This is a genomic window from Echinicola jeungdonensis (assembly GCF_030409905.1).
GTDB classification, from domain to species: Bacteria; Bacteroidota; Bacteroidia; order Cytophagales; family Cyclobacteriaceae; genus Echinicola; species Echinicola jeungdonensis.
On sequence record NZ_JAUFQT010000001.1, the window covers coordinates 1,156,714 to 1,214,384 of the forward strand.

Consider the following 57,671-nt stretch of genomic DNA (forward strand, 5'->3'; position numbering starts at 1 on the left):
CTTAAAGATGAGGCCAAAACAGCAGTAGCCCTGTTCTCAAAAAACCTGAACCATAAAGAATTAATAGCCTCAGGGGATCATTCCACCAAAATAAAATCCACTGCCATCAAGGCAGTAAATCTTTTTCACCAAAACAATCAAAAAGACCTGGAATTTCTTCGCAAAAACATGGTTTCTGCGGCAGAAAACATCCCTCATTTATATCTCAATGTAATCCAGATCCTAATTGGCTTTGCTGACCACGTAGGGAATGAATACGAAAAAAAGAGAAAATTAAATCAAGAAGCCATATCCGGCACTTCTGGTGAGCTCAACCTGGCCCAAAACCAAGTTTTGGACCTTATCCGGAAATCACCTGCCTTTACCAATGAAACTACCCGCCAACAGGCAAGTACTGAAGAACTGGAATTGGAAATTCAAGAATGGTACCGGGAATATGTTAAGCCATTTGAGCCGTATCAGCAATACATCCAATTGAACCAGCCCAGCCTGGAGCAAGACCTGGACATCCTCACTGATATCACTAAAAAGGTTCTCTTTAAGAACGAAGCCATTTTAAGTTATTTTGCTGAAAAAGACCTCAGTTGGTCCGAGAATAAGGCAGTTGTTCGAAGTTTGGCATTAAAAATGCTTAAAAATGCAAAGGAATGCAGCGGAGCAGAAGATTATGAACTACCTGAAATTGCGATAAACTGGGAAGAAGACAAGGAATTTTTCCAAAATATCTTTAATTTAACTATCGAAAACGATGAAGAAAACAGGAAATTAATTGCGGAAAAGACCAAAAATTGGGATATTGAACGGATAGCATCAACAGATAAAATCATTATTTCCATGGCCCTTGCCGAAATGACTTTTTTCCCGAGTATTCCTGTAAAAGTAACCATCAATGAGTATATTGACATTTCAAAAACTTACAGTACTCCAAAGAGTAAACAATTTGTCAATGGTCTCTTGGATGTTTTAGCAAAAGAGCTAACCGATCAAGGGAAAATCCGTAAGAGTGGCAGGGGTCTTTTAGATAACAAATAAATCGAATTTTATTATGAGCAAACAAAGTAATTCAATTTTAGCTTTTGTATTGGGCGCCGGAGTAGGCGCTGCATTTGGTGTTTTATTTGCGCCTGATTCTGGCAACAATACCAGGGATAGGTTATCCTACCAACTTTCAAGATATAAAAACGATTTGGAAGATTTGGTCAAAGATTTAGTGGAAGGGAAGGATCTTCCCATGAATGAAGCCAGATCAGAAGGCAAAAAGGTAATATCAGAAGCTAAAAGCAAAGCTGAAAACCTTTTGAGTGATGTAAATAAATTAATCGATCAAATCAACAAAGGGAAAAACTAACTGCATACCTACATATGAAGTATTTAAGTTTACCTGCAATCATCCTTGCAGGTTCTCTTTTTGTTATGGGCTGTGATAACAGCAAAAACAAAGAGAAAATCGAAGAGCTGGAGAAAAAGATCACCCAACTGGAAGAAAGTCAAAAAAGCCAGCCAGTCAACGTCCAAAGTGCAAAAAAAATCGACCCTGCTAATTTGGGGGAATTTAAATTTGAGGAAACGGTATTTGATTTCGGCACCATAAGCCAGGGAGACAAAATCCAGCATAATTTCAAATTCAAAAATATTGGCGAGGCACCTTTGGTGATTTCTAATATCCAAGCTTCATGTGGCTGTACCACCCCTGATTGGTCCAAGGAACCCGTAGCCCCCGGAGAGGAAGGGTATGTAAAAGTCAGCTTTAACTCTGCCTCAAAATCTGGTGCACAAAGTCCTATGGTGACCATTACGGCCAACACCTCCCCAAGCATTACAAGACTTAGACTAAAAGGAAACGTAAATACTAATACTAAAACCAACACAACCTCAGTAGAGGGACCCGTTAAAAAATAATGATGATTAATTCGATTTTATTACAAGCAAATGGTGCCGGTGGCACTGGAATTTTAGGCCAGGTATTCCTTTTTGGTTCGATCATATTAATTATGTACTTTTTTATGATCCGACCACAGCAAAAAAAACAAAAGGATGCCAAAAATTTCATTCAAAATATTAAAAAAGGAGATCAGGTTGTAACCATAGGTGGAATCCATGGAAAAATCAGCAGCATTGAAGGTGATGCTGTCATCCTTGAACTGGATAGAGGCATGAAAATAAAAGTAGAAAAATCTGCTATCTCCGCAGAATATTCCAAAAAATCCAGCGGAACAAAATAATGGAATGTTGAGTACCATACGGAATTACATTAAATCGCTTTCCAAACAGAAAACATCTGATATCAAAGTGGTGGCCCTTTGCGTTTTAGCAGCCACCACTTTTTGGGTTTTAAACGCCCTCAATAAGGACAACTATGTTTCTGTGGTCAATTACCCTATTGAATTCCAATACAATAAGGAAGAATTTATGGCTATTGAAAAGCTCCCAACCGAGGTACGTGTGGAAATCAATGGAGATGGCTGGGACATCCTCAGAAAGTATTTTAAGTTTAATGTGACTCCATTTACCATAGAATTGGGTAATCCAGCCAGCCAGAATTACCTTTTGGCTTCCACCATCAAAAGAAGCCTTGCAGAGGTATTGGCACCAACGAAACTCCAGGCTATCCTAACCGATACCTTAAAGTTTAACTTTGACCGGATTGTCTCAAAAGAAATCCAGATCACCCTGGACACTTCATCCACCCAATTGGCCCCTAATTTTAAGCTGGCTTCCCCCATTCATATCAACCCCAGTCAAATAGAAATATTAGGACCTTCCTCTATGCTGGAGGAGCTGGGTGACCGTATTTACATCCAATTGGACAAAGAATCAATTAGCCAAAACTTCGATGAAAATATCCCCATTATCTTCCCGGAAAACCTTAGGGATTATTTGACCACTAACCATGCCAGTGTTAGGGTAACATTTGACGTTGTGGAATTCCTAAAGGGAAACAAAAGACTGAAAATCAACCAAATAAACTTCCCTCCCAATGTTTCCTTGTTAAGGGAAGTCAATTCCGTTATTATGAATTACCGGGTTGACGAAAGAAGAGTTAGCGATCTCCAAGAGATTCAAATGGAAGGGATTTTGGATTATGACAATAGAAATAAAATGGACAGCACCATTTCTATTGAATTAAAAAACATCCCTGAATTCATCGAAGGCATTGAAATTGAACCCAATACTTTTAAATTGAAATATGACTAAAAACACCCCTATCCTGGTCGGCATTACCGGAGGAATTGGAGCAGGAAAGAGTACCGCTGCAAAAATTTTTAACACGTTAGGCATTCCCATTTATTACGCAGATGAAAGAGCCAAATGGTTGATGGAAAATGATAATAACTTAATTTCCGGCATCAAGAATGCATTTGGCAACAATTCCTATTTGGAAAACGGGAAGCTTAACAAACCTTTTTTGGCTGGAGAGGTTTTTTCAGATTTGGAAAAAACTAAAATCATCAATGACCTGGTACACCCAGCCGTGAAAAGAGATTTCCAAGATTGGGCTGCACAACAAAAAAGCCCCTATGTCCTTAAGGAAGCGGCTCTTTTATTTGAATCAGGTTCCTACAAGGAACTGGATAAGGTTATTCATGTCAGTTCTCCATTAAAAATCCGCATGAACAGAATACTATTCCGGGACCCGCACCGGACAGAGGAGCAGGTAAACGCCATCATTGACCGCCAATATGCTGATGAAAAGAAAAATAAAATGGCGGATTATATTATTCGAAATAAAGAAAATAAAATGCTGATCCCCCAGGTTTTGGACATCCATGAGAAGTTACTTTTAGAACTATCAGTTTAAAAGTAGTTATTAAATTTATTCCCAAAATATACTTACCTAATTTCGATTTCAACCCCTGATATTCTATTGCTTCAGGGGATTTGTTGAATCTACCTGAGGGCAGACAGGTCCTTGATTTAAAGAATTCCTAAAGCCTTAAGGGAGGAAGATAGGGGTCCCTGCCCTTTATTCTTTTCCCTATCATATCCCTGAAAATGGTGCGCAACGGTGCTCCAGAGTAATTCATTTCTAGCCCTTAGGCCACATCAATTTTTCAGATTTTGATTTTCTTCCTTCAATCCTGAATAAAAACAATTTGAATAGGGGATTTCAATCAAAATTAATTCTTGAAAATTCGTGGCTTCTAAAAACCCTAAATCTCCATATTGATCTGATCCAGGTAAAATTTCATCCTGGTATGGGCGTGGTTTAAAAAATCAATTTTATCGATTTTATCCAATTTGTGGTTATAAAAAACTTCTATGTATTCATTTTCCAGCAAGTAGAGATTTACTTTATGGCCATAGTATCTTATCCCTACCACAAAGGTTCCTTCTGTGTAGAGCTTATTGATTTTTTTATGCAAAGGTAATTTTATAAAATCTTCCCTAACCATTACTCTTCCTTTCCATTTCCCTGCTGACAACTAAGCCATTGCCAAAACCAAGTTATAAAACTATAAACCTAAAGCTATAACTTCAAATTTCCTGGTTTTATTATTTTCAAATAATTTTTATTCATCCAGCCCCCACAACTTTAGTTACGCAATCTTTGTGTTTAAATATTGATTCAATTCCATTACTTTGGTATAATTGATTCAAAATTCTTTCATTAAAATGCAATTAGGACTAGCACAACATTTTCGAAAATTTTTTATCCCCTTAATTCTTTTGGCTCTTATTGCATTAAGCTCTTGTTCTTCTTCCAAAAGAATTAGGAAAAGCCAAGCCAAACAGGTAGTTAAAACGGCCATGTCCTATCGGGGAACTCCCTATAGATATGGGGGTACCACTCGGTCAGGGTTGGATTGTTCAGCCCTTTTGTACCTTTCCTTCCAAAGTATCGGGGTAAGCTTACCAAGAACTTCAGCAGCACAAAGCAAAGTGGGGAAAAAAGTTTCCATTAAAAAATTGGAAGAAGGGGATGTGGTGTTTTTTGCCACAGGAAGAAGAAAAAACAGGGTCACCCATGCTGGAATAATCACGGAGGCCAATAAAAAAAGGACTCAGTTTATACATTCCAGCTCCTCATTGGGAGTAACGGAGGACAACCTGTTTTCCACCTATTGGTTCAATAAACTGGTTAGGGCCAGAAGAATATTCTAGAAAATATTGTTGTCAATTTGTCGGAAAAATAATGTTTTCAACAATCCATTGAAAAGCAGGTAAAGACTTTAGGAAGTAGCCAATAAAAAGTGCCTTAATAGGAGGAAAAGGAAAAATACAAAACAATTCACTGGCGGTTAAAATCCGGAGAAACAGGATATCTCTTGAAAACTTCCTTTTTTATTTATAAAAAATTGACCTAAAGTGGATTAATTTTTAAAACATACTTTGGTATTAAGCATTATTAGTTAATTTTGCAGTCGAATAACAGAAACGCACAAATTCCTTTTACATTAACATATAAAAATGGCGAATACTGGTAAGATAACTCAGGTAATTGGTCCCGTAGTGGATATCTCCTTCGAAGGGGGGAAATTACCGAATATCCTGGACGCACTAGAAATCACTAAGGAAACCGGCCAAAAGGTAGTTCTGGAGGTCCAGCAACACCTTGGTGAAGACAGAGTAAGAACAATCGCAATGGATTCCTCTGAAGGAATGATGAGAGGTATGGAAGTTACCGACTTGGGTACTCCTATATCTGTTCCCACTGGAGAGGGAATCAAAGGGCGTTTGTTCAATGTGGTAGGGGATACAATTGACGGCCTTCCCCAAGTGGAATCGCAAAGTAAACTTCCTATCCACCGATCTGCTCCTAAATTTGAAGATCTTTCCACTTCCCAAGAAGTGCTTTTTACAGGGATCAAAGTTATCGACCTTATCGAACCTTATGCCAAAGGGGGTAAAATTGGTCTCTTTGGTGGTGCCGGTGTAGGTAAAACCGTATTGATCCAGGAGTTGATCAACAATATCGCCAAAGCATATTCTGGTCTTTCTGTATTTGCAGGGGTTGGAGAAAGAACCCGTGAAGGAAATGACCTTCTTAGAGAGATGATCGAGTCAGGCATTGTAACTTACGGTGATGACTTCCTAGAATCCCTTGAAAAAGAAGGGGGATGGGATCTTTCTAAAGTGGACCTCAATAAATTAAAAGATTCAAAAGCAACATTCGTATTCGGTCAGATGAATGAGCCTCCTGGTGCCCGTGCCAGAGTCGCCCTGACCGGTCTTACACTTGCTGAATATTACCGTGATGGTGAAGGAGAAGGCGCCGGTAAAGATATCCTATTCTTTATCGATAACATCTTCCGATTTACTCAGGCAGGTTCTGAGGTATCCGCCCTTCTTGGACGTATGCCTTCAGCTGTGGGTTACCAGCCAACTTTGGCCACTGAAATGGGTGCCATGCAGGAGCGAATCACTTCTACCAAGAATGGTTCCATTACTTCCGTACAGGCCGTTTACGTACCTGCGGATGACTTGACTGACCCAGCCCCGGCAACCACCTTTGCCCACTTGGATGCTACTACAGTACTTTCCCGTAAAATTGCCGAATTGGGTATTTACCCTGCAGTGGATCCTTTGGATTCTACTTCCAGAATCCTTGAGCCAGGAATCCTGGGCAATGAGCACTATGACTGTGCGACAAGGGTAAAAGAATTACTTCAGCGATATAAAGAACTTCAGGATATCATTGCCATCTTGGGTATGGAAGAATTGTCTGAAGAAGATAAATTGGTTGTTCACCGTGCCAGAAGGGTGCAGAGATTCCTTTCTCAGCCTTTCCACGTTGCTGAACAGTTTACCGGTCTGAAAGGTGTATTGGTGGATATCAAAGACACCATCAAAGGCTTTAACATGATCATGGACGGTGAACTGGATCACCTCCCTGAAGCCGCTTTCAACTTGGTGGGTAACATTGATGATGCTATCGCCAAAGGAGAAAAAATGCTTGCAGAAGTTAAATAAACTAATTTCCTCATTCCTTATGAGGAAAATAAATCTCAACACTTTTCAGCTCCAACAGGAGAAAGAGTGTTGGGATTTTAACACTAAATACGCATCAAAATGCATCTAGAAATAATCACACCGGATAAAAAGGTATTCCGAGGAGAAGTTTCCGAAGCAAGCTTTCCTGGGGCTTCTGGTGCTTTTCAGGTATTGAAAAATCACGCCCCGCTTATAGCTGTGCTGGACAAAGGCTTGGTATCCTTCCAAACCCACGATGAGAAAAAATCCATGACAGTTGATGGAGGTGTTGTTGAAGTAAGAGATAACGAGATTATCCTATTGGCCGAAAAAGTCTTGGATTAATCTTTTCTCAAAAGAACATACTTAAGCGAACCCTAACCGGTTCGCTTTTTTTATTTGGACCCCAGGGTTAAATACAGTAATGCCGCCAAAGAGGCTCCTGCAAATGGGCCTAAAACTGGAACCCAACTGTATTCCCAATCACTACTCCCCTTACCTTTAATTGGCAGGATTTGATGCATTAACCTGGGGCCAAAATCCCTGGCTGGGTTTATGGCATAACCAGTAGTCCCTCCTAAAGACAAACCTATTACCCAAACCAACAAGGCAACTGGCAAAGCCCCAAGAGAACCCAAACCAATGGGCGTGTTATGTTCATCGGCCAAAGAAGCTTCTGTTGAATAGAGGATCACAAAAATCAACACAAAAGTACCAATCACCTCAGATAAAAAATTAGCCCAGTAATTCCTAATGGCTGGCATGGTGGCAAAGGGGACAAATTTTAAAACAGGGTCATCTGTTTCCTTGAAATGGTCCCAATAAACCAGCCAAGCCAAAAATGACCCAAATCCTGCTCCCAAGACTTGGGCAAGGATATAACCTGGCACCAATTCCCAGCTGAAAACCCCGGCCAATGCCAAACCCAGACTCACTGCTGGATTGATATGGGCACCACTATAAGGCCCAGACACAACAACAGCAATAAATACCGATAATGCCCACCCCGTTGTAATGACAATCCAACCACTGGATTTTCCTTTGGTTTTGTTCAACACCACATTGGCAACCACCCCTGATCCAAGAGTCAGCAACAAAGCGGTACCAATAAATTCTGCGATATAAACATTCATCATGCCTAATTCAAAACCAAGATGGATTCCAAAGAAAAATCATAAGGGGTTATCCTCCTCAATCCATTCCCTGGATCGCTCTACCGCCTTGTGCCAATAGTGCAATTTCTTTTCCCTTATCTTTTGATCCATTTGGGGATAAAAGGCGGCTCCTTCCCCCCAGAGGCCTTCCAGTTCCTCAATGCTATCCCAATAGCCTATGGCAAGACCTGCCAGATAGGCTGCCCCTAATGCGGTAGTTTCTGTATATTTAGGTTTTCTAATGGCCCCCCTGATAAGGTCAGCCTGAAACTGCATCAAAAAGTTATTCCTGGAAGCTCCCCCATCCACTCTTAATTCTAAGGTCCTTTCATTCGAATCTCTTTCCATAGCTTTTAAAACATCATAAACCTGAAAAGCAATAGCCTCCAAGCCAGCCCTAACCAGATGTGCTTTGGTAGTTCCGCGGGTCAAACCAAAGAATGTCCCCCGGGCTTCCTGGTCCCAATAGGGAGCTCCAAGCCCAGTAAGTGCCGGAACAAAATATACTCCATCATTGTCAGGAATGCTGGTGGCCAAATCTTCACTTTCGGAGGAATGGCCAAATAAGCCAACCTCATCCCTCAACCATTGGATAGCTGACCCACCAACAAAAACACTTCCTTCCAAAGCGTATTGCACCTCATCCCCAATTTGCCAGGCTACTGTTGTGAGCAATTGATTTTCGGATTTCACTGGTTTATCTCCTGTGTTCATTACCAAGAAACAACCTGTACCGTATGTGGTTTTTGCCATCCCTTGCTGGACACATAATTGACCAAATAATGCAGCTTGCTGGTCTCCGGCAATCCCGGCTACAGGTATTTTAGCCGACAGGATATCACCTGCGGTTTCACAATAAATTTCTGAGCTGGATTTAACTTGGGGCAAAATAGATTTTGGTATATCAAATAGTTCCAAGAGCTCATCGTCCCACCGTTTTTCATGGATATTGAAAAGCATTGTCCTACTGGCATTGGTAATATCGGTAATATGCTCTTTGCCATTACTTAATTTCCAAATCAACCAACTATCTACCGTTCCAAAGCAGATATCCCCTTTTTCTGCTTTGACCCTTGCCCCATCCACTTTATCCAGTATCCATTTGATTTTTGTAGCCGAAAAATAAGCATCGATTACAAGACCGGTTTTTTCATTGATCTTTTCCGAAAGCCCTTGTTTTTTAAGTTCATTACAGTACCCTGAATTCCTCCTATCTTGCCATACAATGGCTGGATAAAGAGGCTTTCCCGTATTTCTGTCCCAAAGGATGGTTGTTTCTCGTTGATTGGTGATCCCTAATGCGGCAATCTGGGATGGGCGAATCTCGGCCAAGGTAATCACCTCCAAAATTACCGATGCCTGTGAGGTCCAAATTTCCACAGGGTCATGTTCCACCCAACCTGATTTGGGAAAATATTGTTTGAAGTTTTTATGGGCTTTGGCTACCGCTTGTCCCTTTTTATCAAATAGTATTGCTCTCGAACTTGTCGTTCCTTGGTCTAAGGCTAAAATGTAATCGTTAATTTGGGTCATATTTTTTGACTTTAATGAAATATTTCTTGGCTATCTTATTAAAATCTTCAAGTTCTTCTTTCACCCAGGAATCTTCCAGGCCTATTTCAGCTGCCATCACTTCAGCCACTTTTGGAGCTGCTTCGAGGGCAGCTTTGGCGTCCAGGATCAAAAGCCTTATCCTGCGGGAAAGGATATCCTCCAATTTTATGGCCATTTCCTCCCTTATTGCCCAAATTACTTCTGCAAAAGTAAAGGGGTATTGGGGGTGAAGTTTTTCCCCTAATTCAGGGCTATCTTTTATCAACTTTTGGATACTGGTGGCCTTTATTCCATACCCCCCCAAATGCCCAGGCAATTGTCGATGGGTATATCCCCAAATTTTGATTTTGCTGGAGGTACTTTCCCCCGGACTGGTACCGGTTATTTTTTTAAAATAATCCACGGTATCTTCTCCCATTTTTCGGAAAGTAGTCCATTTTCCCCCAGTAAGGGTCACCAATTTGGAGGATGAAACCCAAATTTTATGGTGCCTGGATATTTCCTTTGATTTGGCATTTGGTTCCTGTGGTGCAGCCAATGGCCGCATTCCCGCAAAAACCGAAAGGACATCTCTTCTGGTTGGCGTCCTTTCCAAATACATTCCAGCACTATGGAGAATGAAATCAATTTCCCTGGAAAGGGCCTCTGGCTCCAATCTGGCTTTCTTCCTTATAGTATCTGTAGTACCTACAATCAACTTCCCCTGCCAGGGAACAATAAACAGCACCCTACCATCCTTAGTTTTGGGAATCAAAATAGCATCTTTTCCTCCCAAAAATGATGGATCCAAAACCAAATGAATCCCCTGACTTGGCCGAATCCGAGCTTTCATTTCCATTTGATCCAATTTAATAATTTTATCCACAAAAATCCCTGTGGCATTCACCACCATTTTAGCTTTGGTTAAAAAAGTTTGTTGGTTTACCTGGTCTTTACCTTTCAAACCAATTATTTCCCCTTCCTTGTTTTTGATCAAGCCTGTGATTTTATAATAGTTCAGTACACAGCCCCCAAGGCTATCACAAGTTTGGGCAATATTTAAGGCCAGTCGGGCATCGTCAAATTCACCATCATAATATACTATTCCCCCAAGCAGGCCCTCTTTCTTAATATTTGAAATTTTTTGGATGGTTTCCTCTTTGGAAATGAAATGGGAACTCCCCAAACTCAAACTTCCAGACATCCAATCATAAATTTTCAGCCCCAAATAATACCTTATTTTAGCCCTCCAGGAATAAATTGGAATAATAAAAGCCTGAACTTTTGTCAAATGGGGAGCATTTTTTAAAAGCCTTCCCCGCTCCCTCAATGCTTCCCAGACCAAAAAAACATCTCCTTGGGCCAAGTACCTGACTCCGCCATGCACCAATTTGGTACTTCGGCTGGAAGTCCCCTTGGCAAAATCTGATTCTTCAAAAAGCACCACTTTCAACCCTCTGGAAAGTGCATCTAAGGCCACACCTAACCCGGAAGCCCCACCACCAATGACGGCAATATCCCAAGCCTCCTTTTGAGCTGCCAATCGCCTTAAGTTATCCTCCCTATCCATTTGGTCACAAATTGATATATAAAGTAATATAAAATGAGATTTTAAGAAAATTTGGGATTAAAAATGGATTAATTCAATGGACCTCGTCATTTTAATAAAAGAAATTATTATTTTCAGTATCAACATGAATACTACTGAACGTCAACATCTAATACTTGAAAGATTACAAAATGGAGGTCATCTTGATGAAGAAGAATTGGCCAAGCTTTTTGACGTTTCTACCAGAACCATCCGAAAGGATTTAAAAAAATTGGAGGAACTGGGTTTATTCCATTTTCCCCAAATGGGGTATAATTCAACCCTGTCAAATTTCAATGACACCCCTTTTCTTGGGAATGAGATAGTCAATATTGAGGAAAAACAAAAAATTGCCCAAAGAGCCATCCATTTTCTAAATGAAGATGATGCCATTATTCTGGGTGCAGGAACTACAATTTTGGCATTTGCCCAGGCCATTCCAAAAAATTTCCAATTGACCGTATTATCTGCAGCAATGGACATTTCCATGGAACTTATCAGCAAACCTAAAATTGAAATTGTTCAGTTGGGGGGATTGGTAAGGAGGAGAAATGCATCGGTGCTGGGGCCTCATGCAGTAGAGATGATGCGTCATTTCGCCTGTAACAAATTATTTCTTAGTGCAGATGGAATCAGCTTGGAGTATGGCCTGTCCACTTCCAATCTAATGGAAGCACACCTCAGTTCCCGGATGATCCGCTCTGTACAAAAGACCATCATTCTGGCAGATTCCAGTAAGTTTAATAAAAGGAGCTTCGGGAAAATTTGTGAACTGGTGGAGGATATCGACCAGATTATCACGGACCAGAAGCTTTCCACTCATATTTTTCATCAGTTGGAGGACAAAGGCATTGAAGTCACCTTAGTCTGAAGCATTTCTCCATCAATAAAAAAGGAGCCTTAAAGCTCCTCTTCTCTTTCCAACATCAAAATGGCGTTTTGGGAAACAATAAAATATTTTTCCCCTTCATAAATCACCTCATGGGCACCTGTCAGTAAAAATATTGCCAGATCACCCTCTTTTGCCTGCAAAGGCACATATTTGATGCTTTCATCTTTTTCCTTCCAAGGTTCATCATCTTCCACAGGAACCGGAATGGGATAACCAGGCCCTGCTTTGATAATATACCCTTGCTGGACTTTTTCCTTTTCCTGAACTCCCGGAGGAAGATATAGCCCGCTGGAAGTCTTATCATTGGCCTTTTTGGGTTTGATCAGAACCCGGTCTCCGACCACTAACAGTTTTTTCAGTTTGTTATCTTCTGATATCCTCATAATATTCTTGGCTTAAATGGCCTGAAAAATTTACCTTGTCTTATTAATAGAAAAAGGCATCCCGTCACCGAGATGCCTTTGTATTGCTAAGAAGATCCCGAAGAAAATTATTTTTTATCTTCTTCGTTTACTTCTTCATAATCCACGTCGGATACACCGTCTCCGGAAGAACCGGAAGCTTGATCTCCAGAAGCTTGTCCACCTCCTGCAGCGCCGGCACCTGCAGCGCCTTCTCCTTGAGTGGCATTGTACATTTCAGTAGAGGCTGCTTCCCAAGCTTTGTTCAACTCCTCAATTGCAGGAGTGATTTCGGCAAGGTTTTGTGATTTATGAGCTTCTTTTAGTTTTTCCAAAGCACCATTGATGGTAGTTTTGTTTCCATCAGAAAGTTTGTCACCAAACTCCTTCAATTGCTTTTCAGTTTGGAAAATCAAGCTATCTGCTTGGTTAAGCTTCTCAATTTTCTCTTTTTCTTCTTTATCGGCAGCAGCATTAGCTTCTGCTTCCTTCTTCATTTTTTCGATTTCTTCTTCTGACAATCCGGAAGAAGATTCGATCTTAATTTTCTGCTCTTTACCGGTTCCTTTGTCTTTGGCGGAAACATGAAGGATACCGTTGGCATCAATATCGAAAGTCACTTCAATTTGAGGAACTCCTCTCGGTGCAGGCGGAATATCGCTCAACTGGAACCTTCCGATACTTCTGTTGTCTTTGGCCAATGGCCTTTCACCTTGCAATACGTGGATATCCACTGCAGGTTGGTTATCAGCAGCTGTAGAGAACACCTCTGACTTTTTGGAAGGGATGGTCGTATTGGCTTCAATGAGTTTGGTGAATACACCTCCCATAGTTTCAATACCCAAAGAAAGTGGTGTCACATCCAACAACAATACATCTTTCACTTCTCCAGTCAACACCCCACCTTGGATGGCAGCACCAATGGCTACAACCTCATCAGGGTTCACACCTTTGGAAGGTTTCTTACCGAAGAATTTCTCTACTTCTTCCTGAATTTTTGGAATACGGGTAGAACCACCTACCAAGATTACCTCATCAATATCACCTGCAGACAAACCTGCATCTGACAAGGCTTTTTGGCAAGGCTCCATAGATCGTTTCACCAGACCTTCTGACAGTTGTTCAAACTTCGCTCTTGACAAATTTCTTACCAAGTGCTTAGGTCCTGATTGGGTAGCAGTGATATAAGGCAGGTTGATTTCTGTAGAAGAAGAGCTTGACAATTCAATTTTGGCTTTCTCAGCAGCTTCTTTTAGCCTTTGAAGCGCCATTGGATCATCCTTCAGATTGATATCTTCCTCTGATTTAAATTCATCAGCCAGCCAGTCAATGATTACCTGGTCAAAGTCATCACCACCCAAGTGAACATCACCATTGGTTGATTTTACTTCAAATACACCATCACCTAACTCAAGAATAGAAATGTCAAAGGTACCACCTCCAAGGTCATACACTGCGATTTTCATATCCTGGTTTTTCTTATCCATACCATAAGCCAACGCTGCAGCTGTAGGCTCATTGATGATTCTCTTCACATCCAACCCGGCAATTTGTCCTGCTTCCTTAGTCGCTTGACGTTCTGCATCATTAAAATAAGCTGGTACTGTAATCACTGCTTCAGTAACTTCTTGTCCCAAGAAGTCTTCTGCTGTGGTCTTCATTTTTTGAAGAATCATAGCAGAAAGCTCCTGAGCTGTATAGGAACGTTCACCGATTTTGATGACTACCGTATCGTTAGCCCCTTGATCTACCTTATAAGATGCATGTTTTTTCTCATCAGAAACCTCAGAGAATTTTTTCCCCATGAATCTCTTTACGGAAGAAACGGTATTGGCAGGGTTGGTGATCGCTTGTCTCTTGGCTGGATCCCCTACTTTTCGCTCACCATTTCCATTGTCCAAAAATGCAACAATTGATGGCGTCGTTCTTCTTCCTTCACTGTTTTGGATTACCACTGGCTCGTTACCCTCCATTACGGCAACGCAGGAGTTTGTGGTACCCAAGTCTATACCAATAATTTTTCCCATAACGTTTATTATATTTCTTTTGCTGTTTCCAATTGATTACTCGAAATCATAGTTATCAACTCATGTGCCAAGTAGTTTCTTCGCCTTTTCCGTGCCAGATTGGCAGAATTTATGACACTTCCTCAAATTGCACCAAGGAAAAAACTGCCAATTCTTATTTTTACTGGCAAAAAAAGAAGATTATTAGGGCCTCCTCTCATCCCTCTATGGACAAATAAAAAACTTCCGCTGCCACTCCAATGATTATTAATGTCCCTATAACAATAAATTTTTCAGGATAATTTATGGCGTCCTTCAACTCTTGGACATTTATTCCATAAGGCAGGGATTTCTTTCATCCCAATCCGGAAAGCTAAGCCCAACAAAACTCCAGTTGGGAAATTCCACCAATTAACATTTTTGACCTTTATTATTTATTTTTGGGTCCAAATAGGGAAAACTATTCAGCATGAAACTTCAGGACATATATATATATCCAATAAAATCTCTGGGAGGCATCCGTTTGGAACAGACTCAGGTTGGCATTAAGGGATTTCAGTGGGATCGCAGATGGATGCTTGTGGATGAAAACGGCCAGTTTTTGACCCAAAGGACCATTCATAAAATGGCCCTTTTGCAAGTACAATTAAGAGAAAAGGGGGTAGTTGTATTCCATAAACAAAAGCCCGAATTGTCCCTCCAAATCCCTTTAGAACCGGAAACACAGCATTTTATTCCTGTCACCGTCTGGAGCGATAAAGTCGAAGGCCAAATTGTCAGCCCAACTGCCAACCAATGGTTTTCTGAGTTTTTAGGACAGCCCTGCCAATTGGTTTTTATGCCTGATTTCATCCAAAGGAAGGTGGATCCAGATTATGCAGTAAATGGGGAAACTGTAGGTTTTGCTGATGCCATGCCTTATTTGCTGATTGGCCAGGCCAGCCTCGATGACCTGAATTCAAAGTTAGGAAAACCTGTACCCATGGAGCGTTTCAGGCCCAACATGGTATTTTCAGGGGCTGAGCCTTTTGAGGAAGATACTTGGAAAGAAGTCGCCATTGGGGACTGCAAGTTTAAGGTAGCCAAACCTTGCGCCCGGTGTATACTGACTACGGTGGACCAAAATACTGGAATAAAGGGAAAGGAACCCTTAAAAACATTAGCCACTTATCGCACCAAAGATCAAAAAGTGCTTTTTGGGCAAAACTTGATTGCCTTGTCCACCGGCCAGGTAAAAGTGGGAGATCCCGTAATAAAGAAGTGAGATGGGAGAAATAAGATATTAGATAGGCCACTGATATCTTATTTCCCTCATCTCCCCCCTATTTAAACTTTTTCTGTTCTTAATTTAGCACTGTAAGCCTTTACAGTTTCTACAAATACCTTTACTTTTTCAGCATTGGTGTCAGGGTAAACCCCATGCCCAAGGTTGGCAATATGCCTTCCGCTACCAAACTGATCCAACATTCTTTTTGTGGCAGCTTCTATTTGCTTAGCGGATCCATATAGTACTGCAGGATCAAGGTTTCCTTGTAAGGTTTTATTTGGACCGACCAATCTCCTGGACTCTTCGATTCCCATATTCCAATCTAAACCAATGGTTTCACAGTTTAAGTCCCCCATATCCTTTCGGGCAAAGAAAGCACCTTTGGCAAATACGGTAACAGGAACTTCATTAATGGCATCACATATTTGTGAAATATATTTCAAGGAAAATTCCCGGTATTGATCTGGCGGCAAAATTCCCGCCCAGCTATCAAAAACCTGGACAATATCCGCACCTGCTGCAATTTGTGCTTTTAGGTATTTGATAGTGGACTGGGTGATCATACCCAGCAGTTGATGGGCAGCTTCCGGCTCAGTATATAGCATTGCCCTTGCTTTGGAGAAGGTTTTGCTACCTGCTCCCTCCACCATATAGGCAAAAATGGTCCAGGGAGCTCCGGCAAACCCGATTAATGGCACTCTTCCATCCAATTCTTTTTTGGTAATTTTTATGGCTTCAAGCACATAGCCCAGATCCTCCTCAACATTGGCCACCTTAATTTTATTAAGGTCGGATACTTTCCGAATGGTCTCAGGGAACCGAGGCCCCTTTTTTTCGACCATTTCATAAGGAAGGCCCATGGCTTCAGGGATTACCAAAATATCCGAAAAAATGATGGCCGCATCCACACCCAAAATATCAACTGGCTGGATAGTCACTTCAGCAGCCAACTCTGGGGTTTGGGCCAATTCAATAAATCCACTTACACTATTTCGTACTTCCCGATATTCAGGCAAAATCCTGCCTGCCTGGCGCATCAACCAAACCGGCGTTCTTTCAACTTGTTCACCTCGGGCAGCTCTTAATAATAAATCATTTTTCAATTGCATGGGGCAAAGATAATTGATGAGATTCAATAATACGCAATGGATGAGGCAAATGGATTAGAGATGACGCAAAAAAGCCATCCCATTTTTGAAGGATGGCTTTTGAATCAATTATCTAATTATTGATTAATTTCTTCTAACGAAGTCTTCATCTGTAAGGCCAAGCATTTTGGTTACGGCTTCATAGTTCTGGAAGTCCATTCTGGCGTCCACATTGTCTGCAGGCACTACTATTACTCTAAAAACCTGATTTTGGGTCCATTCATCACCTAATATGGCAAAATCAATGGTTCCATCTAAAAATATCCTGACATCCAAATCAGTAAAATCAAAATTGTATTGCAATACCCCTTCTTCAAAATAAATATTTTGAGGAATCAATCGCCAAATAGGGTCCTCTCCCGCAGGAGACCATTTGATATAGACTAATGTTACATCATAAGGGAATACATCAAATCCGTATTCCTCAATCAGCTCATAATTATTGCCTTCATTGAAGTCAACTTCTATTTCAAATGCACTTCCAACGAAAATCCCACCATCTTCACCTGGAGGACCTTCGGGTCCCTGCGGACCTACAGGGCCTTCACATCCCTGAAAGGCCATTACGATAGCTACAAAAACAAATACAATCAACTTCTTCATAACAGGTGGGTTTATAATGAAAATCAATCTTTTTGAAAGGCTTTCCCCAATTTTATTAGGGAGTTCCTTTATTACATATTTTATTCTTCAATCAACTAAATAACTAAAATCATACCAAAAATTAATAAAAAAACTTGCCCCGCCTAAATTCTATTTTTCAAGCGGTGCAATTACTTCTACAGAATCCTCCGCTAACAAACGATCAATATAAATACCCTGGGTATTCAAGCCTTTATTTTCAGCATAATCTTCAATATCCTTTTTTATTTTCTTAGGTCTGGACATTACAAAACGGTGACCTGTAACAGTGGCAATAATAGCCTTATCGGCCTTTATTTCCACTAATTCCCAGGCGGAATCACTTTCACTTCCCCAGTAGTCCAGCCCTACAAAAACCTGCATGGTATCCAATTTTCCAGCCGGTTCTATTTTATAAATGGTATGCATGGTGGCTTTGGGATTTCTTTCCAGAACAGCTTCCACCTCCTGAAAGGAAGTCTTCAAGCCTTTATCCTGGGGCGTTCCCCTATAGGTCAAACCATATAGCTTTATCTCCTCCAAAGGTTTTACCGTATAATTTACCGGATTAAAACCTCCCAAATAATAAAAAGCCACTAAACCGGCAAATCCTACTATTAGGATGGCAATTATTGCTTTTTTCATATTAATTAAAAGATATACCTGGCTCCTATTCCCCCTGGAGTTTGACATGGCCTGGGCGATCCACCACTTCCATAAACAATCCAATTTCCGCAAATATATTTACAGGGTAGTCTTCCAAGTAGTATTCCACTCCCCCATAGGCTTCAGGGCCAAAATCAAAATTATTCCTACTTTCATATAAAGGAGTGGTCTCCCCGGTTTCCCGGTAAACATACTCTACATTTACACTTCGCAATTGGAACCCAGCTCCTCCATAAGCCAAAAGCTTTCCTTCTGTAATGTCAAATTCAGGGGTTACATCCTCATTATAAGCCACCCTTCCGTGGAGTGACAAGGCACCACCAGCACTGTTGCCCATATAAAAAGCCCCTGGGGTAGGTTTGTTACTTTCAAAAACCCTGCGGTAATAAGCGGTACTATTTGAACTCCCCCTTCCTACAATTCCCTCAAGGGAAAAATTTTCGTCCACAAACATCTTATAGGTCACGCCTAAGGGTTCTCCCAACCGTAACCCAATGGATCGTTCCTGGGAATAAGCCAGTAATGGCAAGCTCAGCATTACAAAGAGCAGCAATTTTTTCATAAATGATAGATGGTTTATAGCTTTTTAACGAGGCAAAAATACGCACTATTGCTTAATGAAATCCATACTTGATACAGCATTTTTATTTAGCTCACCATGGACTTTTTTTGCATTTGATGTAACTGGGAATAATACCCCTCTTTATCCAACAATTCTTCATGGGTTCCCATTTCTTTAACCTCTCCTTTATGGAGTAAAATGATGTTATTGGCTTTTTGAATAGTACTCAGTCTATGGGCGATGACTATAGAGGTCCTTCCCCTCATCATTTTATCGATGGCATCCTGGATCAATTCCTCGGTTTCTGTATCTACGGAAGAAGTGGCTTCATCCAAAATCAATATTTCAGGATTATATACCATGGCCCTGACAAAGGATATTAATTGACGCTGCCCAACCGATAGGGTAGCCCCTCTTTCCATTACATTATAATCAAGCCCTCCGGGTAACCTCTCAATAAATTTTTTGGCACCTACCAGCTCAGCTGCCTCCATAACCTGTTCCCGGCTGATATCTTTATTACCCAGGGTAATGTTGTAGTAAATGGAGTCGGAAAAAAGAAAGACATCCTGCAGGACCACACCGATGTGCTTTCTCAAAGTACTTAACTCATAATCACGGATATCCTCCCCGTCAATATTGATGACTCCTTTATTAATATCATAAAAACGGCTGATCAGGTTAATAATTGAGGACTTTCCTGCACCTGTTGCCCCTACCAAGGCAACAGTTTCCCCATGTTTTACTTTAAAATTAATATCCCTCAATACCCACTCATCACCATTGTAGGCAAACCAAACATTTTTAAGGGCAATATTTCCCTTAATTTTTTCAGGTTGCAACTTTCCTTCATTGGGAATATGCTCATCATTATCCATTATTTTAAATAATCTGGAGGAACTCACTACACCCATTTGAAGTGTATTAAAGCGGTCTGCAAGCATTCGCACTGGACGGAAAAACATCTGCAGGTACATGATAAAGGAAATCAAAACCCCTACTTTAAGATCCAGACCAAACACCCCGGTGGCCCCGTACCAAACAACCAACCCAATGCCAATGGCCTGAATGATTTCTGCTACTGGATAATAAATGGAATAATATAAAACGGATCTAATGTTAGCCTTTTTATGGTCCCGGTTGATGGCTTCAAATTTCTCATACTCCCGTTTTTCCCTGTTAAAAATCTGAACAATGCTCATCCCAGTGATATGTTCCTGCAAAAAGGAATTTAGATTGGAAACAGCGTTTCGGACATCATTGAAAGAGACCTTTACTTTTTCTTTGAATATATAAGTGGAAATGATCAAAAGTGGAAGGGTGCTCAAACTTACCAGCGTAAGTTTCCAGTTCACATAAAACATTACTCCCAATATGGTCACCAATTGAAGCAAATCCCCAATAATGGCGGCAAGCCCTTCACTGAAAACATTGGAAAGGGTTTCAATATCGGAAATATTTCTGGTCACCAATCGGCCAATTGGAGTATTATCAAAAAATTTCAAGCGCATCTTCAGAAGATGCCTATATAGTTTTATCCTGATATCCCTGATAATTACCTGTCCTATCCAGCCGGACAAAAAAGTATGTGCCCATTGGACCAAAGCCTGGAGGACCAACAACCCCACCAATAAATAAATAATCTTCACCAATCCTTCCTGATCTCCAAGAGCTACATAATCATCTATGGCAATTTGGATAAAATAAGGCCTACTGGGTGCCAATATTGCCAATGCTATGGTCAATAATATCAAAAAGTAAAACCTCCCCTTATAGGGCTTTACAAATTGATATAGTTTGCGTAAAACATGGGTATCAATGATATCCCCACTTTTGATATTTTCTTTATCCAGACTCAAAACGATTTCTTTCCTTTAAATATAGTTGCAGGATATTGGACAAAACTTAGAAATAATCCATGGGCGGGAGCAGCAGATCCAGCCAATCTCCTGTCTTTGCTGGTCAAAACTTTTTTAAATCCATCTAAATCAAGCTTTCCGGTACCCACTTCCACCAGCGTGCCAACTATGGCCCTGACCATTCCCCTTAAAAAACGGTTGGCCGTAATATGGAAAATCAAATGATGGCCTTTTTGTTCCCAAATTGCCCTTTTTATTTCACATTGGAAATGATTCACTTCCGTTTGAACTTTGCTGAAACATTCAAAATCCTTATGCAATAGCAATAATTGGGCAGCTTCGTTCATTCTTTCAATATCCAATTGGTAAAAACACAACCAAGACAGTTCTTCTTCAAACGGATTTTTTTGCAAAGAGATGTGATATTCATAACTTCTCCATATGGCATCAAATCGGGCATGGGCTTCTGGAATTACTTCTAATAGGTCATAAATAGCAATATCTTTTGGAAGGACAGCATTTACTTTTTTTAGAAATACCCCCTTATCCAAAATTTCCGGAAAATCAAAGTGAAGAAATTGTTGTTTTCCGTGAACTCCTGTATCCGTTCTCCCACTCCCCATTGTTTCAATTGGAGCCCTTAGTATGGTACTTAATGCCTTATTGATTTCTTCCTGAACCGAATTTGCATTGGCCTGGATCTGCCATCCATGATAGGCTGTCCCCTTATAGGCCAATTCCAGAAAATACCTGTATTGTTGTGTTTCCATCTGACTCACAAAGATACTATTCCATTGGAATTTAAGCGTGCATTATGCCTATTCCTTGCGAATATTCAAATTACCCCGTTTCTTTGTCAAAAGTTTTAAATTTTCACCATGATACAGCGCGTACAAACGATTTTCTTATTCCTAGTGGCCGTGGCCATGATATTGGCAACGTATTTCCCCATTTGGTCCCAAATAACTGAAGACCAAAGCCAGACTATAACTTTAACGGCTTGGAGCTTGACTCAGGTAGATATGGAATCCGGGGAAACCATTACCCAGAACAATACCTTTTATTTGGGCAGCCTTTCCATAGTTGCAGCATTGATTGCACTATTTAGCCTTTCACAGTTTAAAAACAGGACCAAACAGATGTTTTTAAATATGATTAATTCCATTGTCATGGTTATCAACCTGGGCCTGGTTGTTTATCTTACCTATACCTTTAATGCAGAACTCAACCTCACTGCAAGTGGCTCATTTTTGATCGGTTTTTATTGTATAGTACTGGCAATGGTATTTAACATTATTGCCAACCGATTTATAAGAAAAGATGAAATGCTGGTAAAATCTGTGGACCGGATCAGATAAAAATGCTCATTTTTACAAAAGCTGCCTACTTCTTAAAGGCAGCTTTTTTTGATTTCTGGATAAAATATTAAATTCTATTTTTTTACCTTCCTTATTCTGAAAGACTTTTAAAAAACCCGCTGTACAATTGCGGGTTTTAATCATTCATTATTCAATAAAACTCCCTTCCCATGAAATTTGAAACTTTAGCTATACATGGGGGCAACCTGGTAACCGACAGCCAAAAACCAGTCATACAGCCCATTACCCTTTCTACCACTTTTGAGCACCAAGGTGGCTCCATGTTGTATTCCAGGATCAATAACCCCAACAGGTTGGCACTGGAAAACCTGATGGCAAAAATTGAAATGGGAAGCGAAGGAGCAGCCTTTTCATCTGGCAATGCTGCCGCCATGTCGGTATTCCAAGCTTTACCTCATGGCAGCCATGTCATTGCCCCTGATGATATGTACCATGGGCTAAGGGCTCAACTGGAAGAAATTTTTGAAGACAAATTGGAAATCACTTTTACCGATCTCGCCAACCAGGAAAATTTTAAGGATAATATTCAACCCAATACCAAATTACTTTGGATGGAAACCCCTTCCAATCCTTTATTAAAAATTTGCCCCATTAATGTCCTTACTGCAATCGCCAAATTCAACAATATTGCCACTGTTTGTGACAACACTTTTGCCACTCCTGTTTTTCAACATCCATTAAAACTTGGGGCTGATATGGTCATGCATAGTGCCACCAAATACCTGGGTGGGCATAGTGACATTTTGGGAGGAATATTGGTAACAAAAGAACCCAATGAACTTTGGGGGAAAATTAGAAAAGTGCAAAGAATAGGTGGAGCCGTGATGGCACCCTGGGATTGTTACTTGTTAACCCGCTCATTGAAAACCCTGGCTTACCGGATGAAAGGCCATGCTGAACATGCCGGTATCATAGCTTCATTTTTGGATCAGCACCCTAAAGTTGAAAAGGTATATTACCCAGGGCTGGTCAATCATGAAGGCCATACTATCGCCCTTCAACAAATGTCAGGGTTCGGCGGGATCCTTTCATTTTTGATCAAAGGGGGAGCCAAAGAAGCAAACCGGGTAATTTCCCGGCTAAAATACTTTACAAATGCAACCAGTTTAGGGGGAGTGGAAAGCCTGATTGAAAGAAGGGCTGCTGTGGAAGGCCCCAATACCCCGACTCCTCCAAATTTGATCCGTGTCTCTGTGGGGCTTGAACATTTGGAAGATCTGTTGGAGGATTGGGAACAAGCTTTATCCTAGTTGGCATAAATAGAAAGCGGCCATCTTATTAAAAGTGGCCGCTTATTTTATTAACTGACTTTATTTAAAAAAGTGTGTTGAATAAGTTGGATGAGGTTTACTTATATGGGTGATCACAACTTTTGCTTGCAAAGAAAAACATAAGTTTTACTAATCACAAAGATATCACCTAAAAAAAGTACAATTTTTTTCAACTAAATAATTATATATAATTATTCTGGTTTTTTATTTATTTTGGATGTAGATACATTTAAAAAAAATACCTGTATTTTCCTATTTTTTCAAAATCAGTTATTTAACCTGCCCAAGCTTCGCGGTCCAAACTCCTGTACTGGATAGCTTCGGCCAAATGCTCCACTTTAATGTCTTCACTTTCTGCAAGGTCGGCAATGGTCCGTGAAACTTTTAGTATCCGATCATAAGCTCTGGCTGAAAGCCCCAATTTCTCCATGGCCGTTTTAAGCAAAACCTTTCCAGCTTCATTAATATGGCATACATCTTTCACCATATGAGAAGGCATCATAGCATTGCAGTAAATATTATTTTCCCCTTCAAACCTTTTCATCTGACGTTCCCTTCCTACTACAACTCTTTCACGGATGGATTTACTGTTCTCGGCTTTACGGGTGGCTGTCATCTCCTCAAATTTTACCGGAGTAACCTCCACATGGATATCTATCCGGTCCAATAATGGCCCGCTGACCTTGTTCAAGTACCGCTGTACCACCCCAGGTCCACAAACACACTCTTTCTCTGGGTGATTATAATACCCGCAAGGGCAGGGGTTCATACTTGCAATCAGCATAAAATTAGCAGGATAATCCACAGTTATCTTTGCCCGGGAAATGGTGACCCGCCTTTCCTCCAAGGGCTGTCTCATCACCTCCAACACCGTTCTTTTAAACTCCGGCAATTCATCCAAAAAAAGAACACCATGATGTGATAGGGAAATTTCCCCAGGCTGAGGGTTTCCTCCCCCTCCCACCAAGGCCACATCGCTGATGGTGTGATGAGGAGACCGGTAGGGGCGTTGGGCAATCAGTGCGGCATCCCTACCCAATCTACCTGCAACAGAGTGGATTTTGGTTGTTTCCAAAGCCTCCTGCAAGGTCAAGGGTGGCAAAATGGAAGGCAACCTTTTAGCAATCATCGTTTTCCCAGCACCTGGAGGCCCCACCATCACTACATTATGCCCTCCTGCTGCGGCAATTTCCATAGCCCTTTTAATATTTTCCTGTCCCTGGACATCAGCAAAGTCAAATTCGTAATCCTCCAAAGAATCGTAAAAAATATCCCGGGTATCAGATGCTGTGGGAGCAATATCTTTTTCACCTTCCAAAAATCCAATAGCCTCTTCCAAGGAATCCACCCCTATCACATCCAGGTTATTCACAATAGAGGCCTCTGAAGCATTAGCCTGAGGAAGGATAAATCCCTTAAATCCTCTTTTCCGCGCTTCAATAGCAATTGGCAATACCCCTTTAATAGGTCTTAACTGCCCATCCAGAGAAAGCTCACCCATAATGATATACTCCTCCAGTTCAGGAAATCCCACCTGCTCTGAGGCTTTAAGTATTCCAAGGGCTATTGGGAGGTCATAGGATGAACCTTCTTTTCGAATATCAGCAGGGGCCAAATTGACCACAACCTTTTGCCTGGGCATTCTGAATCCAAAATATTTCAATGCAGATTCCACCCTTTGTTGGCTTTCTTTTACTGCACTGTCGGGCAAACCGACCATATAAAAATTTGTCCCTTGCCCAACATTTACTTCAATTGTAATCAACTTGGCGTCAACGCCTGAAACAGAGCTTCCAAAAGTTTTTGCTACCATGTTAACTGTAATTATTACCAATTAAAAAAGGAAATCTACCTTAAGATTTCCTAATATACTATTTTTTAAACAGGCTGAAACGAAGGCTATTATTTAAAATTTTGGCGGGGCTTTATCACCGAGCTTTCTCTATCTTCCTCCTGACTGGATTTGTTTTCATTATCTTGATTGATCCCTGTCTTTTTCTCCAAATCATACAATTTGGCTTTGATTTCGTTTCTTTCCAGTTCTAACCTTTTTATCTTCCGGTTAAGACTACTGGTATACATGGATTGGAAAAACCACGAAATCAAAAACAAAACTAAGCCCACCAAAAGCCAGACTACCACATTTCCTGCAGTTAGTTCCTGTATGCCAAAACCATTTCTTACGCTGTCAAAAGCCAGGAAGAAAACCAAGGCCACTCCAAAAAATAGCGCGAGTAAAAGCTGAAATATGCTTGTCACTTTTTTCATATCTTTAAAATTAAGTTATACACCTAATATACTAAACTGACTGCATTGAGGAAAGTTTCTTATATAAACCTTCTTGTTGGATCAGCGCCTTATGAGTTCCCCTTTCCGCAATTTTTCCATTTTGGATTACCAAAATTTCATCTGCATGCTGAATAGTGCTCAAACGGTGGGCAATAACCAATGTAGTTCTGTTACTCATAAGATGAGTCAGGGCTTCCTGCACCAACCTTTCTGATTCAGAGTCCAATGCAGAAGTTGCTTCATCCAGCACCAAAATGGGTGGATTTTTCAGTACTGCCCTTGCAATACTCAGTCTTTGCCTTTGGCCTCCAGAAAGTTTGCTACCCCTTTCCCCAATATTGGTCTGGTAACCTTTTTCCAACTGAACTATAAATTCATGGGCATTGGCAATTTTGGCCGCTTCAACCACCTGTTCCTCTGAAACGTCACTTAAGCCAAAGGCGATATTATTGAATACCGAATCATTAAATAGAATAGATTCTTGGGTAACAATCCCTATCAATTTCCGCAAATCCCCCACTTTATAATCCCTGATGTCGAGTCCATCCAACTCAACTTTACCTCCGGTGGGGTCATAAAATCTTGGTAAAAGATCTGCAATGGTGGATTTCCCCCCTCCAGATGGGCCGACCAAAGCGATGGTTTTTCCTTTGTTTAGGGTAAAATCAATTTGCTTTAAGACCAAATGTTGATCGTAGCCAAAATCAACCTTATTGAACCTAACACTATCCTTAAATCCACTTATTCGGGTTGGGGATTCCACCTCTTTGACCTCCGGTTGGGTATCGATAACTTTAAATATCCTATCGGCGGAAGCAAGCCCTCTTTGGATATTGCTCATGGCCCGGGAAATTTCCTTTGCCGGGTTCAGGACTTGGGTAAAAATAATAATGTAAGCCAAAAACTCACTTGCTGTCAGATTAGATTTATTGCTGAGGACCAAGCTACCTCCGTAAAGTAAAATCCCGGCAACCACTGAAACCCCTAAAAACTGTGAAATGGGAGAAGCCAATTCATTCCTGCGTGACATGGAGATATTGACTTGGGAATAACGATCGGTCTCCCGGTCAAATTTACTGTAAACATAGCCCCTGGCACCAAAAGCCTTTACCACCCTCATTCCGCCAATGGTTTCATCTAAAATATTGACAATTCTTCCCAGTGATTCTTGACTTTCCACCGCTTTTTTCTTTAACCGTTTGGTAATGCCACCGATAATCGCCCCTGAAATGGGAATGATTAATATGGTAAAAAGGGTCAATTTTACCGACATGAAAAACAAGGCCCCAAAATAAATAATAATGGTCACTGGTTCCCTAAAAACCACCCTTAGGGATTGCACAATACTATTTTCAACCTCCTGCACATCATTGGTCATTTTGGACATCAGGTCCCCCTTTCTTTCATGGGAAAAATATCCCATATGCATTCTGCTGACCTGATCAAAAATGTGCATCCGCATTCCTTTGATCACATTGGCCCTGACTTTGGCCAAAATCACCCCAGAAAGATAGGTGAATAAATTGGCCAAAAATACCGATATAACAATGATAATGCAGACGTAAACAAGAGTCCCAAACTTCCCAAACTCCTCAGCAACCTTAATAAAATAATGGTTAAAAAGGTGAGTGAAATATTCGATGGTCAGGGAAAATTCAGGTTTTTCCAGGTATTGATCCAGGGTAGCTGGATCTACCTGTTCAAAAATCACATCAAACAGGGGCTTTAAAAGGGTGAAATTCAAAAGCCCAAAAATAATGGCCAATAATGCATAAATAATATAAATTGGAAAATGTCGCTTAAAAGGCCTGGCATAGGCCAAAATGCGTAAATATGTCTTCATCAGTGTTTAACTCTCCAGCTTTATTTAGGCTTGCAAGTTAATAATTATATTCTTCCCTACCGATATTAAGCCTAATAGCCATCCTGGTAAAATGAGCTGTCTCAGGAGCATCCAGGTCCTCAGCCGTCCTTTTACGATAAGTATGGGCCGCCTCCAAAAATAAATTGTGCCGAAGCATGTAGGAAAAATTTAATGTTCCCATTGCCACTTTATTGGAAACTCCCTGGCCAATTTCATGACCAAATAAACCCAAACCCCCAATATTCTCTAATCTATTTTTCAATACATCTCCACCCATATTGGTTTCCTCATCTGGGTCCGCTCCATATTCATGAAACACCCCTGTCCCCTTAATAAATAATCTGGGAACCGGCTGGTATCGTAATATCCCCACAAATTCCCTAAAATTGGCTCCCCTAGGATGGGCCAAAGGAGTTCGGTAATTGGTGAATGATTGATGCTCAAATTTTTCCTGATAAGTATAAGGCCTGGCTTGGTTATATTCCAACTGCAAATCCAAATTGGACACCCGAAAAGCATTGATGTACTTATAACCTAGCTGAACTCCATGTTTATTCCTTCTGGAATTCTTTCCATCTATCCCAAAAAATTCTTTGAAAACAAATTCATCCAGGGCAAATTGGCCATACAACTGCATGGACCGGCCCATGTTCCACTTAAAATCCGTACCCAACATTACCTTATCCGGAGTTCCTAATTGATGTTCCACCCATCGGTAAAAAATAACAGGATTCATATAACTCCATTCAAAATCACTGGCCATTATGGATTCAAAAACGCCAAGATTAAACCGTTTCCCCAGATTAATACCCAGCCGGTGATGGGAAAACCATTTTTGGGGATAATCCCCATCAGTTGGACGGCCTATTCCATCTAATATTACATCGGCATTTAACTGGGCCCACATATTGGTAAAGTTAAATTTCCAGACTTTTGTGTTCAGTTTAAAAAACATATAGCTGTTGGAAAAGCTAGAAAGGATCATTGACCGGTATCCTTCTCCAATAAAATTGCGATCATGACCGAGCTGGGCAGAAATATGTTTAGAAATTGGAAAAGTAATATGGCCTGTAGCTGAAAAATAGCCATAACCATTGTCTTTGTAGGGTTTCCAAAAGCCCTCCCCGGGAACAGCGCCATTTTTCTGGATATAATTTTTAATCCAGGAGGGGAAAACCACTTGATTGGTACTCAAAAAGGTGTAAAAGCCAACTTTTCGGTCAATGCTTCCCCTAAGAGCAACACCACGGGTGTTGCGAAAATTAAAATCCTCCTCCCCGGATTCTATCCCTCCCCTTAAATAAATAACCGGATTAACATGTACATCCACCACATCGTCGTGGTAGTAATAAAAATCAGATGGCTTTTTGTACAATTTTTTCAGGAAGGGTTTCCTGGACATGGCCGTTTCTCCTTCAGCAAACTCCCAATTGTCAGTATTCAAATATTCAAGGTTGAACCGGTCAACATTTCCCCATGGCAAGGGTTGGCTCAACAAATCCCCAACAAACCCTGCTACCTGATCCCTCCTATAGGGTTTAAATCCAGTATGAAATTGGTCAGTAAATTCCCCTTGGATAATTTCATACCTGTTGATCAAATGGTAATAATCAGACTTGTACGGCACATAGGCACTTTGTGCGCCGGCAAATAAAACAAGACCAAAAAGGAACTGGGGAATCAATAAAAATTTTTTCATCCGGATCAGGCTAGTTTATTACACAATTAAACAGCAACTAATATAAATTTATTGGCATTTTAATCCTTCCCTTTTAGAAAAAGATTTTTCATTCCCCATTTACCAAAAACCCTATTACGAATTTAATCCAAGAATTATTTTCCTATTAACCAATAAATTTCCCGATATTTGCCTCATTAAAGACAAGTGATTTACAATTGGGTAAATAATTCATTGATAAACATTTGGAGCGTTTTACAAAAAAGGATAACTTTGTGCCTCCATTTGAAAAAGTGACATTATACTATAAATAGGGATTACCATGAAAAAAGACATTCATCCAAATTACAGAGAGGTGGTTTTTTATGACACTTCTAGTGAATATAAATTTCTTACCAAATCCACCATCGAAACCAATGAAACCATTACTTGGGAAGACGGAAAAGAGTACCCACTTTACAAAGTGGAAGTAAGTTCTAACTCCCACCCATTCTACACTGGTAAGAAAATGCTTTTGGATACTGCCGGTAGGGTAGAGAAATTTAACAGAAGATATAAAAAGAAATAATTACCATCTTAATTTGGTAAAAGGAGTTTTAAAAAGTCTCCCGGAAATTGATTTCCGGGAGACTTTTTTATTTTTGTGTCATGGATAAAATCACACTATTTGACGACTCTGCCTATAGGGGATCTCTTTTACCTTTTACTTTTACCCGCCCAGTAGCTGAAATACGGGTCGGGATATTGACCATTCGGGAAAAATGGGAGAAACACTTTTCCACCGACTGTACTTATTATACTCAGGATTACCTGAGGGAGAAATTTCCTCTGCCTGATGGAGAAAGTTTATTTGTCAATGGAGGATTGTGCCCTGACCAGGGATTGGTGTCAGCTATAAAAACCCTAAAACCTGATCAAGCGCTTTGGAAGGAGGGAATTCTTCTGGCCAGTCCGGTTGATAATCCCAAAAACTTCAATTTTGACAATGTAAAAGAAAGCAAAACTGCTATCGAATACGAAGGGGATTTTACCCTTATCCATAAAAACTGGCACATATTTCAACATAATGCCCTGGAGTTAAGAAAGGATTTTGTCCTGATCACCACCAATAGAAAATCTATTGGTATCCAGGATCCACACACCATTGTATATAATCCTGAGATGATTTTTGTGGAAGAAGGAGCCGATATTAAAGCCGCAGTGCTCAATGCGGAAAACGGCCCTATTTATATTGGGAAAGATGCCCAGGTACAGGAAGGGGCTTTGATCAAAGGTCCATTTGCCCTTTGCGAAGGATCCACTGTTAATATGGGAGCCAAAATGAGGGGAGACAGCACCATTGGCCCCCACTCCAAAGTCGGCGGTGAAGTTGCTAATTCAGTTATTTTCGGCTACAGCAACAAAGGCCATGATGGCTTTATTGGCAATACCATCATTGGGGAATGGTGCAATTTGGGTGCGGACACCAACACATCAAACCTGAAAAACAATTATGCGCCAGTGAAAATCTGGGATTACACCAAAGGTGGATTTACTAATACCGGGCTTCAATTCTGTGGTTTGATGATGGGCGACCATTCCAAATGTGGTATCAACACCATGTTTAATACAGGTACAGTCATTGGGGTAGGTGCAAATATTTTCGGAGATGGATTTCCCAGGAATTTTATTCCTTCCTTTTCCTGGGGAGGAGCATCTGGTTTCACTACTTTCCAAATCAGAAAGTTTAGTGAAACGGCCATGAAAGTTATGGAAAGACGAGGAAAATCATTTGATGATAAAGAAAGGCAAATCATCCAAAAGGTTTTTGATACTTCCCGTCCTTACAGGATTTGGGATAAAGAAGTTTAATTGAACAAAACATAGATATGTTATTTTCCTCCATCCCAGGTTTAGAAGAAACCAAAGCAAAACTGGTTCAGGCCATCCAAAAAAACCACTTAGCCCATGCTTTGTTGTTTCATGGCCCTGAAGGTTCTGCAAACTTGCTCATGGCCCTCGCTTTGGCCACTTATATCAATTGCGAAAACCGGGGGGAATCTGATGCCTGTGGGCAGTGTGGATCCTGTCAGAAAATGAAAAAACTGATCCACCCGGACCTTAGTTTTACCTTCCCTCTCCCGGGAAGCCTGCTCAAGGAAGATGACGATGGTAAAGACAAAAAAGTAAATGTCCTTTCACCCTGGAGGGAATTTGCTCTGCAATCACCTTATGGAAACCTTCAGGATTGGATTTACCATAATGGATTTGAAAAAAAACAATTGAACATATCAAAGGCAGCTGCTAAGCAAATTATCAAGACAGTATCTTTAAAATCCTTTGAGGGAGGATATAAAATGATCCTCATCTGGATGCCGGAACTGATGCACACCGCTGCAGCCAATGCCCTGTTAAAGGTGTTGGAAGAACCGCCGGAAAAAACCCTGTTTCTGATGGTCTCCACTCAACCTGAAAGGTTATTGACAACTATTTTGTCCCGTACCCAGAAAATTCTGGTAAGGACCTACTCTGATGAGGAAGTAAAAAACAATTTGATAGCCGAGGACCTTTGTTCTCCGGAGGGAGCACAGCACATTGCTCCTCTTGCAAATGGCAATATGAGAGAAGCATACCGGCTTGCAGAACAGGTAGTAGATGAAAATACAGCAAAGTTTGGTGATTGGATGAGGGCGTGCTACAATCTAAAAATAGAAAAGATCGTAGTTTGGGCGGATAATTTTCAGACATTTGACAAAGAGGCTCAAAAAGGGCTGTTGTTAACCGGGCTTAATGTCCTGCGTGAATGTTTACTTCAGCGCAGTCAATTGGAGGTTCTGATGCGAACACCTCCAGAAGACAAGGAATTTATTGAGAAGTTTAGCCTTAATGCCTTGACGGAAAATAAAATCTTGCGCATGTACCAATTGCTCAATGAAGCCCATTATCACCTGGAGAGAAATGCTAATGCCAAAATTCTATTTGCTGACCTGTCTTTGAACCTGTCAAGGGTGATTAGAAAAAAAGAGACGGCATGAAAAAACGCACCATAGGGAGACGGGAAAAAATAAGCCTTCCTGAATGGGGATACAGGCTTATCTCTGCCAAAGTGGACACCGGAGCATATACCAATGCCATCCACTGTGAGTATGCCAAGGAAAATGAAACCAACGGAAAAAAGGTATTGGAATTTCGCTTGCTTTCTCCCCAGCACCGCCTTTACAAAGATCAGGTTTTCCAAACTACAGAATATTCCAGAAAAAAGGTGAAAAATTCTTTTGGGGAAACAGAGATAAGGTATAAAGTAAGCACAAAAGTACTTATGTTTGGGGAAGAATTTAAAACTGAATTCACCCTGTCTGACCGGTCAAAAATGCGGAATGCCATCCTATTGGGCAGGAAAATGCTTAGCGGCAAATTTTTAGTAGATGTGGATGAAGTAAACCTTTCCAAAAAACATAAATCTTCGCTGAAATGAGAATTGCCATATTATCCAGAAACCCCAATTTATACTCAACCAGAAGGCTTTACCAGGCAATTGAAAAAGCAGGCCATGAGGCCATGGTAGTAGATCATTCCCTTTGTGACTTGATCATCGAGCAGGAAGGCCCCTCCATCTTTTACAAAGGCAATAAATTACAAAACATTGATGCCATCATTCCTAGAATTGGGGCCTCCGTCACTTTTTATGGTACGGCCGTGGTCAGGCAATTTGAGCTGATGGGAATATTTTCTGCTGTGGACTCTCAAGCCATAGTCAGAAGCCGGGATAAACTCAGAAGTTTGCAGAACCTTTCCAGGGAAGGACTCGGCATGCCCAAAACTGCCTTCACCAATTTTTCCAAAGGGGGAGAAAAACATTTGATAGAAAGAGTGGGGGGCGCCCCTTTGATCATTAAATTACTGGAAGGTACCCAAGGCTTGGGTGTGGTATTGGCAGAAACCAGAAAAGCCGGGCAATCCGTTATAGAAGCATTTCATGGTTTAAAAGCCCGGATCATCGTTCAGGAATTTATTAAAGAGGCCAAAGGAGCAGATATCCGGGCATTTGTGGTCAATGGAAAAGTAGTTGGGGCCATGAAGCGCCAGGGTGAGGAAGGTGAATTCCGTTCTAATCTCCACCGAGGTGGAAAAGCTACCCTGATCAAATTATCCCCTTCAGAAAGAAAAGCTGCATTGACAGCTGCCAAAACCATGGGCCTAGCTATTGCCGGAGTGGACATGCTCCAATCCGACAGGGGCCCTTTGATCCTGGAGGTCAACAGTTCTCCAGGTCTTGAGGGGATTGAAAAAGCCACCGGGGTCGATGTAGCCGATAAAATCGTAGATTACATTGAAAGGTCAGTCAATAAAAAAATTAGCAAAAGAAAAATTAAGGAATAATGCAGCCTATCAAAATAGGAACTAGAGGAAGTAAGTTGGCCCTTTTTCAAGCCTACCATATTGCAGATTTATTGAATGCACAGGGTATTGATACTGAAATTGTCAAAATAGAAACCAAGGGGGACAAAGTCCTGGATGTAGCCATTTCCAAAATAGGCAGCAAAGGGGTATTTACAGAAGAACTGGAACAACAACTAGCCAGTGGGCAAGTGGATATTGCTGTACATAGTGCCAAGGACATGCCTTCCAGGCTTGGAGAAGGGTTTGAGCTGATTGCTTTTACCAAAAGAGAAAAAGTAAATGACATCATCCTAAGCCACCATGAGCAAATCGATTACAAAAATCCAGAAAAACCATTGGTACTAGGCACTTCATCTACCAGAAGGGTGGCTACCTTGAAACATTATTATCCCCATATCAGGACGACTGAAGTTCGAGGAAATTTGCAGACCAGAATTAGAAAAATGAAAGAAGGGGCCTGCGATGCCTTGTTATTGGCCTATGCTGGCGCTCACCGGATGGGCTATGATGGCTTGATAAGGCATGAACTTTCCCTGGAGGAATTTATTCCTGCTGTTGGACAAGGAACTATTACAGTAGAAGCCTATAAAAATCTGGATGAGTCGTTGAAGAATAAAATCATAGAAGCCACCCACCACTATGAAACTGGATATGAATTACAAGCAGAAAGAAGTTTCCTAAAAGTCCTGGAAGGAGGATGTAGCATACCCGTATTTGGCTTGGCAAGGGTAGATGAGGATCATTTAACACTGGAAGGGGGAATCATCAGCCTGGATGGAGAAGAACGTATTCAACTGGAAGTAAAAGGCTCAGTAAATGATGCGGAAAAGTTGGGGGCTGACCTTGCCCATCAAGTACTACATACAGGAGGGGACAAGATATTGGAAGAGATCAAAAAGGAAATCAACCATAAATAATGAAAAAACTGTTTATTGTGGCCCTGGCCCTCACCACTTGGATCAGCTCCTGTACTTCAGAAAAGGATGCTTTGGTTAAGATCCAAACCAGACATGGAAATATCTATGCAGTGCTCTATGACCAAACCCCAAAACACAAGGAAAATTTTATCGAACTTGCTCAAGCAGGTCGTTTTGACTCCACCGAGTTTCACCGGATAATTGATAATTTCATGATCCAGGCAGGTGATGTTTTCAATAAAGAAGAATTACCTGAAGAAGAATGGTACACGCTTCCTTCGGAACCAGTCGAGGACCTGATCCATGAAAAAGGCGCCCTGGGTGCTGCCCGGCAAGGAGACCATATCAACCCCGAAAGGAGGTCCAGTGGATGCCAGTTTTATATTGTTCAGGGTAAAGTTTATGACAAAAAAGAACTGGTCACTGATATGAAAAGGTTGCAGCAAACTTTCATGAAGTATATTGGCCTTGAAAGCAATAAACCACTGGAAAATCAATACAAAGAATTATATGAATTCGGGGATTTCAGTGGAATTAATGACCTGATGCTTTCCAAAAAAGCATATTTGGAGGAATTTTATAACCTTAACCTGGATAAAAAATTAAGTCCCAAACAGATCACCACTTACACTTCAGTGGGTGGAACTCCTCATTTGGATGAAATGGGGTATACAGTTTTTGGAAAAGTGGTCAAAGGCCTGGATGTTGTTGATAAAATTGCCGAAGAAAAAACCAATGCCAAAGACCAACCAATTGATCCGGTTTATATCACAGTGACTGTCGAGGAGGTTTCAAAAACAAAAATCACCGAGGAATACGGATTTGAATACCAAAAAAATGAATAAACCCAACCTGATCATTACAGGAGCCAATGGCCTTTTGGGCCAGAAATTGGTTAAAAACCTCCTGGAAAAGGATAAATTCCATGTCATTGCCACAGGTAGGGGAAAATGCAGACTTCCCCACTCATGGAAAGGTTATACTTATTGTTCCATGGATATCACAAAGGCTGGTGATGTGCAAGAGGTATTTGACCAATATAAGCCGGAAATCCTTATTCATGGCGCTGCCATGACAAATGTGGACCAATGTGAATCAGAAAAGGGAGCCTGCTACCTCCAAAATGTTGAAGCCATAAAGCATTTGGTAAAAGCCTGTGAGCAACATCAAACCTATATGGTCCACCTTTCTACTGATTTTATTTTTGATGGAGCAGATGGTCCTTATACTGAGGAAGCTAAGCCTAACCCCATCAATTATTATGGGGAAACCAAGCTCCAGGCCGAGCAAATAATTGAAAGCTCCAACATTTCCTGGGGCATTGCCCGGACCGTTTTGGTTTATGGGATTTCCCATGACATGAGCCGTTCCAATATTATTCTTTGGGTAAAAAAATCCCTAGAAGAAGGCAAAACCCTACAACTGGTCAATGACCAACTCCGCACCCCCACTTTGGCCGAGGATTTGGCGGAAGGCTGCATTTTAATGGCGGAAAAAAAAGCAAAGGGCATTTTTAATATTTCTGGAAAGGACCTTTTGACCCCCTATCAAATGGCCATACAGACTGCTGAGTTCTTTAAATTAGATATTTCCAAGATCCAAAAAGTCGATTCCAGCACCTTTACTCAAGTAGCAAAAAGGCCCCTCAAAACGGGATTTTCTATAGAAAAAGCGAAGGATCAGTTAAAATTTAAGCCAAAAAGTTTTAAAGAAGGAATTGCAATTCTGGCAAAACAACTTAATTTAGCCAATTGTTGAAAAAACAGGTTTTTCAACCTTAATACCGTCAAAACAATTCATTGGCTGCCTAACACATTACTTAACCAACAGGCTATCAATGAATTCCCTAGAACAAGTCGATGAAACTATCCTTGAGGCATTATTGTTGATTTGCATTCATCAAGTCTTATTGGATGAGTATGAGATTGATGGTAAAAGGAAATGAAAACAGGGGGATATTCCCCAAATAATCCAAAAACACAATCAAACTTAGAATCATTATGTATAGAAGATTTCTATCCTTGTTACTTTTTTTAATGCCATTTAGCATATTTGCTCAGGAGGCACCTGTAGAGGAAGAATTGAGTTTTGCACAGCGCATTGACCAGTCTTTCCAGCCAATTGCAGATGGTTGGGAAAGCTTTGTGTTGTACCCAATCCCAATTGGGGATTATAGTATTCCCTTTATCCTCATTCTGTTGGTTTCTGGTGCTACTTTTTTCACCATTTATTTCAGCTTTCCTGCCTTCACCAAAATGAGGCTTTCTATCAATACGGTCAGGGGAAAGTATGATGAGTTAGAGAAAAACTACAAAGACCCTGACAAAGCGGGTGAAGAGGTCGATGAAAGTAAGGAGGGGGAAGTGAGCCACTTTCAGGCATTAGCTACTGCAGTTTCAGGTACCGTAGGATTAGGGAACATTGCCGGAGTGGCAGTGGCAATTGCCATTGGTGGTCCTGGAGCAACTTTCTGGATGATCGTTTGTGGTATCCTAGGAATGAGTAACAAATTTGTGGAGTGTACCCTGGGGGTAAAATACCGGGACGTGGATTCCCAAGGAACCGTTTACGGTGGCCCAATGTACTATCTTTCCAGAGGGCTAAAAAATATTGGTAAAAAAGGCCGTTTAGGCCAGGCACTAGGAGGTCTTTTCGCCATTTTCTGTGTCGGCGCTTCCTTTGGCGGGGGAAACACCTTCCAATCCAATCAGGCAGCATCCCAGCTTTCCCACCTTTTGGGAATTGATTTCAGGACCTATGGTTTCTACATTGGTATTGTTTTGGCTATCCTGGTAGGGGTTGTAATCATTGGTGGAATCAAAAGGATTGCCACCATAACTGAAAAAATTGTCCCTTTCATGGCCATCATATATGTACTTGCCTCCCTGGTTATCTTGGGTGCCCATTATGACTATATTGATGATGCATTTGGATTGATTATGAAAGGCGCCTTTACTCCATTTGCTGGCTTAGGCGGTTTTGTTGGGGTATTGATAGTAGGCTTCCAGCGCGCGGCCTTCTCCAATGAAGCAGGTGCAGGATCTGCTGCTATTGCCCACTCCGCAGTAAAAACAAAGTTCCCCGCAAGTGAGGGTGTAGTTGCTTTGCTTGAGCCACTAATTGACACCGTTATTGTATGTACGATGACCGCTCTGGTAATCATCTTCTTCAACATTGATGGAGGATTAGGCAATATGCAAAGTGTCTTTAAGTACGGTGGAGATGGAAATGGAAACGTAACACTACTTGATGGAGGAGCTTCCATTGGTGGGGTAGAATTGACTACCATGGCCTATGATACAGCCATTCCTAATTTCTCCTATGTATTAACGGTTGCCATTATCCTATTTGCTTTTTCCACCATGATTTCCTGGTCATATTATGGTTTGCAGTCATGGAAATACCTATTTGGAAGAAGCAAGACTTCCGATTTAACTTACAAAGTATTGTTTGTGCTTTTTGTTGTTGTAGGAGCATCTACCACCCTAAACGCAGTGGTTAAATTCTCTGATGCAATGATTTTGGCACTTGTATTCCCTAACATGATCGGACTGTTCCTCTTGTTCCCACAAGTGAAAAAAGAGTTGAAAAAATACACTAATGCCATCAAGGACCAAATCAAAGGGGAGCCAGTGGAAGTCACAGAAAAAAATAAAGAAGAAGTAAGTGGATAATACTATTCCTTGCCAAGGGCAATTTCTCTTGGCAAGGTATTTGAATATTGCGTTAGTGTAAAGTAGTATTGTACTTAAAACAACCCAAGCAATGAAAAAAGTATTGTTCGTTATTCTGGCATTTTTAGCCATTGGTGCTGTTCAGGCACAGGACTTTTCTATTGGTCCAAAAGTGGGTATTTCCCAAGGAAACATTAGTGTTGATGGAGACGGTTATGAAAGTGGCAGTGATAAATTAGGTTATCACGTGGGTGCTTTCGTTAGAATGGGCGGTAATTCCCTATATGTACAACCGGAAGTTTTATATACCAACACAGGAGGGGAAATAAAACAAACCCAAGGGCCGGAACAAAGAACCTTTGAAGCCTCTTTTGACAGGCTGGACGTGCCAGTAATGGTAGGATTTAAGTTGGCGGATTTCTTCCGGATCCAAGGTGGTCCTATTGCCAGTTTCCTTCTGAACTCCGAATTTTCTGCGGAAGATGAATCACCTGACTTTAATAATTCCACAATTGGATATCAAGCCGGTATTGGCTTGGACATATCCAATATGATCATAGACCTAAAATATGAGGGGGCTTTGAGCAAACAGGCAGAAAGTATCGGCGGCATACCTACCGACCAAAGACAAAATCAGTTGATCCTTTCTTTAGGTCTCCGGTTGTTTTAAAACCCAACCACGAAATTTGATATCAAAAAGCCCGGAAAAAACCGGGCTTTTTTTTTATTAAGATTGTCGAATTGGAAAACAACCCAATATCAAATCGACAGCATTGTCTTTACTTTTGAATCCTTATTTTAATCTAACTCAGGGCTCAATTCATTTTTTATACTTCATCCATTCCCTTCCGGGGTTTTTCTTTTAACTTTTTGTATTCTGAAGGGGTCATACCGGTAACTTTTTTAAACTGGGAAGACAAATGCTGAACACTACTGTATCCCAATTTCCAGGCCATTTCACTTAAATTTAGTTCTTGATAAAAAAGCCATTCCTTTACCTTTTCTATCTTCAGATTAATAAAATACTTTTCTATAGTTACCCCCTCCAAGGTACTGAAAAGATGGCTCAAGCTACTGTAATCTTCAGTAAGGTGCATGGTAATCCATTCCGACATATTGATTTCACCGGAGATTTCATCCTTTTGAAGTAACTGATGTAATTGGTTTTTTATGGTTTCTATTTTTTGGTGTTCTTTGGCCTTTAGAATTTCAAAACCCAATTTATTTAACTGGGTTTCCCATTTTTCAAATTGATCTTGAGTGGGCTGGATGGGCAAAAAAACTTTCCCCAGCATCACTTTTTCATAACCTATCTTCTCCCTTTGGAGGGAATCTTCCACCGCCATTATGCAGCGGGGACAAACCATATTTTTTATCAGGATTTCTTCCATATTGTAATTTAAACCAAAGTCTTGTCGGCTAAGTTCTGACTCCCTCCTCCTATTTCCAAGCTACCTAAAGCCAATTATCGCAACAAAATTAATCAATACATCTATTTTCAGTTAAGCTGCTTTCATTGAGGCCTTAAGGAAATTAAAAATAATATTGGTCCATTTGCCCTTAACAGCAACTTTGCTTTCAGGCAAACTTGCTTTAATTTGCCTTGCCAAATCCCAAAAATATCATGCAAGAAAAAACCCTTCCCATGAAATTTGACCGGAAATCTTACCCGGACAGTACTTTGCTAGAACTTTATGAGGCCTTGTTAATGCCCAGAAGAATAGAAGAAAAAATGCTGATTCTCCTCCGGCAAGGTAAGATATCCAAATGGTTTAGCGGATGGGGCCAGGAAGCCATTAGCATTGGAGCAGTTATGGCCCTGGAAAAGGATGAATATATCCTTCCTATGCATCGAAATCTGGGGATTTTTACCGGCCGTGGGATTCCTTTGAACCGCTTGTTTGCCCAGTTTCAGGGAAAACCTTCTGGTTTTACAAAAGGCCGGGACAGGAGTTTCCATTTTGGTTCAAAAACCCACCATATTGTGGGAATGATTTCTCACCTTGGCCCACAACTGGCTATAGCGGATGGAATTGCCCTGGCCCATAAATTATCAAGAAAAAATAAAGTGACCCTAGCCATCACAGGTGATGGGGCCACCTCAGAAGGGGATTTCCATGAAGCCCTGAATGTAGCAGCCGTTTGGCAATTGCCAGTTATATTTTTGGTGGAGCATAATGGATACGGCCTTTCTACCCCCAGTGAGGAACAATTCCGTTTCAAAAGTTTTACGGACAAAGGTCCTGGATATGGAATGGAAACGGAAAAAATCGACGGCAACAATGTGTTGGAGGTTTATGATTGTATCAAAAACTGGGCAGAGGATATTCGAACGAAGCCGAGGCCTGTTTTAATTGAAGCTTTAACATATAGAATGCGTGGACATGAAGAGGCTTCGGGAACCCGTTATGTCCCTGAGGGCTATTTTGAGGAGGGAAAGGCTAAGGATCCGGTATCCAATTTTCAATCTTTTCTCAAAGATAAAGGGTTACTTACCAACTCACAGCAGGAAGAAATCGACCTTAAAATAAAATCAGCCATTGAAAAAGGTTTAAAAATGGCTTTTGAGGAAGAAGCCATACAGACCAATGTTGAAGTTGAATTGGGAGACATTTATCATCCAAGCCCTGAAATTGTTCCTCCAAAGCATCCCGAAAAATCCATCGAGAAAAGATTGGTGGACGCCATTAGTGATGGATTAAAACAATGTATGGAAAAGCACTCCAATCTTATTCTAATGGGCCAGGACATTGGCACCTATGGTGGAGTTTTTAAGGTTACTGATGGATTACAGGATAAGTTCGGAAAAGAAAGGGTCAGGAATACGCCATTATGTGAAAGTGCCATCATAGGCTCTGCCCTGGGGCTTTCCATACAGGGGTATAAAGCCATGGTGGAAATGCAATTTGCAGATTTTGTGACTTGTGGATTTAACCAAATTGTCAATAACCTGGCAAAAACCCATTACCGTTGGGGCCAGCAAGCAGATGTCCTCATCCGTATGCCCACTGGGGCAGGGGTCGGAGCCGGCCCTTTTCATTCCCAATCCAATGAAGCTTGGTTTTTTCATACACCTGGTTTAAAAATCCTTTACCCCTCCACCCCTTATGATGCAAAGGGCCTGCTCGCCTCTGCCGTCGCGGATCCAAACCCATGTTTATATTTTGAACATAAAGCACTGTACCGTTCCATCCATGGAAATGTTCCTGAAGAATACTATGAAGTTGAAATAGGGAAAGCTAATCTGGCAAATAAAGGGGAAAGATTAAGCATCATTACTTATGGCATGGGAGTCCATTGGGCATTGGATGCAATAAAGGAAACTAAGGTGGACGCTGACCTTTTAGATCTAAGGTCATTACTACCTTGGGACAAGGAGGCGGTTAAAAGCACTGTTAAGAAAACGGGAAAAGTGATTATCCTCCATGAAGATTGCCTTACAGGAGGAATAGGTGGAGAAATTGCAGCTTGGATCAGCGAAAACTGCTTTGAAATGCTAGATGGTCCCGTTATGCGGGAGGGCAGTCTGGATACCCCTGTCCCCTTTTCAGCTGCCCTTGAGGAAAATTTCCTTCCTGCAAAAAGGTTTAAGGAAAAATTGATTCAATTGGCTGATTATTAAAAAAAAGGAACCCTTAAGGGGTTCCCCTGTTGATCTTGTAACAAAATTGGAAGATATCAAAAGTACAAATACTTGGTTCTTCCCTGAGAATCTTTGATTCGGAAATAAATATCCCTAGCTTCAATGTGTTTGAAATGGTAGTCCCGGGTAAACCCTTCTGAAACATTTACCCAATCCGAACCAATTCTGCAATTATCATTATCAAAGATATCAACCTGGGTTCCTGGCTCCTCAATACCAAGCACCATGATATTGATGGTATAACGATCTTTTACTTTTCCATAGGCCACCATGGGAAGTTTTGTACTTTCTACACTTTTTGTGGTAACTCTATAAATTGCTTCCTCTCCCCCTTTTTTTACTCTAACGCGGTAATTACCGTGACGAAGTTCTGAAAGATTATATGGGATAATGGTCGGTTCTTTAATTTCATAATTACCCTTTACAACCAGATTATTTTTATTGTCATAAATGGAAACGAACACTTTTCCAACCGCATCGCTGAAATGGACATAAACATGTTTATGTGAGGTTTCAACCGTGGTAAACGATTTTAAATTTTTTTCAACAGGATTTGCTGCTACTATAATAACCAATCCTAATAATAAGAGAGCAGAAGTGAATAAGGTTTTCATGGCAAGGTGTATTTTAGTGATGATTTGTTTTTTTGATTTACAATTACACCTACACCAAACACATACCAATTGGTAAAATAAGCTTCATAAGAGAATTTTTATAAAGGAAAACCTATATACTACAACAAATATTTTGTGTTTTTCACTACTTTGGCACACTGAACTCGCCATTATTTTGTACCAATTCCGAACCATTGCCTGAAGAATTGTTTTAATACCGAACACTTTTGACCAAAAACAAAATATTTGAATGGGATTGGGAAGTTGAAAGGAGCTAACATTTTTTTATTTACTTTTTTTTTGAGAAAAAAAATCCAAGCTTTTACTTGTTTCAATTTCCACCAAATATTGTCCTTAATCGGACAGTACACTGTACCATTCCGAAACAATTTTCTAATCATTCTTTCATTACCCCCTCCTTTGGTGAATCTAAATATCCTTTCGTAGAAGCTACCAAAATTACCTGAATGAAAACTTATATTTTCCATTTGAAAAATATATGGCACAAACATTGGCGCACCAGAATAAGAAACCAAACCAATTATTATGATGACTAAAAGACTAATGATGATGGGGCTAATGGCCGTTTCAGGATGGGCCATGATTTCTTGTAACCAAAAATCTGAAGAATCCCCCCAAGCAAATTTAAACGTCCATGCCAGGGCCATTGCTGAAAATGAGAACCAGGAAAATGCCAGGATTATTTCCGGGGCTAATATCATTTCTATGGATGTTGCTTTTGGAAATGTAAACCTGAAAGGTTCCAGTGAAGGGGATAGTGACATATTGGTTCCTATATCCGCAGGCACTGATTTCCAATTAAACCTGGTCAATAGTGCCCTCCCACTTAGCAAGCCACTTGGAACAGTAATGGTAGAACAAGGAAACTATTCAGGGATTTCCCTTCAGTTTAAACAGGATGAAAGCCTAACTGAAGCGGACAAAATGTTCGAAAAAACATTTTTGATTGAAGGGAATGTCAATGAGCAACTACTCTCCATTTACACTAATGGTGAAGAAATTTTAAATGCTGCTGCAGAGGGAAGTAGTTTAAGCTTGGAAGGCAACCAGGATGTATATTTAAATTTTGACCTTAACCGGCTTTTTCAGGAAGTAGACCTGAGTTTGGCTGTGGACGGGGATAATGATGGCACAATTGAGATTGAGCCTACCAATCAGGATGGCAACCGTAATATTTACCTCACCATCATAGGAAACCTGCAAAATGCCCTTTTCATTACAAAGAACTAATACTAAAAAAAGGCTGTCTGAATCCAGACAGCCTCTATTTCCTTTTTTTATTATAGGGCTGGCAGGTAAATTACAACCCATTCCCCTTACCTCAAACACCAACCCCTTCAAAATTCCAATTTTTTTTAATTAAATCATTTACCAGGCACTATTTCCCTCATTGGAATTACCAGAAACCTTGACGGTACTTTAGAAGGAAAAATCACTTTTCGTGAGCAAGGTATTTAGTTTCTTTTCGTCGTTCACCCAACAACACCTTGAAGTTGTCAAGCATACCCTGTTTTTTGGTAGATACTTCTATTTCATATGCCCCTTCTGCTAAGGCGGACATGTCAAAGTTTTTCCTAAAGATCTTATCTCCTTTGATAACCTCTTTATAAAGCACTTTACTTTTGCCATCCTTAACCTTGACCAAAATTTCTTCATCCAGGTCAGAAATTGACCTTAACTGAAGTTTTCTCTTCCCCACTTTTTCAATGAGAAGAGTTGGTTTCTTTTCTTTCTCTTTGCCTAGGTCAGTAGGACCTGTTTTACAAGCAAATACACTTCCTGAAATACACAATACTACTAATGTTGCAATAACTAATCTCATGGCTTAAAAATTTTAAGGTTTAACATGATTGACCATCACTGGTCTCAAACCTCTGACTTACCCCGTAGGTTTTCGCCATTTGCTGAGGCTAGTTATTTTGGGCAGGCACTCTGATCTTTTGATCTATAACAAACATAACAAAAATACGTTTTCATTGCAAACAATATATAAAAAAACATATATAATTATCATTATATTAAAACAACACCTATTTTATTGAATTTTAATTATTTAATATTTCCAATTATTAAAACTTACCAAATCCACCTCCCCAAAACTTAAATTCTTATTATTTAATTAATTCAAAATTTTATTTTTATTTTAATTAAATAAAATATTTAAACAAAATTTAAAGCAAACTTCTTCTTTTGGACAGAACTTTAATTTACACCTGCCAAAAAAGTCAAGCAACAGACAGAAACCCACTACCACACAACAATTGCCTATGCTAAAATTATTTTTTGATTAGAAGATTTTTGGCCATGATTTTATTACCTCCTCAAAAAAAGCTCACAGCCCGGTCAGCATCCACAAGGTGAGAGAAAACTAAATTCGGATAAAAAACAATCCCACTTGTCTAAAACGGAGGTCACTGGGCCACGGTTTACGGTGATAGCGGGCCAGCCATTCCGGGAATCACTGGGCCAAAAATAGAGTCGGTTTTCCGGAGGTCACTGGGCCATTTTAGGATTCCCGAGCTGTTTGGTACCGGAGGTCATTGGGCCACTTTCCATGATAAGTTATTAGCCTTGTAGTCGAATAACAGCAACTACATGGCAGGACAAAGAATAGACATCATGGATTTAAGAAGTTTGATCACCTTCAAGCAGAAGGGGCTTAGCAACCGAAAAGTGGCAGACCTATTGGGCGTCAACCGAAAGACCGTTGACAGTTATGTCAGGCGTTTCAGGGATCTTTCCCTTGGGTACGGGGAACTGCTCTCCCTTGACGGCAAAGATCTACAGGAACTTTTCACCGAGACAGGGCAGACCGAAAAGGAACGTTATGAGCATCTCTCGGGGTGTTTTCCCCACATCGACGGGGAGATGAAAAAGCCCGGCTGTACCCTGCAGGTACTGTGGAAGGAATATATCTCCCAAAATCCGGAAGGCTATAAATACAGCCAGTTCACCTGGCACTACCGGCAATGGAAGAAGCGCAACAACGCCAGTGGCAAGCTGTCCCACCGTGCCGGGGAAAAGCTTTTCGTGGACTTTTGCGGAAAGAAGCTGCACTACGTTGACCGCCGGACTGGGGAGCAGATAGCCGTAGAGGTTTTTGTTGGTGTCCTGCCCTGCAGCCAGTACACTTACATAAGGGCGGTGCCCAGCCAAAAACGGGAGGATTTTATCAGCTGTCTGGTCTATTGTCTGGGCTGGATGGGCGGGGTACCCTATGCCGTCGTCCCTGACAATCTCAAATCAGCAGTGGACAAGGCCTCAAAATATGCCCCGGTCCTCAACAAGACCTTTTCGGATTTTGGCCTCCATTACGGCTGCGCCCTTGATCCTGCCCGGCCCTATAGCCCGCAGGACAAATCACTCGTGGAGCGTTCGGTCACCCTGGTCTACCAACGGATCTATTACCCCTTGGGCAACCATACCTTCTTCAGCCTGGAGGAGCTCAATGCGGCCATTGCAGAAAAACTGGAGGAGTACAATGACTACCTGCTCAGCCATGGACAGGGCAGCAGGCGAAGCCAGTTTTTGGACATCGAAAAGGAGTTCCTGCAGCCCCTTCCCAAAAGCATCTACAGCATCCGTTATTATAAAAAGGCCACCGTCCAGAAATCCTCCCATGTTTACCTGGGAGAGGACAAAAACTATTATAGCTGTCCCTATCGCTATATGGGCAAGAGCGTGGAGTTACAGTACAACCGGAACACCGTGGAGATATTTTACCGTCAGGAGCGGATCGCATCCCACAAAAGGGCTTCCCGGCAAGGCCAGTACATCACCATCGGGGAACATATGCCCAGCAACCACCAATACTACAATGACTGGAGCCCGGAATACTTTGACCGGAGGGCACAAAAAGTTGGTCCGAACACCCAGGAGTATATCGGAACGTTGATCGGCCAGTACACCTATCCCGAAATCGGCTACAAACAGGCACAGGGGATTCTTTCCTTCTTGAAAAGCTATGGACAGGAGCGTCTGGAAAGGGCCTGTAAACGGGCACTGGGCTTCGAAAAAGCCTCCTACCATACCCTTGAAAGGATACTTAAAAACAAAATGGACCTCGAGGAACTGCCTCCTGCCAAGGATCATTTAACCCCGGGTCACAAGAACATCAGGGGCTCCTACAGCTGACAGGCCGCCCTCTTGATGAAACGAATTATAATATCCCAACCAAATGAATTATGAACGAACACAACACCATTGAAAAAATGAAACAGATGCGCATGGGTACCATGGCGGAACTTTACCACAAGAATCTGACAGAACATCTCTATCAGGACATGTCGGCCGACGAACTGTTGGCCTTTCTAGTGGACAGCGAATGGGAGTACAGGCAGAACAAAAGCATAGACAACCTCATACGTCAGGCAGGGTTTAAACAGGCCGCTGCGGCAACTGACATTGATTACCATAACTCCCGTAACCTGGACAGGGGGCTGTTTGAGAGATTGCTCGGACTGGCCTTCATCAAAAACCGGACGAACATCATCCTTACCGGGGCCACCGGATCCGGGAAAAGTTACCTGGCCCAGTGTCTTGGGGTCAGGGCCTGCCAGCACAGGTTCAGGACGCTTTATTACAATACGGCCAGGTTTTTTGATGCGGTAAGATTGGCCAAGCTGGAAGGTACCTACCATAAACTGCTCAAAAAGCTCGAAAAAACCAATGTGCTCATCTTGGACGACTTTGGTCTGGCCCCGATGGATGGGCAGGCCAGGATTGCCCTTATGGACATCATGGAAGACCGCTATGAGAAAAGTTCAACGATCATTGCATCACAGATACCGGTCAGCCAATGGCATGGAACCATTGGTGATGACAGCATTGCAGATGCCGTGCTCGACAGGCTCGTATACTCCTCACATAGGATAGAACTGGAAGGAGAATCCATGAGAAGCAAAAAGAAGTTGGACAATTAAATTTTAACCCTATTATTGCACTTGGAAAGTGGCCCAATGATTCCCGGAATCCGTGGCCCAGTATACGCCGGAAACACTGGCCCAGCATCGCCGGAATAGACACCACTTGACTGGAACCAATTAAACAACCAATTCGCAAACCATCTTGATCTTTATATTGAAGTAAGAAAAATTATTGAATTTAGTTTTTTTTACCCAGGCCATAAAAATTAGTTTTAACACCCCCAAAGAATCCTACCAACTTGTTCTTCCCAAATGACCAACCAGTCACATGAAATCCTCAAAATCCAACCTAATAACCAGGTATTCCAACAAAAAAAGCCACCTGTCTCCAGGCGGCTTCAAATATCTTATTTTTTCTAATAAAAAGAGAAACAGATATTTTCCAGTTTTTACTCCCTTCATGGGATTTTACAGAAACCTTTTCGGCTCTTTAGAAGGAAGAATCACTTTTCGTGAGCAAGGTACTTGGATTCTTTTTGTCGTTCACCCAACAACACCTTGAAGTTATCAAGCTCACCTTGTTTCTTGGTGGACACTGCAATTTCATATGCCCCTTCTGCTAAAGCAGACATGTCGAAGTTTTTTCTAAAGATCTTATCTCCTTTGATAACCTCTTTATAAAGCACTTTACTTTGGCCATCTGTAATCTTAACCAAAATTTCTTCATTTAGATCAGAAAGAGACCTTAACCGAAGTTTTCTCTCTCCAACTTTTTCAATAAGAAGTGCTGATTTCTTTTCTTTTTCTTTGTCTAGGTCAGCAGGACCTGTTTTACAAGCAAATGTACTTACTGAAATACACAATGCTACTAATGTTGCAATAACTAATCTCATGGCTTTAAAATTTTAAGGTTTAACATGATTGACCATCACTGGTCGCAAACCTCTGACTTACCCCGTAGGTTTTCGCCATATGCTGAGGCTAGTTATTTTGGGCAGGCACTCTGATCTTTCGATCTATAACAAACATAACAAAAAGACATATTCATTGCAAATATACCAATGATTAATATCTATTATTACCAATTATTAAACTATATAGACCTTTTATTGAATTTTAATTATCACACATTTTCATTTATTAAAACCCATCAAACCCATTTTATCAAAACTTATAGCCTAATTATTATATTTTATTAAAATTTTATTTCGATTTACAATCAATAAAATATTTTTTCCAAAATTTTAATTCAAACCTTCTATTAGACAGAACTTTAATTTACACTCGTCCAAAAAAGTCAAAGAACAGATAGAAGAAGCGGCTTCCTACACCTATAGATTCGATATTGCCATAATCTAGGTTCAAATTATCTTTTGATTAGGTGGTTATTCCCTATAGTTCTAGTTTTCTAAACATTCAAGGAACCGATACGGATCACACGTTGGAAGAGACCATATTCTGACCAAATAAATTTCAATTGATTAAAGTCAGTTAACCTCCCAATTTCAATTATTCATCAAAACCTAATCCCAATAATCAGATTATTACAGAAAAAAAGCCGCCTGTCTCCAGGCGGCTTCAAAAAATCTTTTTATTCTTGATTAAAGGACGGATAAGTATTTACCATAACCATAATCATCCCTTACCTCAAAAACCAGGTCATCCAATGACCTTACTTTTTTTATCTTAAATAGCTTCCCGTACTTAGTACCCTCAAAAGTATCCTTATATATTACATGTCCCTTATCTAGAATTAGAACATATTTCTTAGAGGCATCAAAAGATTTTACAAGCAAGGCTACCTTTAAATCATCCATTACCTTCACTTTGGTAAAATACTTGGATGTTTCTTTTTTCTTTTCATCCAAATTCACCTTGAAGTTTTCAATGGTCCCATACTCTTTAGAATACACTTCAAATCCATAGTATCCTTCCTCTAAAGCTGACATATCGTAGTTCTTTCAAAAGGCTTTGTCCGTTTTAATAACATCCTTAAAAATCACTCCGCTATAGTCATCTTTGATCTTTACCATAATTTTACCGGTAGGGTCGGAAAAATACTTTAACTGGATTTTTTCTCTCCTATCTTTTCAAGAAGAACAGTTGACTTCTTTCCTTTCTCTTTGTTTAGGTCAGTATGACCTGTATTGTGGGCAAACGCACTTCCTGAAATGCATAATGCTACTAAAGTTGCAATAACTAATCTCAAGGCTTTAAAATTTTAAGGTTTAACATAAAAGACCATCACTGGTCGCAAACCTCTTGCCTTACCCCGTAGGTTTTCGCCAATTGCTGAGGCTAGTTATTTTGGGCAGGTACTTTAATCACGTGATTGTAATTCAAACGTAACGACAGGGATTTTAATTACAAATACATTAACAAAAAAAAATTTTTTAATTAATGATTCAATAACATTTAATAAATATTGTTACATATTCCATATGTAACATACCGAATCCGGTTGCGAAAAACATATTTAAAAATTATCAACATTTTTCATAAAAAATCATTATTGAAGACAAAAAAACTTATTCTTTAACTTTCAATTGATAAAAAACATTGACATTTCTTTGAGGTTTTCCCTTCAAATTATCGTTAAAATAAAGGCTACCATCAGCATCCAAATGGTCCAGGGTTCCAAATTCAGCAGTTTTTTCTATTACCCCCACTTGTTTGCCATTTTTTATCAGTAAATAATACGGGTGGACATATTGTTTTTTAGCTATTTCAAATTCTGCTGACCGATAAAAATTTTCATCTTTAGATTTCAATTGAGCAAGGACTTCCTGGGGAATTTTAGTACTGAAACCTGCTAAAATAAAAGATTTACAAATTCTTAAATCCGTAAAGGAAGGGTAATCCTTTACGGATTCCCCCTGATATTCCTCCAAAACATTCCTACGATAACGGTGGCTTAAAATTACCGTATCTTCTAAAACGGGATCTTTACCGGAGAAATCATACAAAAACAATTGATCTCCTACGGTAGGCAATAAAGCAAGTTCTTCCTGAACCTCTTCAAAGGCAACCAATGGCAAGGATTTCCCAACATAGGTTTCAGTTTTTTTGGGTTTCCATCCACTGGGATAGGTTTCTAACCAATCAATTTCCCCATTTTGAAGATTATAATTAAAAATGGTTTTGACCGAATCATAGAATGCGGGACCTATTTCCTCTGGGCTGAATAGATCTGGGTCAAATGAATTGGATTCTTCCCCGACCATTTTCGGAATTCCTTCTTTTATATACGGATGAAAGGTCGTCCTATAAGTGTATACCCGCATACTATACCTTTCCTTATAAACGGCAGGGAATTTATTTATCTTCCTCCCCTCCATATCAAAAAGATGGTAACCGTCGTAATACCCCTGGGCCAACCAGTGGCCCTTATCCAAAAAACGGTATCCTAAAGCGCCATTGGCACCAATACCGTTTTCCCCTTCATTAAGTATGTCGTATTCTTTTAAAACCGTCCCGTTCTTATCTATCAAATAAGGTTTTCGGCTTTCCACCCCTCTCATCAGAAAACAGCCATTTTGCGAAGAATAATCATCAATCACTAAAGGCTCCTCCACTTCTATAACTAGTGAATCAACCATTTCCAATTCCAATTTCGCGAGAGGGCCATTATTTTTAGAGTTTGATTGACAGGATAAGGAAATAAGTACCAAACCAATCAAAAGGATATGGAGGGAATTAATCATTAAATAGAACAGGGTTTATTCTTTTTTCAATAAGGAATTAAATGGATGGCATTCAAGAATCAATAGAAACCTTAAATACTGGCCTTGATCAGTTTATTAAATCTATATTATCCTCAAATGGAAACCTATTAAAGATATAGTCCGTATTTTTATTAAAATCCAAAGGCTGGTAGTATAACCTTAATCGCAAACTTTCAGGAATATTTTCATAATACTGTAGCAACCGGGCAATACCTTCAGTTTTTAAAACCCGAAGTTTTACTGGAGCCAGGCCCATTTTTATCATCTCAAGTTTCCTGGCTGCCCCTCTTGACAAGTCAATTGTTCGTTTGGAATTCCTGGGCAAGCGGTCATTAACCCTAACAATCACTTCTTTCCCATTGACCAAATTAGTTACCCGAAGTTTGGTACCAAATGGAAGGTGTTTATGTGCAGCTGTCATACCGTCCATGTCAAATATCTCCCCATTGGCGGTTTTTCGGTTATGAAATAACCTCCCATAATAGCTGGCCACCCCCTCTTCGATCACTAAGGAAGTTTCCTCCTTAACAATCCCCTCCTGAGACCAAACCTCATTGATCATCAATAACATGCAACAGCTTAGAATGAAAATCACCTTATTCATAATTTTCGGGCATATCAATTTTGATGCCAATAAATGTCACCAATAACTAATAGACTTGCTTGCCAAATATTAAGGTCCTAAATTTAATCTGAAATTGGTATATCAAGAACTTATTCCCCATAAATATATGCTAAAAATCCTTCACACTGCCGATTGGCATTTGGGAAAAAGATTGCAGGAATATTCCCGCCTTGAAGAACAACAACTGGTTCTACAGGAAATAATTGAAATTGCCGATCAGCAAGAGGTAGATCTGATATTACTTGCCGGGGACATATTTGACACTTTTAACCCCAGCCATGAAGCCGTTGAGCTACTATATAAAGCTTTAAAAAGATTATCCAATGACGGTAAAAGGCCCATCATTGCCATTTCAGGCAACCATGACAGCACCCAATTTATTGCTGCCCCAGACCCTTTGACCAGGGAATTGGGGATTTTTTTCTACAGTAAATATGACCAGGAATTTACTACCGGAAAGTTGGAAAGTGGATTGGAGCTTATCCGGGCAGATAAGGGTTTTATGGAATTAAAACTTCCCCGATTCGATTTCCCGGTCAGGATCATCCTGGCCCCCTATGCCAATGAAGTATTGCTCAAGCAATACTTAGGTGAAATGGATAAAGAAGTAGCTTTCCGAAATGTTCTAAAGGAAAAATGGAAAAACACCGCAGATAATTACTGCGATGAAAATGGGGTCAACTTATTTCTGGGCCACTTTTTCTTTATGAAGGAAGGAGAAAAACCCCAGGAGGAACCCGAAAGCGAAAGACCCATTTTACATGTGGGGGGAACACAAGCCTTATTTAGCAATTTGATTCCTGCCCCCATCCAATATGCTGCCCTTGGCCACTTGCATAGGTACCATTCAGTGGATAAAAATCCTTGTCCGGTAGTTTACAGTAGTTCCCCTTTGGCATATAGCTTTAGCGAAGCTAACCAGGAAAAAAAGGTGGTATTAGTGGAAGCATTACCCAATCAGCCGGTAAATTATCAGTCCATCACTCTTTCGAAAGGAAGGCCGCTTTATCAGAAAACCTTTACCAACCTTCCAGACACTTTGCAATGGCTTGAGAAAAACCCTTACTGTTTTGTGGAAATTACTTTTGAAACCGAACAATCCATTGAAGCGGAAACCCGAAGGGCAATAATGAAGGCTCATGATGGAATTGTCAATTTGATCCCTAAACTAACAGGTGAATCAGCCCTACTCAATAAAGGGCTTCAGGCTCAGGACCTCAGTCAGGACATGAACACCTTGTTTAAACGTTATTACCAAAGTGCCAATGGTATGGAACCCAACGAAGAAATCATTTCCCTTTTTAACGAAATTATCAGCCAAAACGACCCTTCATGATTCCCATTAAACTTGAAATCCAGGGCCTCTATTCTTACCAGGAAAAGCAGACCATTGACTTCACACAATTGACGGCGGCAGGATTATTCGGCATTTTCGGCCAGGTGGGCAGTGGCAAATCCTCTGTCCTGGAAGCCATCCTGCTGGCCCTCTATGGCAACACTGAAAGGCTTTCCAACAGAGGGGAGAGAAACAGCATGGTCAATTTGCAGAGTTCCGTTCTTTCCATTTCCCTGGAATTTAATGCAGGCAAAAACAACCAAAACACTTATAAAGCAAGTTACCAGGCAAAAAGAGATCCCAAGAATTTTGACAATATAAAACCTGCAGAGCACATTTTTTATCATCTGTCCAATGGTTCCTGGGTACCTACTGAACAAAAAGGGGAGGAACTGGTAGGCATGAAAATGGAACATTTCCGTCAAACGGTGATCATCCCCCAGGGCAAATTCAGGGATTTTATTGAGCAAAAACCCAAAGAGCGGGCCGATATGATGAAAGAGTTATTCGGACTGGAAAAGTTTGATCTTGCTGATAAAACCAAAAGGCTGATGAGCCAGATCAGGGAACGAAAAATCCAACTGGAAACTCTTTTAGGTGGTTTGGAGGAGTACACAGAGGAATTTTTAACAGAAAACTTGGAGCAACAAAAGCAATTAGCTCTCAAAAAGGAGGAACAAACCAAAGAGTTGACTTCTAAGGAAGCTGCTTTGCAAAAGGCCAATATTATCAAGGAAAAAGCTGAACAACTTGCTGGCTTAAAAAATGAACTAGCATCTTTAGAAAAAAAAGAAGGCCATTATCAACAGCAACGCAAAATATTGGACCAATACCAAAAAGCCTTGGTCCATTTCAAACCACTTTTGGATCAAATTAAAGAAAAAGAATTTGATCTGGAAAAATATGAAGTAAGCGTTACAGACTGTGAACGGTTCAAAACAAGTTATGAAAAATCAGTTGAAGTATTAGAGCTGAAATACCAAAAACTTTACGAGGATTATGGCAAAAAAGGAGAAAAAGAGGCAAGGATAAGAGACCTTCAGCAGGTTAAGGAGTTCAATAAATTATTGGAGCAAAAACTGCCCCTACGCCAAAAATACCTTCAACTGGAAAAGGAAACTTCAAGTTATCAGGAAAAGGCTGATAATCTATCCAAAAAAATACAGGAAATGGAACTTCAATTGGAAAAAATGGATGTTCCAGAAATGGAATGGGTCAGCCAACTTGAAAACACCTATAGGGAATTGAAGCAAAATATTGTCCAATTAGAAAAATTAGAAGGCTTCCAAAGGCAATTAGAAAATGAAAAACAGGCAATAGACCAAAACCGAAAGGAAATTCTTGAGGGTTTAAATTCAAAAAACGATTCCCTTGAAGCAGTCATAGAAAATGAAAATGCCCGCCTGGAAAAGCTTGAAAAAGAACGGGAAAACCTACTTCAACAAAAAGGTTTATTGAGTTATACCCGGGTTTTGGAAGAGGGGGAACCTTGTCCTCTATGCGGTTCCAAGGACCATCCTGCTCCACTACACCCTGATTTTGACGAAGACTTCCTCTCCAAAAACCACACTGAGCTCCAAGCCACCAAAAATCAACTGGACAAGATTCGCCAAGCACAAACTACATTGGAGAAAAAACAAATCCAATGGGAAACCATTCATACCAGAGTAACAGAATCCCAGAGGGAAACGGATTTACTGGCAAAAAGAAACCGGGAACTAATTGTCCCCCTGGAAGAAAAAAACCTGGACAGCATTTCCCAATTGGCGGCTCATTTGGATGCCTGTAAAAGGGTTTTAAAGGAAGAAAAAGCACTTCAGATGGACCTCAAAAAATTAAGAGGTGAAATGCAGTCTTCCCAGAGGGAAGCGGAAAAAGATCTTGCGGCCTTTCATGAAACACAAAAAAAACTGGATACCCTAACGACCAGGATTGAGGCAAAACAAAACGAAGTCCATTATTCCGACCTTTTGGATAAATATAAGGGGGTGGAAGAAAGTAAAATTGACACTGATATTCATAAGGTAAAGCAATATATCGAGGACCTGGAGGTTGCACTACCTAGAGCCCAGGATGCCTTAAAGGCAGAAAGGCAGAAACAAGCCACCAACCTTGCCAATCTTGATAATTTTAAAAAACAACTAAAATCCTCCCAGGAAAATCACCAAAAACTGGTCTCACAATTGAAAACAAACCTGGATACCCATGGCTTTGAGAATAAGGAAATTGTGATCCAACTATTGGAAAAGGAATTGGATGTAGATCAAATTGCAAATGAAATAAAAGCCTTTGACAGGCAAAAGGACTTAACATTGGCCGAAATCCAAAAACTAGAAAGCCAAGAAGCTGTGAAAAATTTCCAACCTGAAACTTTCAACGCTTTGGAACAGGAATACTTTTCCCAAAAAACCATTTTGGATAAAACCAAGGAGGCCCTTTCCCTGTTGCAGAACAAGATCCTTGAAATAAAAAACAAACTCGCGGAAAAGGAACAGCAACAAAAGGAACTCAGGAAAGTAGAAAACAGGGAAAATAACTTAAAAGAGCTTAATAGGCTTTTTTCCGGCAGTGGATTTGTGAAGTTTGTCAGCAATATATACCTCAAAGAGCTGGTCCAAACAGCCAACCTTAGGTTTATGAAGCTGACCAAAAACAACCTCAGCCTGGATATTGATGAAGGTAATATCTTTTGGGTAACTGACCACCTGAATGGAGGAAGGAAACGCTTACTTAAAACCCTTTCGGGAGGGCAAACTTTCCAAGCCTCCCTTTGCCTAGCATTAGCCTTAGCAGAAAAGGTAAAATCCCTCAATAGAGCCGAGCAAAGTTTTTTCTTTTTGGATGAGGGATTTGGGGCATTGGACAAAAATGCGCTTAGAATAGTTTTTAACACACTCAAATCACTCCGTCACGAAAACCGGATCGTAGGCATCATTTCCCATGTGGAAGAACTTCAACAGGAAATAGAAGTGTATGCCCAAGTGGAATTGGATGGAGAAAAAGGCAGCAAAATAGCTTATTCATTTTAGCAAGTTGGGGATGAAGTCAACAATTTTGATTTTTCCCCTTTATAACCATTTCCAATTTTACTCATTCTTCTTTGTATGGTTTACCACTAAAGGGCCCAAAACGACATTTTTAGGTATATAACCGATATTTTACAAATTAATACTGTAATAGGCATATTTATTGAGAAACATGGTTGATAAATTATTTTAAACCAACAAAAACATCGTTTTTATGAAATGTACCACGAAATTCCAGAGGCTTTTTTTGGGAATTGCCACCACAGCCATTGTTGCATCATGTTCACAAACTGATGAAACTCCCGACACTCAAAGCCATGTATCCATGAAAGCTACCATGGCCACAAGCACGTCCACCGAAAGCAGCGGTGGAGGCCTTACTTATGGTAACCTAACCTTTACGGATGTAAAGATGTCCGTGGAAGACATCAAGCTGAACTTGAGAGCAACCAGTGAAGCAAGCAATCAGCCTACCATTGTAAACCTTAAAAATAAAGGACCACAGGTCTTGACTTTGGTAGAAGAAGGCCAGATAGTTGTTGCACCTGTAGCTGATGCCACTGTTTACAACGGTATTTACGGAAAGGTTGATTTTAACTTGATTCCTGCGGCGAATGTCCTAGAAGATGATGAAATGTTTGGAAAATCTGTATTAGTAAAGGCAGATTGGAATGGCATCCCTGCTGAACTTTCTCTTGACATTGAAGATGAAGTAGAGGTTAAGTTTAACAAAGGCATTGAAGTAGATGGAGCCAAAACTTTCATCTTGATCCTTTACATGGACAGATTGCTTGATGGCATAGATCCTTCTTCCATTGTGGATGGAGACGGAGACGGCTTGATCGAAGTAGGTCCAAGTGATGATGATGGAAATGTAGAAGTATATGAACAACTAAAAATGAACATCGAAAGCTCTTTGGAAATGAAAAACGGAGAATTTGATGAAGACAAGGAAATGGGGAAAAATAATTGATCCCAGCCCGATAAAAATAGCTCCCAAGGAATCCCCTGGGAGCTTTTATTTTATTTAGCTGCTACACTTTCTTTATAATGCTCTTTAGGCTGACTTTTCAGTATTTTTACAGCTGATTCTGCGGTGATATCCCTTTGGGGATTGGCTAGCATTTCATAACCCACCATAAATTTCTTTACCGTGGCAGAACGCAGCAATGGCGGATAAAATACCATATGCAAGTCCCATTCAGGATGCTCTTTGCCATCTGTTATGGCCTGATGAAGGCCTGCAGAATAGGGGAAAGAAACCTTGAAAATATTATCATACATGATGGTCAACTTTTTATAGGCATCCGCCAAAGCTTCCATTTGTACCTGGTCCATCTCTGCCAGGGAAGCAATATGGACTTTTGGTGCAATCATGGCTTCAAATGGCCAAACTGCCCAGAAAGGCACCAATCCAACGAAATAATCATTTTCAAATAGGATACGCTCATCCTTCTTCAATTCCTCCTTCACATAGTCCACCACCATGCTTCTGCCATATTTCTCAAAATATGCAGAAAAATTTTCCTGTTTTTTGGATGGCTCTACAGGGACAGATTCCTGCGCCCAAATTTGCCCATGCGGATGGGGATTGGAGCAACCCATAACCGATCCTTTGTTTTCAAAAATCTGAACATAATTGATAAATGACTTGGCACCCAGGTCAAGGTATTCTTTTTTCCACAATTCCACTACTTTAGTCACAGCCTCCACATCCAGCTCAGGAATGGTCAGGTCATGCCTTGGGGAGAAGCA

54 protein-coding genes (2 of these 54 only partly in view) are annotated in these 57,671 nt (G+C 40.6%); 30 read left to right on the forward strand and 24 right to left on the reverse strand.

The window, feature by feature from the left end; genetic code table 11:
* The 6 genes in view from nusB to coaE are tightly spaced (at most 14 nt apart) and all read left to right on the forward strand, a layout consistent with a single transcriptional unit that may run on beyond the window.
* On the forward strand, nucleotides 1-1,032 hold the 3' portion of the coding sequence (gene nusB / locus QWY93_RS04900; protein ID WP_290247058.1) for a transcription antitermination factor NusB. 153 nt of this gene lie to the left of the window's left edge; the window shows 1,032 of its 1,185 coding nt (coding positions 154-1,185); its start codon lies beyond the left edge, outside the window; its stop codon occupies nucleotides 1,030-1,032.
* Nucleotides 1,033-1,045: 13 nt separating this feature from the next.
* The gene (locus QWY93_RS04905; RefSeq protein ID WP_290247059.1) at nucleotides 1,046-1,348 is read left to right on the forward strand and encodes a YtxH domain-containing protein; all 303 of its coding nucleotides are present in this window, start codon (nucleotides 1,046-1,048) and stop codon (nucleotides 1,346-1,348) included.
* A 14-nt stretch (nucleotides 1,349-1,362) separates the two neighbouring features.
* Entirely contained in the window at nucleotides 1,363-1,899 is a 537-nt protein-coding gene (locus QWY93_RS04910) for a DUF1573 domain-containing protein (protein WP_290247060.1), read from the forward strand.
* Between the two features lie 2 nt (nucleotides 1,900-1,901).
* Nucleotides 1,902-2,222 (forward strand): preprotein translocase subunit YajC, encoded by a 321-nt coding sequence (gene yajC, locus QWY93_RS04915; protein ID WP_290248825.1) that lies wholly within the window; start codon nucleotides 1,902-1,904, stop codon nucleotides 2,220-2,222.
* Between the two features lie 4 nt (nucleotides 2,223-2,226).
* A complete protein-coding gene (locus QWY93_RS04920) occupies nucleotides 2,227-3,195 on the forward strand; it encodes a YbbR-like domain-containing protein (RefSeq protein ID WP_290247061.1) in 969 nt (322 codons plus the stop codon).
* On the forward strand, nucleotides 3,188-3,799 hold the full coding sequence (gene coaE, locus QWY93_RS04925) for a dephospho-CoA kinase (protein ID WP_290247062.1): 612 nt from the start codon (nucleotides 3,188-3,190) through the stop codon (nucleotides 3,797-3,799). Before QWY93_RS04920 ends, coaE begins: the two co-directional genes overlap by 8 nt.
* Nucleotides 3,800-4,151: 352 nt before the next feature.
* Here coaE and QWY93_RS04930 read toward each other — a convergent pair whose 3' ends face one another.
* Complete coding sequence (locus tag QWY93_RS04930; RefSeq protein WP_290247063.1) at nucleotides 4,152-4,394, reverse strand: hypothetical protein; 243 nt, start codon at nucleotides 4,392-4,394, stop codon at nucleotides 4,152-4,154.
* 220 nt (nucleotides 4,395-4,614) lie between these two features.
* Here QWY93_RS04930 and QWY93_RS04935 point away from each other — a divergent pair, with 220 nt between their 5' ends.
* From QWY93_RS04935 to atpC, 3 genes are all read left to right on the forward strand, one after another.
* Entirely contained in the window at nucleotides 4,615-5,103 is a 489-nt protein-coding gene (locus QWY93_RS04935; protein WP_290247064.1) for a C40 family peptidase, read from the forward strand.
* A gap of 306 nt (nucleotides 5,104-5,409) precedes the next feature.
* On the forward strand, nucleotides 5,410-6,912 hold the full coding sequence (gene atpD / locus QWY93_RS04940) for a F0F1 ATP synthase subunit beta (RefSeq protein WP_290247065.1): 1,503 nt from the start codon (nucleotides 5,410-5,412) through the stop codon (nucleotides 6,910-6,912).
* 99 nt (nucleotides 6,913-7,011) lie between these two features.
* Nucleotides 7,012-7,257 carry an ATP synthase F1 subunit epsilon gene (atpC, locus tag QWY93_RS04945; protein WP_290247066.1) on the forward strand — a complete coding sequence of 82 codons (246 nt, stop codon included), beginning with the start codon at nucleotides 7,012-7,014 and terminating at the stop codon, nucleotides 7,255-7,257.
* A gap of 50 nt (nucleotides 7,258-7,307) precedes the next feature.
* Here the strand turns inward: atpC and QWY93_RS04950 are convergent, their stop codons facing one another.
* The 3 genes from QWY93_RS04950 to QWY93_RS04960 are packed head-to-tail and all read right to left on the reverse strand — an operon-like array spanning nucleotide 7,308 to nucleotide 11,169.
* On the reverse strand, nucleotides 7,308-8,045 hold the full coding sequence (locus QWY93_RS04950) for an MIP/aquaporin family protein (RefSeq protein ID WP_290248826.1): 738 nt from the start codon (nucleotides 8,043-8,045) through the stop codon (nucleotides 7,308-7,310).
* A gap of 39 nt (nucleotides 8,046-8,084) precedes the next feature.
* Entirely contained in the window at nucleotides 8,085-9,599 is a 1,515-nt protein-coding gene (gene glpK, locus QWY93_RS04955; protein ID WP_290247067.1) for a glycerol kinase GlpK, read from the reverse strand.
* The gene (locus QWY93_RS04960; protein WP_290247068.1) at nucleotides 9,586-11,169 is read right to left on the reverse strand and encodes a glycerol-3-phosphate dehydrogenase/oxidase; all 1,584 of its coding nucleotides are present in this window, start codon (nucleotides 11,167-11,169) and stop codon (nucleotides 9,586-9,588) included. The genes glpK and QWY93_RS04960 overlap by 14 nt, the downstream gene beginning before the upstream one ends.
* A 76-nt stretch (nucleotides 11,170-11,245) precedes the next feature.
* Here QWY93_RS04960 and QWY93_RS04965 point away from each other — a divergent pair, with 76 nt between their 5' ends.
* Entirely contained in the window at nucleotides 11,246-12,058 is an 813-nt protein-coding gene (locus tag QWY93_RS04965) for a DeoR/GlpR family DNA-binding transcription regulator (protein ID WP_290247069.1), read from the forward strand.
* A 29-nt stretch (nucleotides 12,059-12,087) separates the two neighbouring features.
* Here the strand turns inward: QWY93_RS04965 and QWY93_RS04970 are convergent, their stop codons facing one another.
* On the reverse strand, nucleotides 12,088-12,462 hold the full coding sequence (locus tag QWY93_RS04970) for a co-chaperone GroES (protein ID WP_290247070.1): 375 nt from the start codon (nucleotides 12,460-12,462) through the stop codon (nucleotides 12,088-12,090).
* Between the two features lie 107 nt (nucleotides 12,463-12,569).
* Nucleotides 12,570-14,507: a molecular chaperone DnaK gene (dnaK, locus tag QWY93_RS04975; protein ID WP_290247071.1), complete on the reverse strand. Its 1,938-nt coding sequence runs from the start codon at nucleotides 14,505-14,507 to the stop codon at nucleotides 12,570-12,572.
* Nucleotides 14,508-14,955: 448 nt separating this feature from the next.
* Here dnaK and QWY93_RS04980 point away from each other — a divergent pair, with 448 nt between their 5' ends.
* Nucleotides 14,956-15,750, forward strand: a complete 795-nt coding sequence (locus QWY93_RS04980; RefSeq protein WP_290247072.1) for an MOSC domain-containing protein — start codon at nucleotides 14,956-14,958, stop codon at nucleotides 15,748-15,750.
* A 62-nt stretch (nucleotides 15,751-15,812) separates the two neighbouring features.
* Here the strand turns inward: QWY93_RS04980 and hemE are convergent, their stop codons facing one another.
* The 6 genes from hemE to truA form a co-directional block, all read right to left on the reverse strand.
* The gene (hemE, locus tag QWY93_RS04985) at nucleotides 15,813-16,862 is read right to left on the reverse strand and encodes a uroporphyrinogen decarboxylase (protein WP_290247073.1); all 1,050 of its coding nucleotides are present in this window, start codon (nucleotides 16,860-16,862) and stop codon (nucleotides 15,813-15,815) included.
* 123 nt (nucleotides 16,863-16,985) lie between these two features.
* A complete protein-coding gene (locus tag QWY93_RS04990) occupies nucleotides 16,986-17,504 on the reverse strand; it encodes a hypothetical protein (protein WP_290247074.1) in 519 nt (172 codons plus the stop codon).
* A gap of 150 nt (nucleotides 17,505-17,654) precedes the next feature.
* Complete coding sequence (locus QWY93_RS04995) at nucleotides 17,655-18,167, reverse strand: hypothetical protein (protein WP_290247075.1); 513 nt, start codon at nucleotides 18,165-18,167, stop codon at nucleotides 17,655-17,657.
* A 25-nt stretch (nucleotides 18,168-18,192) separates the two neighbouring features.
* Nucleotides 18,193-18,750: a hypothetical protein gene (locus QWY93_RS05000; RefSeq protein WP_353959620.1), complete on the reverse strand. Its 558-nt coding sequence runs from the start codon at nucleotides 18,748-18,750 to the stop codon at nucleotides 18,193-18,195.
* 86 nt (nucleotides 18,751-18,836) lie between these two features.
* Complete coding sequence (locus QWY93_RS05005; protein WP_290247076.1) at nucleotides 18,837-20,609, reverse strand: ABC transporter ATP-binding protein; 1,773 nt, start codon at nucleotides 20,607-20,609, stop codon at nucleotides 18,837-18,839.
* Nucleotides 20,606-21,379 carry a tRNA pseudouridine(38-40) synthase TruA gene (truA, locus tag QWY93_RS05010; protein WP_290247077.1) on the reverse strand — a complete coding sequence of 258 codons (774 nt, stop codon included), beginning with the start codon at nucleotides 21,377-21,379 and terminating at the stop codon, nucleotides 20,606-20,608. The genes QWY93_RS05005 and truA overlap by 4 nt, the downstream gene beginning before the upstream one ends.
* Nucleotides 21,380-21,487: 108 nt before the next feature.
* Here truA and QWY93_RS05015 point away from each other — a divergent pair, with 108 nt between their 5' ends.
* Both QWY93_RS05015 and QWY93_RS05020 read left to right on the forward strand, forming a co-directional pair.
* Nucleotides 21,488-21,967: a DUF4293 domain-containing protein gene (locus tag QWY93_RS05015; protein ID WP_290247078.1), complete on the forward strand. Its 480-nt coding sequence runs from the start codon at nucleotides 21,488-21,490 to the stop codon at nucleotides 21,965-21,967.
* 170 nt (nucleotides 21,968-22,137) lie between these two features.
* Nucleotides 22,138-23,238: a trans-sulfuration enzyme family protein gene (locus QWY93_RS05020; protein ID WP_290247079.1), complete on the forward strand. Its 1,101-nt coding sequence runs from the start codon at nucleotides 22,138-22,140 to the stop codon at nucleotides 23,236-23,238.
* A 295-nt stretch (nucleotides 23,239-23,533) separates the two neighbouring features.
* Here QWY93_RS05020 and QWY93_RS05025 read toward each other — a convergent pair whose 3' ends face one another.
* The 4 genes from QWY93_RS05025 to QWY93_RS05040 form a co-directional block, all read right to left on the reverse strand.
* On the reverse strand, nucleotides 23,534-25,072 hold the full coding sequence (locus QWY93_RS05025) for a YifB family Mg chelatase-like AAA ATPase (protein ID WP_290247080.1): 1,539 nt from the start codon (nucleotides 25,070-25,072) through the stop codon (nucleotides 23,534-23,536).
* A gap of 89 nt (nucleotides 25,073-25,161) precedes the next feature.
* A complete protein-coding gene (locus QWY93_RS05030; protein WP_290247081.1) occupies nucleotides 25,162-25,527 on the reverse strand; it encodes a hypothetical protein in 366 nt (121 codons plus the stop codon).
* A gap of 31 nt (nucleotides 25,528-25,558) precedes the next feature.
* The gene (locus QWY93_RS05035) at nucleotides 25,559-27,391 is read right to left on the reverse strand and encodes an ABC transporter ATP-binding protein (RefSeq protein ID WP_290247082.1); all 1,833 of its coding nucleotides are present in this window, start codon (nucleotides 27,389-27,391) and stop codon (nucleotides 25,559-25,561) included.
* Between the two features lie 37 nt (nucleotides 27,392-27,428).
* Nucleotides 27,429-29,111: a hypothetical protein gene (locus QWY93_RS05040; protein WP_290247083.1), complete on the reverse strand. Its 1,683-nt coding sequence runs from the start codon at nucleotides 29,109-29,111 to the stop codon at nucleotides 27,429-27,431.
* Between the two features lie 301 nt (nucleotides 29,112-29,412).
* Between QWY93_RS05040 and QWY93_RS05045 the strand changes: the two genes are divergently transcribed.
* The 10 genes from QWY93_RS05045 (at nucleotide 29,413) to QWY93_RS05090 (ending at nucleotide 38,731) form a co-directional block, all read left to right on the forward strand.
* Entirely contained in the window at nucleotides 29,413-29,658 is a 246-nt protein-coding gene (locus QWY93_RS05045) for a type B 50S ribosomal protein L31 (RefSeq protein WP_290247084.1), read from the forward strand.
* An 80-nt stretch (nucleotides 29,659-29,738) separates the two neighbouring features.
* Nucleotides 29,739-30,941: a GlmU family protein gene (locus QWY93_RS05050; RefSeq protein ID WP_290247085.1), complete on the forward strand. Its 1,203-nt coding sequence runs from the start codon at nucleotides 29,739-29,741 to the stop codon at nucleotides 30,939-30,941.
* A gap of 17 nt (nucleotides 30,942-30,958) precedes the next feature.
* The gene (locus tag QWY93_RS05055; protein WP_290247086.1) at nucleotides 30,959-32,104 is read left to right on the forward strand and encodes a DNA polymerase III subunit; all 1,146 of its coding nucleotides are present in this window, start codon (nucleotides 30,959-30,961) and stop codon (nucleotides 32,102-32,104) included.
* Complete coding sequence (locus QWY93_RS05060; RefSeq protein WP_290247087.1) at nucleotides 32,101-32,544, forward strand: ATP-dependent zinc protease family protein; 444 nt, start codon at nucleotides 32,101-32,103, stop codon at nucleotides 32,542-32,544. Before QWY93_RS05055 ends, QWY93_RS05060 begins: the two co-directional genes overlap by 4 nt.
* Nucleotides 32,541-33,449, forward strand: coding sequence for a 30S ribosomal protein S6--L-glutamate ligase (gene rimK, locus QWY93_RS05065; protein WP_290247088.1), 909 nt, complete (start codon nucleotides 32,541-32,543; stop codon nucleotides 33,447-33,449). The genes QWY93_RS05060 and rimK overlap by 4 nt, the downstream gene beginning before the upstream one ends.
* A complete protein-coding gene (hemC, locus tag QWY93_RS05070) occupies nucleotides 33,449-34,387 on the forward strand; it encodes a hydroxymethylbilane synthase (protein WP_290247089.1) in 939 nt (312 codons plus the stop codon). Before rimK ends, hemC begins: the two co-directional genes overlap by 1 nt.
* Nucleotides 34,387-35,232 (forward strand): peptidylprolyl isomerase, encoded by an 846-nt coding sequence (locus QWY93_RS05075; RefSeq protein WP_290247090.1) that lies wholly within the window; start codon nucleotides 34,387-34,389, stop codon nucleotides 35,230-35,232. The genes hemC and QWY93_RS05075 overlap by 1 nt, the downstream gene beginning before the upstream one ends.
* Complete coding sequence (locus tag QWY93_RS05080) at nucleotides 35,225-36,145, forward strand: SDR family oxidoreductase (RefSeq protein ID WP_290247091.1); 921 nt, start codon at nucleotides 35,225-35,227, stop codon at nucleotides 36,143-36,145. Before QWY93_RS05075 ends, QWY93_RS05080 begins: the two co-directional genes overlap by 8 nt.
* Before the next feature lie 242 nt (nucleotides 36,146-36,387).
* A complete protein-coding gene (locus tag QWY93_RS05085) occupies nucleotides 36,388-38,061 on the forward strand; it encodes an alanine/glycine:cation symporter family protein (RefSeq protein ID WP_290247092.1) in 1,674 nt (557 codons plus the stop codon).
* 91 nt (nucleotides 38,062-38,152) lie between these two features.
* A complete protein-coding gene (locus tag QWY93_RS05090; protein ID WP_290247093.1) occupies nucleotides 38,153-38,731 on the forward strand; it encodes a porin family protein in 579 nt (192 codons plus the stop codon).
* Between the two features lie 157 nt (nucleotides 38,732-38,888).
* Here the strand turns inward: QWY93_RS05090 and QWY93_RS05095 are convergent, their stop codons facing one another.
* Nucleotides 38,889-39,452, reverse strand: a complete 564-nt coding sequence (locus tag QWY93_RS05095) for a helix-turn-helix domain-containing protein (protein WP_290247094.1) — start codon at nucleotides 39,450-39,452, stop codon at nucleotides 38,889-38,891.
* A 233-nt stretch (nucleotides 39,453-39,685) separates the two neighbouring features.
* Between QWY93_RS05095 and QWY93_RS05100 the strand changes: the two genes are divergently transcribed.
* Nucleotides 39,686-41,683 carry an alpha-ketoacid dehydrogenase subunit alpha/beta gene (locus QWY93_RS05100; RefSeq protein ID WP_290247095.1) on the forward strand — a complete coding sequence of 666 codons (1,998 nt, stop codon included), beginning with the start codon at nucleotides 39,686-39,688 and terminating at the stop codon, nucleotides 41,681-41,683.
* 56 nt (nucleotides 41,684-41,739) lie between these two features.
* Here QWY93_RS05100 and QWY93_RS05105 read toward each other — a convergent pair whose 3' ends face one another.
* Nucleotides 41,740-42,318 carry a DUF3244 domain-containing protein gene (locus QWY93_RS05105; protein WP_290247096.1) on the reverse strand — a complete coding sequence of 193 codons (579 nt, stop codon included), beginning with the start codon at nucleotides 42,316-42,318 and terminating at the stop codon, nucleotides 41,740-41,742.
* Between the two features lie 546 nt (nucleotides 42,319-42,864).
* Here QWY93_RS05105 and QWY93_RS05110 point away from each other — a divergent pair.
* Complete coding sequence (locus QWY93_RS05110) at nucleotides 42,865-43,569, forward strand: hypothetical protein (protein ID WP_290247097.1); 705 nt, start codon at nucleotides 42,865-42,867, stop codon at nucleotides 43,567-43,569.
* A gap of 202 nt (nucleotides 43,570-43,771) precedes the next feature.
* Here the strand turns inward: QWY93_RS05110 and QWY93_RS05115 are convergent, their stop codons facing one another.
* Entirely contained in the window at nucleotides 43,772-44,161 is a 390-nt protein-coding gene (locus tag QWY93_RS05115; RefSeq protein ID WP_290247098.1) for a hypothetical protein, read from the reverse strand.
* A 773-nt stretch (nucleotides 44,162-44,934) separates the two neighbouring features.
* Between QWY93_RS05115 and istA the strand changes: the two genes are divergently transcribed.
* The gene (gene istA, locus QWY93_RS05120; RefSeq protein ID WP_290246278.1) at nucleotides 44,935-46,473 is read left to right on the forward strand and encodes an IS21 family transposase; all 1,539 of its coding nucleotides are present in this window, start codon (nucleotides 44,935-44,937) and stop codon (nucleotides 46,471-46,473) included.
* Between the two features lie 50 nt (nucleotides 46,474-46,523).
* Nucleotides 46,524-47,261: an IS21-like element helper ATPase IstB gene (istB, locus tag QWY93_RS05125; protein WP_290246277.1), complete on the forward strand. Its 738-nt coding sequence runs from the start codon at nucleotides 46,524-46,526 to the stop codon at nucleotides 47,259-47,261.
* Nucleotides 47,262-47,707: 446 nt separating this feature from the next.
* Here istB and QWY93_RS05130 read toward each other — a convergent pair whose 3' ends face one another.
* From QWY93_RS05130 to QWY93_RS05145, 4 genes are all read right to left on the reverse strand, one after another.
* The gene (locus tag QWY93_RS05130) at nucleotides 47,708-48,097 is read right to left on the reverse strand and encodes a hypothetical protein (RefSeq protein WP_290247099.1); all 390 of its coding nucleotides are present in this window, start codon (nucleotides 48,095-48,097) and stop codon (nucleotides 47,708-47,710) included.
* A 708-nt stretch (nucleotides 48,098-48,805) separates the two neighbouring features.
* Nucleotides 48,806-49,153, reverse strand: coding sequence for a hypothetical protein (locus QWY93_RS05135; protein ID WP_290247101.1), 348 nt, complete (start codon nucleotides 49,151-49,153; stop codon nucleotides 48,806-48,808).
* 579 nt (nucleotides 49,154-49,732) lie between these two features.
* A complete protein-coding gene (locus QWY93_RS05140) occupies nucleotides 49,733-50,803 on the reverse strand; it encodes a hypothetical protein (RefSeq protein ID WP_290247102.1) in 1,071 nt (356 codons plus the stop codon).
* A 193-nt stretch (nucleotides 50,804-50,996) separates the two neighbouring features.
* Nucleotides 50,997-51,533, reverse strand: coding sequence for a septal ring lytic transglycosylase RlpA family protein (locus tag QWY93_RS05145; RefSeq protein ID WP_290247103.1), 537 nt, complete (start codon nucleotides 51,531-51,533; stop codon nucleotides 50,997-50,999).
* A gap of 127 nt (nucleotides 51,534-51,660) precedes the next feature.
* Between QWY93_RS05145 and QWY93_RS05150 the strand changes: the two genes are divergently transcribed.
* The 3 genes from QWY93_RS05150 (at nucleotide 51,661) to QWY93_RS05160 (ending at nucleotide 56,889) form a co-directional block, all read left to right on the forward strand.
* The gene (locus QWY93_RS05150; protein WP_290247104.1) at nucleotides 51,661-52,890 is read left to right on the forward strand and encodes a metallophosphoesterase family protein; all 1,230 of its coding nucleotides are present in this window, start codon (nucleotides 51,661-51,663) and stop codon (nucleotides 52,888-52,890) included.
* The gene (locus tag QWY93_RS05155; RefSeq protein WP_290247105.1) at nucleotides 52,887-55,919 is read left to right on the forward strand and encodes an SbcC/MukB-like Walker B domain-containing protein; all 3,033 of its coding nucleotides are present in this window, start codon (nucleotides 52,887-52,889) and stop codon (nucleotides 55,917-55,919) included. Before QWY93_RS05150 ends, QWY93_RS05155 begins: the two co-directional genes overlap by 4 nt.
* A gap of 211 nt (nucleotides 55,920-56,130) precedes the next feature.
* A complete protein-coding gene (locus QWY93_RS05160; protein WP_290247106.1) occupies nucleotides 56,131-56,889 on the forward strand; it encodes a hypothetical protein in 759 nt (252 codons plus the stop codon).
* Between the two features lie 50 nt (nucleotides 56,890-56,939).
* Here QWY93_RS05160 and QWY93_RS05165 read toward each other — a convergent pair whose 3' ends face one another.
* Nucleotides 56,940-57,671 carry the 3' portion of a UDP-glucose--hexose-1-phosphate uridylyltransferase gene (locus QWY93_RS05165; RefSeq protein WP_290247107.1) on the reverse strand. 327 nt of this gene lie beyond the right edge of the window, so 732 of the gene's 1,059 nt are visible here — the last part of the coding sequence; the start codon falls outside the window, past its right edge — the gene reads right to left on this strand; its stop codon occupies nucleotides 56,940-56,942.

Coding starts and splice junctions, on each gene's coding strand:
- QWY93_RS05155 (WP_290247105.1), top strand. CDS start 52,887: ATGATTCCCATTAAACTTGAAATCCAGGGCCTCTATTCTTACCAGGAA.
- QWY93_RS05135 (WP_290247101.1), bottom strand. CDS start 49,153: ATGTCAGCTTTAGAGGAAGGATACTATGGATTTGAAGTGTATTCTAAA.
- QWY93_RS05080 (WP_290247091.1), top strand. CDS start 35,225: ATGAATAAACCCAACCTGATCATTACAGGAGCCAATGGCCTTTTGGGC.
- istA (WP_290246278.1), top strand. CDS start 44,935: ATGGCAGGACAAAGAATAGACATCATGGATTTAAGAAGTTTGATCACC.
- QWY93_RS05050 (WP_290247085.1), top strand. CDS start 29,739: ATGGATAAAATCACACTATTTGACGACTCTGCCTATAGGGGATCTCTT.
- truA (WP_290247077.1), bottom strand. CDS start 21,379: ATGGAAACACAACAATACAGGTATTTTCTGGAATTGGCCTATAAGGGG.
- QWY93_RS04930 (WP_290247063.1), bottom strand. CDS start 4,394: ATGGTTAGGGAAGATTTTATAAAATTACCTTTGCATAAAAAAATCAAT.
- QWY93_RS05015 (WP_290247078.1), top strand. CDS start 21,488: ATGATACAGCGCGTACAAACGATTTTCTTATTCCTAGTGGCCGTGGCC.
- QWY93_RS05105 (WP_290247096.1), bottom strand. CDS start 42,318: ATGAAAACCTTATTCACTTCTGCTCTCTTATTATTAGGATTGGTTATT.
- QWY93_RS04965 (WP_290247069.1), top strand. CDS start 11,246: ATGGACCTCGTCATTTTAATAAAAGAAATTATTATTTTCAGTATCAAC.
- QWY93_RS04910 (WP_290247060.1), top strand. CDS start 1,363: ATGAAGTATTTAAGTTTACCTGCAATCATCCTTGCAGGTTCTCTTTTT.
- QWY93_RS05040 (WP_290247083.1), bottom strand. CDS start 29,111: ATGAAAAAATTTTTATTGATTCCCCAGTTCCTTTTTGGTCTTGTTTTA.
- QWY93_RS05115 (WP_290247098.1), bottom strand. CDS start 44,161: ATGAGATTAGTTATTGCAACATTAGTAGTATTGTGTATTTCAGGAAGT.
- QWY93_RS04990 (WP_290247074.1), bottom strand. CDS start 17,504: ATGAAGAAGTTGATTGTATTTGTTTTTGTAGCTATCGTAATGGCCTTT.
- QWY93_RS05160 (WP_290247106.1), top strand. CDS start 56,131: ATGAAATGTACCACGAAATTCCAGAGGCTTTTTTTGGGAATTGCCACC.
- QWY93_RS04950 (WP_290248826.1), bottom strand. CDS start 8,045: ATGAATGTTTATATCGCAGAATTTATTGGTACCGCTTTGTTGCTGACT.
- hemE (WP_290247073.1), bottom strand. CDS start 16,862: ATGCAATTGAAAAATGATTTATTATTAAGAGCTGCCCGAGGTGAACAA.
- hemC (WP_290247089.1), top strand. CDS start 33,449: ATGCAGCCTATCAAAATAGGAACTAGAGGAAGTAAGTTGGCCCTTTTT.
- QWY93_RS05095 (WP_290247094.1), bottom strand. CDS start 39,452: ATGGAAGAAATCCTGATAAAAAATATGGTTTGTCCCCGCTGCATAATG.
- QWY93_RS04995 (WP_290247075.1), bottom strand. CDS start 18,167: ATGAAAAAAGCAATAATTGCCATCCTAATAGTAGGATTTGCCGGTTTA.
- QWY93_RS05020 (WP_290247079.1), top strand. CDS start 22,138: ATGAAATTTGAAACTTTAGCTATACATGGGGGCAACCTGGTAACCGAC.
- QWY93_RS05140 (WP_290247102.1), bottom strand. CDS start 50,803: ATGGTTGATTCACTAGTTATAGAAGTGGAGGAGCCTTTAGTGATTGAT.
- QWY93_RS05055 (WP_290247086.1), top strand. CDS start 30,959: ATGTTATTTTCCTCCATCCCAGGTTTAGAAGAAACCAAAGCAAAACTG.
- glpK (WP_290247067.1), bottom strand. CDS start 9,599: ATGACCCAAATTAACGATTACATTTTAGCCTTAGACCAAGGAACGACA.
- QWY93_RS05045 (WP_290247084.1), top strand. CDS start 29,413: ATGAAAAAAGACATTCATCCAAATTACAGAGAGGTGGTTTTTTATGAC.
- atpC (WP_290247066.1), top strand. CDS start 7,012: ATGCATCTAGAAATAATCACACCGGATAAAAAGGTATTCCGAGGAGAA.
- istB (WP_290246277.1), top strand. CDS start 46,524: ATGAACGAACACAACACCATTGAAAAAATGAAACAGATGCGCATGGGT.
- QWY93_RS04970 (WP_290247070.1), bottom strand. CDS start 12,462: ATGAGGATATCAGAAGATAACAAACTGAAAAAACTGTTAGTGGTCGGA.
- QWY93_RS04960 (WP_290247068.1), bottom strand. CDS start 11,169: ATGGATAGGGAGGATAACTTAAGGCGATTGGCAGCTCAAAAGGAGGCT.
- QWY93_RS05110 (WP_290247097.1), top strand. CDS start 42,865: ATGATGACTAAAAGACTAATGATGATGGGGCTAATGGCCGTTTCAGGA.
- QWY93_RS05085 (WP_290247092.1), top strand. CDS start 36,388: ATGTATAGAAGATTTCTATCCTTGTTACTTTTTTTAATGCCATTTAGC.
- coaE (WP_290247062.1), top strand. CDS start 3,188: ATGACTAAAAACACCCCTATCCTGGTCGGCATTACCGGAGGAATTGGA.
- dnaK (WP_290247071.1), bottom strand. CDS start 14,507: ATGGGAAAAATTATTGGTATAGACTTGGGTACCACAAACTCCTGCGTT.
- atpD (WP_290247065.1), top strand. CDS start 5,410: ATGGCGAATACTGGTAAGATAACTCAGGTAATTGGTCCCGTAGTGGAT.
- rimK (WP_290247088.1), top strand. CDS start 32,541: ATGAGAATTGCCATATTATCCAGAAACCCCAATTTATACTCAACCAGA.
- QWY93_RS05000 (WP_353959620.1), bottom strand. CDS start 18,750: ATGAAAAAATTGCTGCTCTTTGTAATGCTGAGCTTGCCATTACTGGCT.
- QWY93_RS05030 (WP_290247081.1), bottom strand. CDS start 25,527: ATGAAAAAAGTGACAAGCATATTTCAGCTTTTACTCGCGCTATTTTTT.
- QWY93_RS05035 (WP_290247082.1), bottom strand. CDS start 27,391: ATGAAGACATATTTACGCATTTTGGCCTATGCCAGGCCTTTTAAGCGA.
- QWY93_RS04920 (WP_290247061.1), top strand. CDS start 2,227: ATGTTGAGTACCATACGGAATTACATTAAATCGCTTTCCAAACAGAAA.
- QWY93_RS04980 (WP_290247072.1), top strand. CDS start 14,956: ATGAAACTTCAGGACATATATATATATCCAATAAAATCTCTGGGAGGC.
- QWY93_RS04935 (WP_290247064.1), top strand. CDS start 4,615: ATGCAATTAGGACTAGCACAACATTTTCGAAAATTTTTTATCCCCTTA.
- QWY93_RS05025 (WP_290247080.1), bottom strand. CDS start 25,072: ATGGTAGCAAAAACTTTTGGAAGCTCTGTTTCAGGCGTTGACGCCAAG.
- QWY93_RS05090 (WP_290247093.1), top strand. CDS start 38,153: ATGAAAAAAGTATTGTTCGTTATTCTGGCATTTTTAGCCATTGGTGCT.
- QWY93_RS05075 (WP_290247090.1), top strand. CDS start 34,387: ATGAAAAAACTGTTTATTGTGGCCCTGGCCCTCACCACTTGGATCAGC.
- QWY93_RS05060 (WP_290247087.1), top strand. CDS start 32,101: ATGAAAAAACGCACCATAGGGAGACGGGAAAAAATAAGCCTTCCTGAA.
- QWY93_RS05130 (WP_290247099.1), bottom strand. CDS start 48,097: ATGAGATTAGTTATTGCAACATTAGTAGCATTGTGTATTTCAGTAAGT.
- yajC (WP_290248825.1), top strand. CDS start 1,902: ATGATTAATTCGATTTTATTACAAGCAAATGGTGCCGGTGGCACTGGA.
- QWY93_RS05145 (WP_290247103.1), bottom strand. CDS start 51,533: ATGAATAAGGTGATTTTCATTCTAAGCTGTTGCATGTTATTGATGATC.
- QWY93_RS04905 (WP_290247059.1), top strand. CDS start 1,046: ATGAGCAAACAAAGTAATTCAATTTTAGCTTTTGTATTGGGCGCCGGA.
- QWY93_RS05150 (WP_290247104.1), top strand. CDS start 51,661: ATGCTAAAAATCCTTCACACTGCCGATTGGCATTTGGGAAAAAGATTG.
- QWY93_RS05100 (WP_290247095.1), top strand. CDS start 39,686: ATGCAAGAAAAAACCCTTCCCATGAAATTTGACCGGAAATCTTACCCG.